47 protein-coding genes and 2 pseudogenes (1 of these 49 cut by a window edge) are annotated in these 57,169 nt (G+C 69.9%); 20 read left to right on the forward strand and 29 right to left on the reverse strand.

What is annotated here, in order from left to right; translation table 11 throughout:
• Positions 1-287 precede the first annotated feature (287 nt).
• The 5 genes from AB0B96_RS36635 to AB0B96_RS36655 all read right to left on the reverse strand — a co-directional run bounded on the left by AB0B96_RS36635 (position 288) and on the right by AB0B96_RS36655 (position 8,097).
• Complete coding sequence (locus AB0B96_RS36635; protein ID WP_362906319.1) at positions 288-902, reverse strand: sarcosine oxidase subunit gamma family protein; 615 nt, start codon at positions 900-902, stop codon at positions 288-290.
• Positions 895-4,014 carry a 2Fe-2S iron-sulfur cluster-binding protein gene (locus AB0B96_RS36640; RefSeq protein WP_362906321.1) on the reverse strand — a complete coding sequence of 1,040 codons (3,120 nt, stop codon included), beginning with the start codon at positions 4,012-4,014 and terminating at the stop codon, positions 895-897. Before AB0B96_RS36640 ends, AB0B96_RS36635 begins: the two co-directional genes overlap by 8 nt.
• Entirely contained in the window at positions 4,011-4,289 is a 279-nt protein-coding gene (locus AB0B96_RS36645) for a sarcosine oxidase subunit delta (protein WP_350946323.1), read from the reverse strand. Before AB0B96_RS36645 ends, AB0B96_RS36640 begins: the two co-directional genes overlap by 4 nt.
• A 13-nt stretch (positions 4,290-4,302) precedes the next feature.
• Positions 4,303-5,523: a sarcosine oxidase subunit beta family protein gene (locus tag AB0B96_RS36650; RefSeq protein ID WP_362906323.1), complete on the reverse strand. Its 1,221-nt coding sequence runs from the start codon at positions 5,521-5,523 to the stop codon at positions 4,303-4,305.
• Between the two features lie 147 nt (positions 5,524-5,670).
• Positions 5,671-8,097: an FAD-dependent oxidoreductase gene (locus tag AB0B96_RS36655; protein ID WP_362906325.1), complete on the reverse strand. Its 2,427-nt coding sequence runs from the start codon at positions 8,095-8,097 to the stop codon at positions 5,671-5,673.
• Between the two features lie 125 nt (positions 8,098-8,222).
• Between AB0B96_RS36655 and AB0B96_RS36660 the strand changes: the two genes are divergently transcribed.
• The 5 genes from AB0B96_RS36660 (at position 8,223) to AB0B96_RS36680 (ending at position 14,246) form a co-directional block, all read left to right on the forward strand.
• A complete protein-coding gene (locus AB0B96_RS36660; RefSeq protein WP_362906327.1) occupies positions 8,223-8,393 on the forward strand; it encodes a hypothetical protein in 171 nt (56 codons plus the stop codon).
• A gap of 108 nt (positions 8,394-8,501) precedes the next feature.
• The gene (locus AB0B96_RS36665) at positions 8,502-11,693 is read left to right on the forward strand and encodes an amidase family protein (RefSeq protein ID WP_362906329.1); all 3,192 of its coding nucleotides are present in this window, start codon (positions 8,502-8,504) and stop codon (positions 11,691-11,693) included.
• Between the two features lie 797 nt (positions 11,694-12,490).
• Complete coding sequence (locus AB0B96_RS36670; protein ID WP_362906331.1) at positions 12,491-12,883, forward strand: hypothetical protein; 393 nt, start codon at positions 12,491-12,493, stop codon at positions 12,881-12,883.
• Positions 12,880-13,407: a DUF6036 family nucleotidyltransferase gene (locus AB0B96_RS36675; protein ID WP_362906333.1), complete on the forward strand. Its 528-nt coding sequence runs from the start codon at positions 12,880-12,882 to the stop codon at positions 13,405-13,407. Before AB0B96_RS36670 ends, AB0B96_RS36675 begins: the two co-directional genes overlap by 4 nt.
• 221 nt (positions 13,408-13,628) lie before the next feature.
• Positions 13,629-14,246, forward strand: a complete 618-nt coding sequence (locus AB0B96_RS36680) for a DUF6461 domain-containing protein (RefSeq protein ID WP_362906335.1) — start codon at positions 13,629-13,631, stop codon at positions 14,244-14,246.
• Between the two features lie 448 nt (positions 14,247-14,694).
• On the opposite strand, the gene AB0B96_RS36685 is transcribed toward AB0B96_RS36680, so the two are convergent.
• The 6 genes and pseudogenes from AB0B96_RS36685 to betA form a co-directional block, all read right to left on the reverse strand.
• On the reverse strand, positions 14,695-15,690 hold the full coding sequence (locus AB0B96_RS36685; RefSeq protein ID WP_362906337.1) for an ABC transporter substrate-binding protein: 996 nt from the start codon (positions 15,688-15,690) through the stop codon (positions 14,695-14,697).
• Between the two features lie 110 nt (positions 15,691-15,800).
• Positions 15,801-17,795 carry an ABC transporter permease subunit gene (locus AB0B96_RS36690; protein WP_362906339.1) on the reverse strand — a complete coding sequence of 665 codons (1,995 nt, stop codon included), beginning with the start codon at positions 17,793-17,795 and terminating at the stop codon, positions 15,801-15,803.
• The gene (locus tag AB0B96_RS36695; protein ID WP_362906341.1) at positions 17,795-19,039 is read right to left on the reverse strand and encodes a glycine betaine/L-proline ABC transporter ATP-binding protein; all 1,245 of its coding nucleotides are present in this window, start codon (positions 19,037-19,039) and stop codon (positions 17,795-17,797) included. The genes AB0B96_RS36690 and AB0B96_RS36695 overlap by 1 nt, the downstream gene beginning before the upstream one ends.
• 45 nt (positions 19,040-19,084) lie before the next feature.
• A pseudogene (locus tag AB0B96_RS36700) lies at positions 19,085-19,294 on the reverse strand (aldehyde dehydrogenase family protein); the annotation flags it as partial.
• A gap of 109 nt (positions 19,295-19,403) precedes the next feature.
• A complete protein-coding gene (locus AB0B96_RS36705) occupies positions 19,404-20,207 on the reverse strand; it encodes an IclR family transcriptional regulator (protein ID WP_362906343.1) in 804 nt (267 codons plus the stop codon).
• A gap of 224 nt (positions 20,208-20,431) precedes the next feature.
• Positions 20,432-22,072 (reverse strand): choline dehydrogenase, encoded by a 1,641-nt coding sequence (gene betA / locus AB0B96_RS36710; protein WP_362906345.1) that lies wholly within the window; start codon positions 22,070-22,072, stop codon positions 20,432-20,434.
• 132 nt (positions 22,073-22,204) lie between these two features.
• Here betA and AB0B96_RS36715 point away from each other — a divergent pair, with 132 nt between their 5' ends.
• From AB0B96_RS36715 to AB0B96_RS36730, 4 genes are all read left to right on the forward strand, one after another.
• Complete coding sequence (locus AB0B96_RS36715; protein WP_362906347.1) at positions 22,205-23,005, forward strand: IclR family transcriptional regulator; 801 nt, start codon at positions 22,205-22,207, stop codon at positions 23,003-23,005.
• Between the two features lie 235 nt (positions 23,006-23,240).
• Positions 23,241-23,969: a VOC family protein gene (locus AB0B96_RS36720; protein WP_362906349.1), complete on the forward strand. Its 729-nt coding sequence runs from the start codon at positions 23,241-23,243 to the stop codon at positions 23,967-23,969.
• A gap of 124 nt (positions 23,970-24,093) precedes the next feature.
• Entirely contained in the window at positions 24,094-24,567 is a 474-nt protein-coding gene (locus AB0B96_RS36725; RefSeq protein WP_362906351.1) for a carboxymuconolactone decarboxylase family protein, read from the forward strand.
• Between the two features lie 17 nt (positions 24,568-24,584).
• Entirely contained in the window at positions 24,585-25,508 is a 924-nt protein-coding gene (locus AB0B96_RS36730) for an RNA polymerase sigma-70 factor (RefSeq protein WP_362906353.1), read from the forward strand.
• A 131-nt stretch (positions 25,509-25,639) separates the two neighbouring features.
• On the opposite strand, the gene AB0B96_RS36735 is transcribed toward AB0B96_RS36730, so the two are convergent.
• Positions 25,640-27,181, reverse strand: coding sequence for a pectate lyase (locus tag AB0B96_RS36735; protein WP_362906355.1), 1,542 nt, complete (start codon positions 27,179-27,181; stop codon positions 25,640-25,642).
• 878 nt (positions 27,182-28,059) lie between these two features.
• Here AB0B96_RS36735 and AB0B96_RS36740 point away from each other — a divergent pair.
• Positions 28,060-28,959: a hypothetical protein gene (locus AB0B96_RS36740; protein WP_362906357.1), complete on the forward strand. Its 900-nt coding sequence runs from the start codon at positions 28,060-28,062 to the stop codon at positions 28,957-28,959.
• A gap of 102 nt (positions 28,960-29,061) precedes the next feature.
• Here the strand turns inward: AB0B96_RS36740 and AB0B96_RS36745 are convergent, their stop codons facing one another.
• The gene (locus AB0B96_RS36745; protein ID WP_362906359.1) at positions 29,062-30,078 is read right to left on the reverse strand and encodes a hypothetical protein; all 1,017 of its coding nucleotides are present in this window, start codon (positions 30,076-30,078) and stop codon (positions 29,062-29,064) included.
• 86 nt (positions 30,079-30,164) lie between these two features.
• Here AB0B96_RS36745 and AB0B96_RS36750 point away from each other — a divergent pair, with 86 nt between their 5' ends.
• Positions 30,165-30,779 carry a TetR/AcrR family transcriptional regulator gene (locus AB0B96_RS36750; protein WP_362906361.1) on the forward strand — a complete coding sequence of 205 codons (615 nt, stop codon included), beginning with the start codon at positions 30,165-30,167 and terminating at the stop codon, positions 30,777-30,779.
• 75 nt (positions 30,780-30,854) lie between these two features.
• Here the strand turns inward: AB0B96_RS36750 and AB0B96_RS36755 are convergent, their stop codons facing one another.
• Entirely contained in the window at positions 30,855-31,316 is a 462-nt protein-coding gene (locus AB0B96_RS36755) for an ATP-binding protein (RefSeq protein WP_362906363.1), read from the reverse strand.
• 109 nt (positions 31,317-31,425) lie between these two features.
• Between AB0B96_RS36755 and AB0B96_RS36760 the strand changes: the two genes are divergently transcribed.
• Together AB0B96_RS36760 and AB0B96_RS36765 are read left to right on the forward strand one after the other, a co-directional pair.
• Entirely contained in the window at positions 31,426-32,229 is an 804-nt protein-coding gene (locus AB0B96_RS36760) for a helix-turn-helix transcriptional regulator (RefSeq protein WP_362906365.1), read from the forward strand.
• On the forward strand, positions 32,220-32,438 hold the full coding sequence (locus AB0B96_RS36765) for a DUF397 domain-containing protein (protein ID WP_362906367.1): 219 nt from the start codon (positions 32,220-32,222) through the stop codon (positions 32,436-32,438). Before AB0B96_RS36760 ends, AB0B96_RS36765 begins: the two co-directional genes overlap by 10 nt.
• A gap of 206 nt (positions 32,439-32,644) precedes the next feature.
• On the opposite strand, the gene AB0B96_RS36770 is transcribed toward AB0B96_RS36765, so the two are convergent.
• Positions 32,645-33,613 (reverse strand): LysR family transcriptional regulator, encoded by a 969-nt coding sequence (locus AB0B96_RS36770; protein ID WP_362906369.1) that lies wholly within the window; start codon positions 33,611-33,613, stop codon positions 32,645-32,647.
• An 86-nt stretch (positions 33,614-33,699) separates the two neighbouring features.
• Here AB0B96_RS36770 and AB0B96_RS36775 point away from each other — a divergent pair, with 86 nt between their 5' ends.
• From AB0B96_RS36775 to AB0B96_RS36785, 3 genes and pseudogenes are all read left to right on the forward strand, one after another.
• Positions 33,700-33,975 carry a hypothetical protein gene (locus AB0B96_RS36775; protein WP_362906371.1) on the forward strand — a complete coding sequence of 92 codons (276 nt, stop codon included), beginning with the start codon at positions 33,700-33,702 and terminating at the stop codon, positions 33,973-33,975.
• A gap of 47 nt (positions 33,976-34,022) precedes the next feature.
• Positions 34,023-34,742 (forward strand): siderophore-interacting protein, encoded by a 720-nt coding sequence (locus tag AB0B96_RS36780; RefSeq protein ID WP_362906373.1) that lies wholly within the window; start codon positions 34,023-34,025, stop codon positions 34,740-34,742.
• Between the two features lie 44 nt (positions 34,743-34,786).
• Positions 34,787-35,660, forward strand: a pseudogene (locus tag AB0B96_RS36785) (IS5 family transposase).
• A gap of 111 nt (positions 35,661-35,771) precedes the next feature.
• On the opposite strand, the gene AB0B96_RS36790 reads toward AB0B96_RS36785, so the two are convergent.
• From AB0B96_RS36790 to AB0B96_RS36845, 12 genes are all read right to left on the reverse strand, one after another.
• Positions 35,772-36,110 carry a VOC family protein gene (locus tag AB0B96_RS36790; RefSeq protein ID WP_362906375.1) on the reverse strand — a complete coding sequence of 113 codons (339 nt, stop codon included), beginning with the start codon at positions 36,108-36,110 and terminating at the stop codon, positions 35,772-35,774.
• Between the two features lie 355 nt (positions 36,111-36,465).
• Positions 36,466-38,772 (reverse strand): FdhF/YdeP family oxidoreductase, encoded by a 2,307-nt coding sequence (locus tag AB0B96_RS36795; RefSeq protein WP_362906377.1) that lies wholly within the window; start codon positions 38,770-38,772, stop codon positions 36,466-36,468.
• Positions 38,773-38,812: 40 nt separating this feature from the next.
• On the reverse strand, positions 38,813-39,964 hold the full coding sequence (locus tag AB0B96_RS36800; protein WP_350946350.1) for an aromatic ring-hydroxylating dioxygenase subunit alpha: 1,152 nt from the start codon (positions 39,962-39,964) through the stop codon (positions 38,813-38,815).
• Positions 39,965-40,100: 136 nt separating this feature from the next.
• Complete coding sequence (locus AB0B96_RS36805; protein WP_362906380.1) at positions 40,101-40,448, reverse strand: bifunctional 3-phenylpropionate/cinnamic acid dioxygenase ferredoxin subunit; 348 nt, start codon at positions 40,446-40,448, stop codon at positions 40,101-40,103.
• Between the two features lie 152 nt (positions 40,449-40,600).
• Positions 40,601-41,338, reverse strand: a complete 738-nt coding sequence (locus AB0B96_RS36810) for a sulfite exporter TauE/SafE family protein (RefSeq protein ID WP_362906382.1) — start codon at positions 41,336-41,338, stop codon at positions 40,601-40,603.
• Positions 41,339-41,358: 20 nt separating this feature from the next.
• The gene (locus AB0B96_RS36815; protein ID WP_362906384.1) at positions 41,359-42,630 is read right to left on the reverse strand and encodes a HAMP domain-containing sensor histidine kinase; all 1,272 of its coding nucleotides are present in this window, start codon (positions 42,628-42,630) and stop codon (positions 41,359-41,361) included.
• Complete coding sequence (locus AB0B96_RS36820; RefSeq protein ID WP_350946354.1) at positions 42,627-43,316, reverse strand: response regulator transcription factor; 690 nt, start codon at positions 43,314-43,316, stop codon at positions 42,627-42,629. Before AB0B96_RS36820 ends, AB0B96_RS36815 begins: the two co-directional genes overlap by 4 nt.
• Positions 43,317-43,467: 151 nt before the next feature.
• Positions 43,468-44,808 carry a cation:proton antiporter gene (locus AB0B96_RS36825; protein WP_362906387.1) on the reverse strand — a complete coding sequence of 447 codons (1,341 nt, stop codon included), beginning with the start codon at positions 44,806-44,808 and terminating at the stop codon, positions 43,468-43,470.
• A 28-nt stretch (positions 44,809-44,836) separates the two neighbouring features.
• Positions 44,837-46,396, reverse strand: a complete 1,560-nt coding sequence (locus AB0B96_RS36830; protein WP_362906389.1) for a cytochrome P450 — start codon at positions 46,394-46,396, stop codon at positions 44,837-44,839.
• The gene (locus AB0B96_RS36835) at positions 46,387-47,655 is read right to left on the reverse strand and encodes an alpha-hydroxy acid oxidase (RefSeq protein ID WP_362906391.1); all 1,269 of its coding nucleotides are present in this window, start codon (positions 47,653-47,655) and stop codon (positions 46,387-46,389) included. Before AB0B96_RS36835 ends, AB0B96_RS36830 begins: the two co-directional genes overlap by 10 nt.
• Positions 47,652-49,220: an NAD(P)-binding domain-containing protein gene (locus AB0B96_RS36840; protein WP_362906394.1), complete on the reverse strand. Its 1,569-nt coding sequence runs from the start codon at positions 49,218-49,220 to the stop codon at positions 47,652-47,654. The genes AB0B96_RS36835 and AB0B96_RS36840 overlap by 4 nt, the downstream gene beginning before the upstream one ends.
• A 71-nt stretch (positions 49,221-49,291) precedes the next feature.
• On the reverse strand, positions 49,292-50,866 hold the full coding sequence (locus tag AB0B96_RS36845) for an AMP-binding protein (protein ID WP_362906396.1): 1,575 nt from the start codon (positions 50,864-50,866) through the stop codon (positions 49,292-49,294).
• A 399-nt stretch (positions 50,867-51,265) separates the two neighbouring features.
• Here AB0B96_RS36845 and AB0B96_RS36850 point away from each other — a divergent pair, with 399 nt between their 5' ends.
• Genes AB0B96_RS36850 through AB0B96_RS36860 form a run of 3 tightly spaced genes read left to right on the forward strand, consistent with a single transcriptional unit; the run spans position 51,266 to position 54,954 of the window.
• Positions 51,266-52,090: a carotenoid biosynthesis protein gene (locus AB0B96_RS36850; RefSeq protein WP_362906398.1), complete on the forward strand. Its 825-nt coding sequence runs from the start codon at positions 51,266-51,268 to the stop codon at positions 52,088-52,090.
• Between the two features lie 54 nt (positions 52,091-52,144).
• On the forward strand, positions 52,145-53,611 hold the full coding sequence (crtI, locus tag AB0B96_RS36855) for a phytoene desaturase family protein (RefSeq protein ID WP_362906400.1): 1,467 nt from the start codon (positions 52,145-52,147) through the stop codon (positions 53,609-53,611).
• The gene (locus tag AB0B96_RS36860; RefSeq protein WP_362906402.1) at positions 53,608-54,954 is read left to right on the forward strand and encodes a glycosyltransferase family 2 protein; all 1,347 of its coding nucleotides are present in this window, start codon (positions 53,608-53,610) and stop codon (positions 54,952-54,954) included. Before crtI ends, AB0B96_RS36860 begins: the two co-directional genes overlap by 4 nt.
• On the opposite strand, the gene AB0B96_RS36865 is transcribed toward AB0B96_RS36860, so the two are convergent.
• Positions 54,905-55,501, reverse strand: a complete 597-nt coding sequence (locus AB0B96_RS36865; protein ID WP_362906404.1) for a glycerol-3-phosphate acyltransferase — start codon at positions 55,499-55,501, stop codon at positions 54,905-54,907. The two genes, AB0B96_RS36860 and AB0B96_RS36865, sit on opposite strands and share 50 nt — an antisense overlap.
• Positions 55,502-55,541: 40 nt before the next feature.
• Between AB0B96_RS36865 and AB0B96_RS36870 the strand changes: the two genes are divergently transcribed.
• Positions 55,542-56,186 carry a spheroidene monooxygenase gene (locus tag AB0B96_RS36870; protein ID WP_362906406.1) on the forward strand — a complete coding sequence of 215 codons (645 nt, stop codon included), beginning with the start codon at positions 55,542-55,544 and terminating at the stop codon, positions 56,184-56,186.
• A gap of 177 nt (positions 56,187-56,363) precedes the next feature.
• Here AB0B96_RS36870 and plsX read toward each other — a convergent pair whose 3' ends face one another.
• Positions 56,364-57,169 carry the 3' portion of a phosphate acyltransferase PlsX gene (gene plsX / locus AB0B96_RS36875; protein WP_350946365.1) on the reverse strand. The gene runs 166 nt beyond the window's last position, so the window shows 806 of its 972 coding nt (coding positions 167-972); the start codon falls outside the window, past its right edge; it ends in the stop codon at positions 56,364-56,366.

Raw genomic sequence — 57,169 nt, forward strand, 5'->3', positions numbered from 1 at the left:
CCGCCGCCTTGTCGTGGGGGGCTGGCCGGCGCTTCTCCCCCGGGCGGGGCCCGCCCCCGGCGCACGCCGGGACCGGCCCTCTCCCCATGTCCGCTCGGGCTCCCCGCGCGCCTCGCTCCTCGCTCCTCGCGTCGGGGCGGAGCACGCTCGGCCCCGGCGGCACTCCCACTCCAGGCCCACTCCAGGCCCACTCCAGGCCCACTCCCCTGGCCGAAGCCGGGACTCCGCGCCCGGCAGCTCCGATCGCGAACGCGCCGGTCGGTCTTTTCCGGTTTCAGACGGCCGCCTCAGCCGCCCAGGTACTCCCCCGCCGCGTCGAGGAGCCAGGCCGCGAGGTAGGCCGCGAAGGACGAGCGTACGAATATGTGGAACTCGTCGTCCCCGCGCGCGGCGAGGACGACCTGGGCTCGGGCGAGCATGGTCTGGGCGCAGCGGCCGGGGCCGAACACGCGAGGGTGCAGGTCGAGGGCGCAGCCGTGGGAGAGCAGGTCACGGGCCCTGGGACCGGCCACGAGCAGTACGGTCCGCTGGGCGGAGACGTCGGTGACGGCGGCGTGACCGGTTCCGGCCGCGGCTCGCAGCCGGGTCTCCAGACCCGTGTCGCCCGCGGGCCCGACGACGAGCCACTCGTCGGGACCGAGCCACAACACCAGGGTGTCGCTCCCGGCCGTACCGGACGGCGGCACATCGTGTCCGACGCTCGCGAAGGTGCCCGGCTCGACGGGGAGCGGGACGCCGAGGGCGGCGAGGGCGCCGGCGACGCCAGTCGCGGTGCCGCTCCCCGGCTCCACCCGCAGGTCGATCTGGGTGAGGAACGGCAGCTCCGCGATGCGGAGGTCCTGGCTCGACACCGGTTCCAGCCGGGCGAGCGGGCTCAACCGCCCGGTCGGTGGCTCAGCCATCGCGGCGCGCTCCCTCGGGGTCGTAGAGGACGTGGTGGGTGACGGTGACGGGCAGCAGCTCCCCTGCGACGGGCACGTACAGCCGCTCGCCGACGCGTTCGCGCCCGCCGCTGACGAGGGCGAGGGCGAAGGTCCTGCCGAGCGCGGCGCTGCGGTAGCTGGAGGTGACGTGGCCGAGCGTGGGGACCGGCGGCTCGGGCAGCCGGTCGAAGGCCACCAGGTGGGAGCCCTCGGGCAGCAGGAGGTCCGGGTCGAGCGGCAGCAGGCCGACCAGGTGCTTGCGGTCGGGCCTGGCGGTGTCGGCGCGGGAGAAGGAACGCTTCCCGAGGAAGTCGGCCTTCTTCTTGGACACCACCCACTCCATGCCGAGGTCGGCGGGGGTGACCGTGCCGTCGGTGTCCTGCCCCACGATGGGGTAGCCCTTCTCGGCCCGCAGCACGTGCATCGTCTCGGTCCCGTACGGGGTGACCGCCCCGGTGGCCTGGAGCGCCTCCCACAGGGCGAGCCCGTCCCAGGCGCTGACGTTGATCTCGTACGCCAGCTCACCGGAGAAGCTGATCCGGCACACCCGCGCGTCCATGCCCGCCACCCGGCCGTCACGCCACGTCATGAACGGGAAGCTCGCGTTGTCCACGGCGAGGTCGGGGGCGAGTGCTGCGAGCACCTCGCGGGAGCGCGGCCCGGCGAGCGCGACCGTCGCCCACTGCTCGGTGACCGAGGTGCAGTAGACCCGCAGCGACGGCCATTCCGTCTGCAGCCACTCCTCCATCCAGTCGAGGACGGCCGCGGCGTTGCCGGTGGTGGTCGTCACCAGGAAACGGTTCTCGGCCAGGCGGATCACCGTACCGTCGTCGAAGACCATCCCGTCGGGGCGGCACATCACGCCGTAGCGGATCGAGCCGACCTTGAGGGTGCTCATCAGGTTGGTGTAGAGCCGGTCGAGCAGCTGCGCGGCGTCCGGCCCCTGAATGTCGATCTTGCCGAGTGTGGAGGCGTCCATCGCTCCGGCCGCCTCCCGCACGGCCCGGCACTCGCGCAGGACGGCGGCCTCCATGTCCTCGCCCTCGCGTGGGTAGTACCAGGGCCGCTTCCACTGGCCGACGTTCTCGAACGGCGCTCCGTGGGCCACGTGCCACTCGTGCAGCGCGGTGACCCGGACGGGATCGTGCAGCGCTCCCCTGTCGCGCCCGGCGAGGGTCGCGAAGGAGACGGGCACGTAGGGCGCGCGGAAGGTGGTGGTGCCCAGCTCCGAGACGTCCACGCCAAGGAGGTGGGCGACGACACCGCTGGTGAGCACCCCTGAGGTCTTTCCCTGGTCGTGCGCGGTTCCCGCGGTGGTGTAACGCTTGACGTGCTCGACCGAACGGAGCCCGGCCCCGGTGGCGCGCATGATGTCGGCGACGGTGACGTCGCGCTGCAGGTCGACGAAGTGGGTCCGGTAGTCGTCGGCGGGGACGAGCCACACGTGCTCGGGAAGGGCTCCGCCCAGTGTCTCGTCGGCTGTCTCGTCGGCTGTCTCCCGGAGGTTCGAGAACGCCTGCGTGTCCCGCGCTCCCCCGGCCCCCGCGGCCTCCGTCGCCTCCCGGGCGGACGCGTGGGGGACGGTCGGGAGGGCACCGAAACCGGCCGCCTCGGCGGCCCGCGCTCCGGCGGCGGCGCCGTCCTCCAGGCAGGAGGCGAGGGTGCGGAGCCCTCGGGCGGCCCCGGCCACCTCGACGGCCTGACGGCAGGTTCCGGGGACGAAGGAGCCGAGCGCCTCGTCGTAGCGAAGTGTCCCCGACGCCTGGCTGAACAGGTGGACGGCGGGGTTCCATCCGCCCGAGACGAGCAACAGGTCGGCTTCGATCTCGCGTCCGCCGGAGGTGTCCGCCTCGGACGCGTTCGTCCCGGAAGCGGACGCCTCTGGGGCGACACCTCCGGGCGCGGCGGACCCGGACGCGGTGATCCCAGAGGTGACGGCCTCTGACGTGTTCGTCCCGGCAGCGGCTCCGGAAGGCGTGCCGGCCTCGGCGGGTCTTTTCGAGACGGTCACGGAGGTGACGCCGTGTTCGCCGTTCACACGGGTGACGACGTGACCGGTGAGCACCTCGGCACCTCCGAGGCCCCCGGCGAGGTCCCCCGCGTCCGTGCCGTCCACGTCGTCCGGACCGCTCAAATCATCCGGGCCGCCCCGCCCCGCCACCCCGCCGGGGCCGTTCCGGCTCGGGTCGGCGGCGGGGCGCGTGTCCACGACGGCGGCGATCTCGACGCCCGCGGCGGCCAGGTCGCGGGCCGCGGCGTAGGCGCTGTCCCCGGTGGTGAAGACCACCGCGCGGCGGCCGGGCAGGACCCCGTACCGGTTGACGTAGGCGCGCGCCGAACCGGCGAGCATCACACCCGGCAGGTCGTTGCCCGCGAAGGCGATCGAACGCTCGTGCGCGCCCGTGGCGAGCACGACGCGGCGGGCCCGGACGCGCCAGACGCGCGTCCGGGAGGAGGCGTTCTCCCCCCTGCGTTCCACGGCGACCAGGTAGTTGTCGTCGTAGTAGCCGAACACGCTGGTACGGGTGAGCACCCGCACCTCGGGACGGGCCTCCAGCTCGGCCAGCGCGGTGGCGGCCCAGGTCGCGCCCGGGAGGCCGTCGACGTTCTCGCCGGTGTCGGGCAGGCTTCCACCCGGCGAGGGACGGTCGTCGGCGAGGATCACCCGGGCGCCCGAGGTGGCCGCCGCGGCCGCCGCCGCGAGGCCCGCCGGCCCCGCGCCGACCACCAGGACGTCGCAGTGCGCGTACACGCCGTCGTGGCGCGCCGGGTCGGGTTCGGCGGCGAGCCTGCCCCTGCCCGGCAGGCCGGTGGCCACCAGTCCCGCGTACAGCTCGACGACGGTGGCCTGGAGCATCGGCTCGGGGAAGGGGTGCTCGATCTGGACGACGGCGTTGGGCTCCTCGGTCCAGGCGGCGAAGATCCCGCGAGGGCGGCCGAGCGCGACGCTCGTCGCGACCGTACGGACGCCGTTGGCGAGCAACGCGGCGGCGAGCGTGTCGCCCCGGTACCCCTCGTAGTCGCGGCCGTCGAACCGGAACGGCAGTGTCCCCCCGCGATAGCCCGCCCGGCGGAACGGCTGCTCGCTCACCGGCTCACCGGCCCCGGCTCGCCCACCCGGTAGACGGCGTGGAACTCGTTGGTGGCGGTGTCGCGGACCGCGTTGAACCAGCGGCGGCATCCGGCCACGTGGTACCAGCGCTCCGCGAAGGGCCCCTTGGGGTTGTCGCGGAAGAACAGGTATCTCGCCCACTCCTCGTCGGAGAGCGCGGCGGGGTCGTCGGGGTAGACGACATGGGCCTGCCCGCCGTAGTGGAACTCGGCCTCGTCCCGTGGCCCGCACCACGGACAGGGGATCAGCAGCATCGGTCGGGCTCCTTCAGTGGGCCACCGCGGCGGCGCCGTGCTCGTCCACGAGCGCGCCGGTGGTGAATCGTTCGAGTGTGAAGGCGGCGTTGAGGGGGTGCGGCTCGTCGTGGGCGATCGTGTGCGCGTAGCACCATCCGACGCCCGGGGTGGCCTTGAAGCCGCCGGTCCCCCATCCGCAGTTGACGTAGAGGCGGTCGACGGGGGTGAGCCCGACGACGGGCGAGGCGTCGGGGGTGACGTCGACGATCCCTCCCCAGGTGCGCAGCACGTGGGCCCGCGCGAAGACGGGGAACAGCTCGAGCGCCGCCGCCATCTGCCGCTCGATGATGTGGAACGCGCCGCGCTGCCGGTAGGAGTTGTAGGCGTCGATGCCCGCCCCCATGACCAGCTCGCCCTTGTGCGCCTGGCTGACGTAGACGTGCACCGCGTTGGACATGACCACCGTGGGGTGTACGGGCTCCAGCAGCTCCGAGACCAGGGCCTGCAGCGGGTGGCTCTGCACCGGCAGCTCCACCCCCGCCATCCGGCCGACGACCGAGGAGTGTCCCGCCGCGCACATCGCGACCCTGCCCGCGGCGATGCGACCCCTGGTGGTGCGTACGGCCTCCGCCCGCCCGTCCACGACGTCGATGCCGGTGACCTCGCAGTGCTCGATCAGGTCGACGCCCATCGCGGCGGCGGCGCGGGCGAACCCCCACGCCACGTAGTCGTGCTTGGCGATTCCCGCGCGCGGCTGGTATGTGGCGCCGAGGACCGGGTAGCGGGTGCCGGGCGAGACGTCGACGATCGGGCAGACCTCCTTCACCTCCTCGGGGCCGAGCCATTCGGCGTCGACGCCGTTGAGGCGGTTGGCGTTGACCCGGCGGACGCCCTCCCTGACGTCCTGCAGGCTGTGCGCGAGATTGAGCACGCCGCGCTGGCTGAACAGGAGGGGATAGCCGAGGTCCTCCTCCAGCCCTTCCCACAGCTTCAGCGAGTGCTCGTAGATGCCCGCGCTCTCGTCCCACAAGTAGTTGGACCGGATGATGGTGGTGTTGCGGGCCATGTTGCCGCCGGCCAGCCAGCCCTTCTCCAGCACGGCCACGTTCGTGATCCCGTGGTTCCTGGCCAGGTAGTAGGCGGTGGCCAGGCCGTGGCCTCCGCCGCCGACGATCACCACGTCGTAGGAGGGCTTCGGCTCGGGAGCACTCCACAGCCGGTCGGGGTGCTCGGGGAGCTCCTCGGTGCTCATCGTTTTCCTTTCGGCGTGGAGTCCTCCGCCTTCATGCACGGCAAGGAAGTCGACGTCGTCCCTTCTCGGTCCCTCGGGCGAGCCCGCACGCGGGCGGGTTCGGGCCTCGCGGAGTTCACGGGCATCCCCTTCGTTCCCGGTGCCCGGTCAGCCACGCAGGCGCTCCATCGCCGGGTCGTAGAGCGGCTCCTCGGCGACGACGGCGGGCACCCGCTTGTCGAAGTAGCCGATGTGCAGCTCTCTCCCAGGCACGGACAGCTCGGCGGGCAGCCAGGCGTAGGCGATGTTCTTGCCGATCGTGTGGCCGTAGGCGGCGCTGGTGACGTATCCGGCGCGGGACGCGCCGTCGTACACCGGCTCCTTGCCCATCACGACGGCGGCGGGGTCGTCGACGGTGAGGCAGGTCAGCCTGCGCCGGGGGGTGGTGCCGCGCTCGGCGAGGGCCGCGCGGCCGATGAAGTCGCCCCGGTCGGCCTTGCGCACGGCGAAGCCGAGGCCCGCCTCGTACGGGTCGTGCTCGTAGGTCATGTCGGTGCCGAAGGAGCGGTAGCCCTTCTCCAGCCGCAGGCTGTTGAAGGCGCCGCGGCCCGCCGCGATGATCCCGTGCTCCTGGCCCGCCTCCCAGAGGGTGTCCCACAGCTTCGCGCCCATGTCGGCCGTCGTGTAGAGCTCCCAGCCCAACTCCCCGATGTAGGAGAGCCGCAGCGCGGTGACGGGCACGGCGCCGACGTACGCCCGCGCGGCACGGAAGTAGCGGAAACCGCCGGGGCCGAAGGCGGGCCCGGCGAGCGGGGCGACGACCTCGCGGGCCAGGGGACCCCAGACGCCGACGCAGCAGGTTCCCGGCGTGATGTCGGTGACGGTGACCGACCCGTCGGCGGGCAGGTGACGGCGCAGCCAGTCGAGGTCGAGGTTGCCGTTGGCGCCGACCTGGAACAGGTCGCGGCCCAGCCGGGCGACGGTGATGTCGCTGCGGATGCCGCCGTCGTGGTCGAGCAGCAGGCAGTACGTGACCGAGCCGACGGACTTGTCGACGTCGCCCGTGGAGATCCGCTGTAGAAAGGCGGCGGCACCGCGGCCCGCGACCTCGATCCGCTTGAGCGCGCTCATGTCGTAGAGGGCGACGGCCTCGCGTGAGACCTGGGCCTCCGCGCCGACGATCGGCGACCAGTGGCGGGCGGCCCACTCGTTGGGGCGGGGGATGTCACGGCCGTCGAGCAGAGGCGCGTTGGCTCCGTACCACTGGGGCCGCTCCCAGCCGGCGGCCTCGAGGAAGTAGGCGTCCAGCTCGCGCTGGCGGGCGTGGAAGGGGCTGGTGCGCAGCGGGCGCAGGTTCTCCGCCGGTTGGAGCGGGTGGATGATGTCGTAGACCTCGACGAAGTTCTGGCAGTCGCGGGTGCGGACGTACTCGGGGGCCAGCTGGTGGGCCTCGAACCGGTTGACGTCGCACTCGTGCAGGTCGAAGGAGGAACAGTGACCGTCGGCCAGCCACTCGGCCATGGCACGGCCCACTCCCGCCGAGTGGGTGACCCACACGGCCTCGGCCACCCAGAAGCCCTCCACCTCGCGTGACCGTCCGAGCAGCGGCATGTTGTCGGTGGTGAAGGAGAACAGGCCGTTGATCCCCGCTTCGAGCTCGGCCTTCCCCGTGGCGGGCAGCAGCGCCTTCGTCTCGGCCCAGGCAGGGGCGAAGTCGTCGCCGGTGAACGCCAGCACCGAGGGCATGACCTCTGCGTCGGCGATCGGGAGGATCTCCTCGGCGGTGATCGGCATCGGGCGGTGGCCGTAGTAGCCGACGCCGAGCCGGTCGAAGCGCTCCCGGTAGTACAGGTCGGCGTCCTGGTGACGCAGGATCGGCCGGACGGCCTCGCCGGCCTGTCCGGCGAGCGCGGGGACGGGACCTGTCCAGGCGAACTGGTGGGCGAGGGGGGTGAGCGGCAGCGTCATGCCGACCATGCCCGCGACCTTGGGCCCCCAGATCCCGGCACAGCAGACCACGAGGTCCGCGGGGATCTCGCCCCGGTCGGTGACGACGGCCGCGACCCGGTCGTCCTCGACGCGGATGTCCAGCACCTCGTGCCGGTCGAGGACGCGAACACCGCGTTCCTGCGCGCGCGCGAGCTGGACCTCGACGGCGCGCACGGCTTTGGCCAGGCCGTCGGTGGGGACGAACAGCCCTCCGAGGATCCTGTCCCGGTCCAGCAGGGAGTGGCGCTCCACGCACTCCTCGGGGGTGAGCACGCTCGCCTCGATCCCCCAGGAGGTCGCCCAGCCGTGGCGCCGGTGCAGCTCGGCGAGCCGCTCTGGCGTGGTGGCCACCTCCAGGCCGCCCACCTGAAGGAAGCAGCCGAGGTCGACGAGCTTCTCGACGGTGTAGCGGGCGAGCTCCGCCATGGTCTTGGAGGGGTTGGTCTGGAAGACCAGGCCCGGCGCGTGGGAGGACGATCCCCCGGTGGCGGGCACGGCGCCCTGGTCGACGACGGTGATGTCGTTCCAGCCCCTGGCCGAGAGCTCGTCGGCGAGGGCCGCCCCGACGACCCCGGCTCCGATGATGACGACGCGTCGGCCCGCCATACCCACCTCCGTCGTTGCGCAGTCCGAAACGAAGTGCGCTTCCCGCAACAGATTGTCCTCCCGTCTCCAACACTGTCAAGAACGGACCGGCGGTCGTCCACGGGAAACGGAAGACGCTCATCGCAATGCGCTCGTCTCCAAAGCGCGCCTCGATGCCGGAGGTGCCGTCGGCGTGGACGATCTCGTCCTCGCCGACGGTCGTCCAGGGGTTGGTGTCGACCACCCGTCTGGAGATCTACTCGGCCACGATCCTCACCGTGGCCGATGGAAGGTTCCGGGTAAGCGGACGACCGTAATAAACCGGTCAGTACGGCACGTTTCCCCCAGGGAACATACGTGACACATCACGGTAATGGCTGATCTATAGCGTCACGCGCAATACCGGGTTCCTCAAGGAGCACGTGGTGCGCAAAGTCCTCATCCCCCTCATCTCCCTCTCCCTCTCCTTCACCCTCGTAGCCGTGCAACCCCAGCAGGCCAACGCCAAGGTCAAACTCGATCTTGAGACGTTGACCGGCGCCGAGGCCGTCTCCCTCATGGCCGCCGGCAAGCTGACCTCGGTCGACCTGACCAAGGCGTACATCGACCGGATCACCGCGCTGAACAAGCGCGGGCCCGGCCTTAACGCCGTCACGGACCTCAACCCCAACGCGTTGAGGGAGGCCGAGGCGTACGACCGCCTGCGTAAGAAGGGCAAGTCGCTCGGCCCCGCCATGGGGCTGCCGATCCTGCTCAAGGATCTGATCGACGTCGAGGGCATGCCCACGACGGCGAACAACTGGTCGCTGCGCCGGTCCTTCCCGGCCTCCGACGCCGGCATCACCAAGAAGCTGAAGGAACGCGGCGTCGTGATCCTCGGCAAGGTGGGGCTGTCGGAGTACGCCAACAGCTTCGGCTCGCAGCCCTCCGGGTTCGGCAACTACGGCGGCCAGGTCATCAACGGCATCGACGCCGACCAGAACCCCTCCGGGTCGTCGTCGGGCACCGGCGCGGCCATGGCCGCGGCGCTGTCGACGCTGGGCATCGGGACCGAGACCTCCGGTTCCATCATCTCGCCGTCGAACGCGCAGTCGCTCGTGGGTCTGCGGCCGACCGTGGGTCTCGTGCCCGGTTACGGCATCGCGCCCATCTCGGCCTCGCAGGACATCGCCGGCCCGATGGTCCGCACGGTCTCCGACGCCGCGCTCACACTGGCCTCGATCGCCGGGCCCGACCCGGTGGCCGACGCCGGGTACAAGGCCATGTTCGGCGACGACTACATCGCCAAGGGCATCATCCCGCCGCTCCCCGCGACGCTGCCCGACTACACCAAGGCCATCGATCCCGACTTCGTGCGCGGCAAGAAGATCGGGTACAACGGCACCCTCACCGAGGGCAGTCCGCTCAAGATCGCATACGACGCCCTGACCGCCGCCGGCGCCATCCTGGTGCCCCGCCCGCAGGCGACGATCCCCGCACTGCCCGCGCTGCCCAGCGGCTATGAGCAGCACAAGAGCATCGACTCCTACTACGAGCGGCTCGGCCCGCAGGCGCCGATCAAATCGCTGGTCGAAGAGGTGCAGGTCAACCAGGCCGAAGCTCACCAGGCGCTCAAGTTCGGCAACGTCAACCACCTGAACTCGTCGCAGGCGGACGTGACCCCGGGTGGGGCCAACGAGCAGGCGTACCGGACGAACCTCGCGATCCGTAAGGCCGCCTGGCACAAGGCCATCGACGACATGGTGACGTACACCAACTCGGACCCGGCGCAACCGGCCGACCCGGTGATCGCCATCCTGGGCGGCGCGCCGAGCGCCCCGCAGGCCGGTTACCCGTCGATCACGATCCCGATGGGCTACACCGCGACCCATCGGCGCGCCCAGAACGTGCTGGTCCACGGCAACGCCTACAGCGAGTTCAACCTGCTCGGCGTCGCCTACGTCATCGAGCAGGCCACCAAGCTGCGCCGGCCGGCCAGCCTCGTGAACCCGAGCATGTACCGCTGCGCGAAGACGACCCCGGCTCCGCCGTTCGCCGAGCGCGGCGCCTGCAACCCCGACTACGACGCCGTCCTCAAGGTGACCCACTACGACTCCCGGCCGCTCGGTTTCTCGCTGGAGACCGAGACGGCGCAGAGCCTGATCCAGAAGCTGAACAAGGACGAGGTCTCGGCCGAGGAGCTCACCCGCGCCTACCTCGACCGCATCGCGCTGACCAACGCCGAGGGCCCGGCCACCCAGGCCGTCCGCGAGATCAACACCGACGCGATCAAGGAGGCCCGCAAGCTCGACCAGGAGCGGGGGAAGCACCGCACCGGCAAGCCCACCGGCCCGAACGACAAGCGCCCGCCGCGTCCGGCCCTCTGGGGCCTGCCGGTGCTGGTCAACGACACCATCGACGCCAAGTCGCTGTCGACCACGGGCGGCTCGATCGCCCTCCAGGGTCTCAAGCCGGCCGACGACTCCGCCCTCGTGGCGAAGCTGAAGGCCGCCGGCGCGATCGTGCTCGGCAAGACCAACGTCACCGAGCTGAACGGCGTCTTCGACGCCAACCTGCCGAAGGGCTACTCCTCGCTCGGCGGCCAGGTCCTGCTCCCGAACGACACCGACAAGACCCCGGCGGGTTCGTCGGCCGGCGCCGCGGCGGCCACCGCCTCGGGTCTGGCCGCGATCACGATCGGCATGGAGACCTCACTCGACTCGGCGCAGCTCCTCGCCCCGGCCGACGCGGCCGGTGTGGTGGGACTCAAGCCGACCGTCGGCCTGGTCAGCACGACCGGGGTGCTCCCTGTGGCCAGGTCGCAGGACGCCCCCGGCCCGATCACCCGCAGCGTCGGCGACGCCGCGACGATCCTCAACGTGATCGCCGACCCGGCGAGCCCGGTCGACTACACGAAGGACCTCAAGGCCGACGCCCTCGCCGGCAAGAAGATCGCCGTGGTGTCCAGCACGAGCGCCCCCTACCAGGAGGCGATCGCCAAGCTCCAGGGCCTCGGCGCGACCGTCACCCAGGTCTCGATCGCCACACCGGCCGCGACCGACAGCGTCGTCGCCACCGAGTTCAAGCGTGACCTGAACGCCTACCTCGGCGCGGCCAAGCCCGGCACGACGCTGCAGAGCATCATCGACTACAACAACGCCAACCCGGTCGAGGGCCTGAAGTACCAGCAGGGTCAACTGCTGGCCGCCCAGGCGATCGACCTGTCCGACCCCGCGACGAACGCCAAGTACACGGCCGACCTGGAGGCCGGCAAGGCCGCCAACAAAGCCGTCCTGGACACCGTCCTGAGCGGGTATGACCTGATCCTGGTCCCGAGCGGCAGCAACGTGATCGGCTACGCCGACCGCGCCGGCTACCCCGCGCTCACCATCCCCGCCGGGTATGGCGCGCAGCAGAGCTCGTCGGGCCGCAACCCCATCGGTGTGACGCTGATCGGCGGCGCCTTCTCGGAGGCGAAGCTGCTGGCCGGCGGCTACGCGCTGGAGCAGGCGATCGACGACCGCCTCGCCCCCAGCTACACCAACCCCAGCATGTGGCGCTGCGTCCCGGAGAGCACCTTCTTCACGGGCGAGTTCTGCCTGCCGGGCGACCGCCTGGCCCCTCGTTACAAGGGCTGACCACCGGTTGAAGAGAAGGGCCCGCGGTCTCCCCCGCGGGCCCTTCTCTCGTTGCTGGGGTACGACCTGAGCTGCCCGTCCACTGCCTGACCTGGGCCGGGGTCGGCCCATCGCGAAGGTCTCCGGGTCATCGGGCGGCACCTGGGCCGGGTCGTCGAGGCCGACCTCCACCCCTTCGGCACGGCTGATCTCGGCCACGCTGTGAGCGAGCGCCGACTGCATCCGCACCCCTGGTCGGCCACCGGAACACGGTGGTCACGGAGACGGTCCATCGGAAGCAGATCCGGCCGGTGCTCATGCAAGGCGCCGAGGCCATGGATGACATCTTTGGGAGTTAGTCACTCACGCCCCGTTCCGAAGGTCAGGAACGGGGCGTTTTGGCTGATGGGCACTACTGGGTTCGAACCAGTGACATCTCGCTTGTAAGGCGATCCCAGCAGGGGTGCGACCAGGGCGGATACCGGCCCTGACCTGGGCGTACGGTCCACAGACGTCCACCGTTGTCCAGCCCTGTCCGTGCTTGTTGTCACCCAGTTGGTCACTCACCCCCGTCGTCTTCCTCGGCAAAGTCATCGTCGATCTCAAAGGAAGCGAAGAATGGAAGTTACCGTTCGGCGGACCTCCTTGGAGGTTCGGTGCCGGAACCGAGCGAGACTCCATCTCCGGCAGCCGATCTGCTGGGGACGCGCTTCCTCATGCCTGGCCCTCACAGCTGCGAGTGTAAGCTGGCACACCTCAACGAGCAGGACTGATCCAACCGATCACCCTGCGTCGGGCATTGGGCTAACGTGATATCCATGAAGCGCGTCCAGCAGTACCAAGCCGCCTCCATCGCGGTTCTCGCAGGCTGGCTGGCCGATCATCCCAACGAGGAGATGCGCTGGCGCTTGGTCGCCGAATTCCTGGAGGAGTACCGGCACGAGCCATCTTTGGTCCGGCTCGACCTGCTGTCCCTGGAGCCCTCCAGCGTGGGAGATGCCCACTGGGACGTCTTCCTTGCCGCACTCGCCGAGCATCTCGCCGCCAAAGAAGGCCACGCCGGCCCCTCCTGGACCGAATCACGGCGACTCCACCAGTTCTGGTTCCCGTTCAACACCCCGGCGGCCCGTGTCGACGCATTCGTCCATGCCCCCGCCTCCTTCCGTCGCCGTGGAGTTTTTATCCACCCCCAGGAACTAGAGGTCGCATGAACGACGCCCCTCTTCTCGATCGGGCTGCGATCGAGGACGCGTTCCGGCGTCTCGGTGATCGCCTTGCCCGCCGCGGAGTCATTGCTGATCTTTATATCTTCGGTGGAGCGGCTATGGCATTGGCCTACGACGCCCGCCGGTCCACCCGTGACATCGACGCCGTCTTCGAACCGCACGGGATCGTCCTTGACGAGGCACGCGCGGTCGCATCAGAGCTCGGTCTGCCGTCATGGTGGCTCAACGAGCAGGCCAGTGCCTACGTTGCTCCGGGTGGAGACAGCTCTGCCCGACGCGTCTTCGATCATCCGGGGCTACGTGTGTCCGCGGCATCACCGGAACATCTACTGGCGATGAAAGTTCTGGCTGCCCGCCGAAGGGATATCGGCGACATCCAGGCTCTTGTAGAACGCCTCGCCCTTGGCTCAGCCAATGAGGTCCTCGCCCTGTGTGCGGAGATCTTCCCCGACGAACCCGTCCCCGATCGGGCTCGCCTCATGCTGGAAGACCTGTTCGATGAAGGCTGAACACGCTGGGCTTGATCCGATTTGACGGACCTCTGAGATCAAAGGCTCGCCCCCGGAAGGACGTCCAGAGACCGTCCACCACAAGCAGATCCGCCCGGCGCTCATGCAGAGCGTGGAGGCCGTGAACGTCATCTTCAGGAGTTAGTCACTCACGCCCATGTCTTCCGGGGCGCTGCGAGCAAAGCTTCCCTGTCGGTGAGGGCTGCCATCATCGCACGTAAGTGATCAAGGGAGATGCGGTGACGGACTCGCACGAAGAATTCGACTGGCTTGCAAAGCACGGCCCGTTCTATGACATCTCCTGTGTCACCTTCGTCCGGTCCCTCAGCCCTCGCGAGGCGTTGATGCGTCTCGGCGCGGACAGCAGTGGGATCGAAGAGGCGACCTTTGAAAAGCACCAGGAACGAACGATGGAGTACATCGATTCGGACAGCATGCGCACCAGCTATGTGGGCGCGCTGGAAGTGAGCGGCTGGTCCGTGCTGATCCAGCTCTGGACTGGATCGATCGGCCTTAATGGGCCCCTACTGCGCAGCCTCTCCCAGTCGACCGAGGTCGTGTCGGTCTATCGCAACATCCATGCCTCGGACTATTTCGTCTACGCGGTCGACGGTGAAGAGGTCACCTGCTTCGATCAGTTGGTTCCTGGTACACGCTGGGGCAGTGATCCAGACCGCTTGGTCGGCAAGATGCACGAAGTTGGCCTGTCCTGGAAGGGGCCCGGCATCGATGCCCCCTTCCCACGATCCTTCGCCCTGGCGAAAAAGATCACCAGCCTGTCCTTCTCCGAGGACATGCTGAACACACGACTCCTCGGTGCCGCGGTTCGTGACCAGTGACTGGTTTCGCGCCCATGCGGTCTGCCGAAGGGACAGGCAGAGAGGTCAGACGCTCATCAGGGAGCAAGTCAGCAGCTCACACACTTGGGGAACATCGGCATAGGACTTGAGTCGGGCCAGGATCAAGCGGGCGCGTTGGGTGGTGCGCGCTTACGAGGTCGGCGGGCATGTCCAACATCCGTGACGCCGCGTTCGCCGCCTTTTCGGGCTCATCAGCGTCTGCGAAGGCGATGGCAAGCCAAAACAGGTGAAGCGCGAGTTCCCAGGTCCGCGTGTCGTCGTAGCGTGTCAGAATCTCGCTGACATGGCGAGCGATCACCAAGGCACCGCAGTCCCGAAACCCATCCAAAACCACGAATGGCTCTGACCTATTAGCGCAAGTCAGAGCCATTTTGGTGGGCACTACTGGGTTCGAACCAGTGACATCTCGCTTGTAAGGCGAGCGCGCTCAGGAGGTGGGGAGCCAGGCCTTCACCTTGTCGGGGTTGTCGCCGACCCACTTCTCCGCGGCCTCCCCGGCCGTCATCTTGTCCTCGGAGATGTACTTGGCCACGAGGTTCTGGTCCTCGTTCGTCCAGGTGAAGTTCTTGATCAGGTCGTACGCCGGGCTGCCGGAGTCGGCGAACTTCTTGCTCACGATCTTGTCGAGGTCGTAGAGCGGGTAGTCGCAGGCCACCTTCTCGGCGTCGGCGTCGCAGCCCTCGGTGTACTCGGGCAGTTTGATCTTGACGAGCTTGACCTCCGACAGGAACCACTGCGGCTCGTAGAAGTAGCCGAGCATCGGGGTCTTCTGCTTCTCCGCCTGCCTGAACCCGGTGATGAGCGCCGCCTCGCTGCCCGCGTAGACGACCTTGTAGTCCAGCTTCAGGTTCTTCACCAGGGCGGCGTCGTTGGTCACGAAGGACGGGTCGCCGTCGAGCAACTGCCCCTTGCCCCCCGACTCGGAGGTCTTGAACAGGTCGGCGTACTTGTTGAGGTTCTTCCAGTCGGTGATGTCGGGGTACTTCTCGGCCATCCACGGCGGCACGTACCAGCCGATCACACCCTTGTTACCCGTCGACCCCGCCGAGACGGCGACCTTCTGGTCGTCGATGTACTTCTTCTTCAGGTCGTCGTGGGCCCAGTTCTCCACGATCGCGTCGACCTGGCCGGTGGCGAAGCCCTGCCAGGCGACCTCCTCCTTGAGGTCCTTCTTCGTGACCGAGCAGCCGAGATCCTTCTCCGCCACGTGGGCGATGACCGCCGCGGTCGCCTCGTATCCGACCCACGGGTTGATCGCGATGTTGACCGCGCCGCACGCCTTCCTGCCGTCCGCGCCCGAGGCGGCCGGAGCGGCTCCCGTGTCGCTCTCGCCGACCTTCGCCCCGCCGCACGCGGAGACGAGGAGGCCGGTCGCGACCAGGAGCGCCATCGCCCGCGGTCGCCCGATCCTCGAAACTGTCACCAGGTCCTCCTGATATTGGGTGTCGTGTGCCGTGTTCGTTCCGCCCGGCGGGTGTCCGGCCGCGCCCTGTCTCTCGGCTGTCTCTCGGCTGTCTCGTCTCTTCCCGCTCCTCACCGGACGCCGTGCGCCTCGGCGTCGGCCCGCCGTGCCGCCGCCCTGGTGATGCGCTCCAGCATGATCCCGAGTACGACGATCGCCACGCCCGCGGCGAGCCCCTTGCCCCGCAGCTGCAGCTGGGAGAAGCCCGCCACCACGTCGTAGCCGAGCGCGCCGGCGCCGACGAGGCCGCCGACGACGACCATGGAGAGCACGTAGATGAGCCCCTGGCCGGCGGCGAGGGTGAGCGCGGCGCGCGCCATCGGCAGCTGCACCTTGGTGATGAGCTGCCAGGTACTGGAACCCGCGGCCGTGGCGGCCTCCACCGCGCTCGGCGCCACGCCGCGGATGCCGTCCGCGGTGAGCTTGACCGCCACCGGCGCCGCGTAGACGACCGCGGCGATGATCGCGGTGATCCGGGTGGCGCCGAACAGGCCGAGGATCGGCACCAGGTAGACGAACGGCGGCATGGTCTGCCCCGCGTCGAGGACGGGCCGCACCAGCTGGTCGACGCGGTCGCTGCGTCCCATCCAGACGCCGAAAACCACCCCCAGGCCCATCACCAGGACGGTGGCCACCAGCGTGGAGGCGAGTGTCACCATGCTGTCCTGCCACAGGCCGAGCACGACGAGCAGGGCGACGCAGACCGCGGTGACGAGCACGACCCTGACATTCGTCAGGATCGCGGCGAACGCGATCAGCACCGCGCCGACCAGCCACCACGGCGAGTCGGTGAGCAGCGCCTCGAACGGGTTGAGCAGGCCGTAGGAGACCGCGTTCCTGAACGCGCCGGTGTAGACGGCGAGGTTGTCCTGCGCCCACAGGGTGGCCGCGTCGACGCCCTGGCGGACGTACCGTCCGACGTTCGCCTCGCTGGGGAACTCCGCGGCCCACACGTAGACATGGGAGAGGTAGACCAGCACACCGGTGACCGCGAGGACCGCGCCGATCTCCGCGCGGCGGCGGCCCGCCCCACGGGAGAGTCCGGCCCGGTTCCTGGCCTCGACGCGGCGTCCCGCGGCGGAGGTGACCCGGTCGAGCACGATGGCCATCACGACGATCGCCAGGCCCGCGTTGAAGGCGCCGCCGACGTCGAGGGTCTCCAGCGCCTTGACGACGGTCTTGCCCAGGCCGGGGGCGTCGATCAGCGCGGCGATTGTGACCATGCACAGCGCGGCCATGATGGTCTGGTTGACGCCGACGACGATGGTCCGCTTGGCCAGCGGGAGCCGTACCTTCCTCAGGGACTGCCAGGCGGTCGCGCCCAGGGAGGTGCTCGCCTCCAGCGTCGCGGGCCGCACCTCGCGGATGCCGTGCGCGGTGATGCGGATCGTGGGCGGGACGGCGTAGATGACGGTCGCCACGGTCGCGCTCGCCGGGCCGATGAGGAAGAACAGGGTGAGCGGCGCGAGGTAGACGAACGTCGGCATCGTCTGCATGAAGTCGAGCAGCGGGGTGACCAGGCGGTTGAACCGGTCGTTCACCCCGGCCCAGACACCGAGCGGGATGCCGATGAGCAGCGAGATCGCGACGGCGGCCAGGGTGAGGGCGAGGGTGTCCATGCTCTCCTCCCACAGCCCCAGCAGGCCGAAGGAGGCGAAGCCGATCGCGGCCAGCAGGGCCACCCGGAGATTGCCCCACAGCAGCGCGACCGCCGTGGCGATCGCGACCACGCCCAGCCAGCCGACGACCGGCAGCGGGCGCCCGAAGGGCGGCTGGCTGATCAGCGCCTGGACGAAGGTGACGAACTCATCGAGGAAGAGCCGGATGTAGTTGATGAAGTACAGGAAGAACGGGTTCTCGTTCCTGCTGTTGTCGATGACCTCGCTCGCCTCGTTGACCCGTACGTGCAGCGGGGTCAACTCCGCGCCGCCGAGCTGGAAGGTGTCGCGGCCCTGGAGGAAGACCCAGAGCAGCACCCAGGCCGCGACGACGGCGGCGATCAGGTAGCGGCGGGGCCAGGCGGGCAGGAGCCGCAGGCCACCGGCCGGGGTGGCCCTGACGGCCATCAACCCTGCTCCCCTGACCTGCCCGGCCCGGCGACGGGCTCCGCGGACTCGGTGGAGGCTCTGTCCGGAGACGGCCCGGCTGCTCCGGCGGGTTCGGCGAAGGCTCTGTCCGGAGACGGCCCAGCGGCTCCGGTGAGTTCTGCGAGTGTGGCCGGTTTGGTGGTGGCCCCCTCGGGAGACGGCTCGGCGAGCACGCCGAGGACCTCCTCGGCGGTGACGACCCCCAGCAGCTCACCGCCTTCGACGACCTTGACCGGGCGCGTCGCGCGCAGGACCGTGTGCACGACGTCGCGTACGACGACGTCAGGGCCGACCTCCGGGCCGTCCAGCGGTTCGTCCGGCCGGGGCGGGCGCATGATCCAGCGGGTGGTGAGCACGTTCGAGCGGGGCACGTCGCTGACGAACTCGCGCACGTAGTCGTCCACCGGCGCCCCGACGACCTCGTCCGGGGTGCCCATCTGGACGAGCTCGCCGTCGCGCATGATGAGGATGCGGTCGCCGAGCTTGAGCGCCTCGCTCAGGTCGTGGGTGATGAAGATCATCGTCTTCCCGACCTCGCGGTGCAGGCGGATGACCTCGTTCTGCATGTCCCGCCTGATCAGCGGGTCGAGCGCGGAGAACGGCTCGTCGAAGAAGAGCACGTCCGGGTCCACCGCGAGGGCCCTGGCCAGCCCGACGCGCTGCTGCATGCCGCCCGACAGCTGGTCGGGGTAGGAGTCCTCCGAACCCGACAGGCCGACGAGCTCGACCATCTCCCTGGCCCGCTCGTAGCGGGCCTCCTTCCTCATGCCGCGGATCTCCAGCCCGTAGGCCACGTTGTCCAGCACCCGCCGGTGCGGCAGCAACCCGAAGTTCTGGAAGACCATCGCGAAGCGGTGGCGGCGCAGCTCGCGCAGCCGCCGGTCGCCCGCCTCGCGGATGTCCTCGCCGTCGAACAGCACCTGTCCCGCCGTCGGCTCGACGAGCCGGGTCAGGCAGCGGACGAGGGTGGACTTGCCGGAGCCGGACAGGCCCATCACGACGAAGACCTCCTGGGACCGCACGGTGAAGGAGACGTCGCGGACGGCGGTCACGCAGCCCGTCCTCGCCCTCAGCTCGCTTCGCGAGAGCTCCGCGAACGGGGTCCCGACGATCCGCTCCGGACGCGGGCCGAAGACCTTCCAGAGACCTCGCACGTCGAGGACGGCCCGGTCCTCGCGTCGCGCGGCGGCCTCCGGCCGCACCTGCTGGGTCGGTGACGTCATGGTCGTGACCACCTCACGGGTCGTCTGGGGACGAGGGTCGGTCCGTCAGCCGCGGAACCACCGCTGCGGGCGGGGGCGGACGTTCCGCCGCACGTGCTTGGTCTCCCGATACTCGGCCGGACCCGCCTGGCCCGGCTCGCGGCCTATCCCCGGCCGCCTGAAACCGCCCCGCTCCGCCTGAGGGGCGTAAGGGCGGTGGTCGTTGATCCGGACGGTCCCGCGCCGGAGCCGCCCGTTCACCTTCCACCAGGCCCGCAGCAGCACGAACGGCCGTCCTTCCGTTACCGCATGATCCGCTGCGCATAACGCAGTTGCGTATGACGCATCGGAATGCTTAACGAGGAACAGAATCGTCCTTTTTTGTTCACGCAGTCAAGGGTTTGCGGTCTTCATTCCCGTGCCAGCCCAATCGTGAGGAGACCTCGGCCGCGGCCGCCATCACCTGCTCGGCCACCTCCGGGAGGCGCTCGGGCGGCAGCCGGAAGGTCGGACCGGACACGCTCATCGAGGCGACGACCGCACCCTCGACGTTGAAGATCGGCGCCGCCACCGCGGTCAGGCCGATCTCCAGCTCGTCGACGGCGGTGGCGTAGCCACGCCTGCGGACGGTGTCGAGTTCCTCGCGCAGCAGCCCGGCGTCGGTGACGGTCAGGTCGGTGAACGGGCGCAGCGGCCCGGCGGCGAGCCGCTCGAACCGCTCTTCAGGGGCGTGGGCGAGCAGCACCTTGCCGTTGGACGTCGCGTGCAGCGCCACCCGCCGCCCCGCCCAGTTGTAGGCCTGCAGGGCCGAGGGCCCCGCCATCTGGTCGACGTACAGGGCCTCGTCCCGATCGAGGATCGCCACGTTGACGGTCTCGCCGACCGCCGCCGCGAGCCGCTCGCCGCTCGCACGGCTCTCCCGCACCACGTCGAGCCGCACGGTCGCGGCGCCCGCGAGCCGGACGATCCCCACCCCCAGCCGGTACTTCCCCCGGTCGGCGGTCTGCTCGACGAGCTCGTGCAGCTCCAGCGTCATGACGAGACGGAACGCCGTGGAACGGTGCACCCCCAGCTCCGCGGCGATATCGCTGACGCCGAGGTCACCGTGGCGGGCGAGCAGCCGCAGGACGGACAGCGCGCGGTCGACGGACTGCACCGCAGCGCCATCTCTCTCCAGCTCGTTGCTCATGACACAACTGTAAGCGGATCGCGCACAAGCACGGCCTACGGAAAGCCCCCCATCACCGTCCCGGGAGAAGGCCCCGACGACGGAGGTGGCCTCCGTCCATGCCGGAGACCGCGCGAGACGCGGCGGACGGACGGGCACGGTCAGCGGACGGGCACGGTCGGCGGGGGCAGCCGGCGCACGGCCGACGGGCGCACGGTCAGCGGGTGAACGACCGGCGGGCGCGGTCAGCGAGGGGAGCCGTCGCGGTGCCGGTAGAAGTCGGCGTGCTCGGCGGCGAGCGGGGTGTTGCCCAGGATCAGGTCGGCCGCCTTCTCCGCCACCATCATGACCGGCGCATAGATGTTGCCGTTGGTCACGTACGGCATCACCGAGGCGTCCACCACGCGCAACCCCTCCAGGCCGTGGACCCGCATCGACAGCGGATCCACCACCGACATGGCGTCGACGCCCATCCTGGCGGTGCAGGAGGGGTGCAGCGCGGTCTCGCCGTCCCTCGCCACCCAGTCGAGGATCTCCTCGTCGGTCTCGACCCCGGGGCCCGGCGACAGCTCACCGGCGTTGAACGCGTCCATCGCGGGCTGGTTCAGGATGTCGCGGGCGACCCTGACGGCCTCCACCCACTCGCGCCGGTCCTGCTCGGTGGACAGGTAGTTGAAGCGCAGCGCCGGGTGAACCCGGGGATCGGTGCTCTTGATCTTCACCGAGCCGCGCGAGTCGGAGTACATCGGCCCGATGTGCACCTGGTAGCCGTGCCCGCCGGCGGGCGCGGAGCCGTCGTAGCGGACCGCGATGGGCAGGAAGTGGAACATCAGGTTGGGGTAGTCGACGTCGTCGTTGCTCCGGGTGAAGCCGCCCGCCTCGAAGTGGTTGGTCGCGCCGGGGCCGCTGCGCAGGAAGAGCCACCGCGCGCCGATGAGCGGCCGGTTGCGCCACTTCATCGCGGGCTGCATCGACACCGGCTGCTTGCAGCCGTACTGAATGTAGACCTCCAGGTGGTCCTGGAGGTTCTCGCCGACGCCCGGCAGGTCGTGCACGACGTCGACGCCGAGGGCGTCCAGCTCGGCGGCGTTGCCCACCCCGGAGAGCTGCAGCAGCTGCGGGGAGTTGATCGCGCCGCCGCACAGGATCACCTCGCCTGCGTGGACCGTCCGGCCGTCGTACTCGACGCCGACCGCGCGCCCGCCCTCGAAGAGGATCCGGGTGACGTGCGCCCGCGTCTTGACCTCCAGGTTGGGGCGGTTCATCACGGGGTGCAGGTAGGCGCGGGCGGCCGACAGGCGGCGCCCCCTGCTGATGTTGCGGTCGAAGCGGGCGAAGCCCTCCTGGCGGTAGCCGTTGACGTCGTCGGTCAGCGGGTATCCGGCCTGCTGCACCGCCTCGAAGAAGGCGCCGAACAGCGGGTTGCGCACCGGCCCGCGCTCCAGCACCAGGGGGCCGCCCCTCCCCCGCCAGGAGTCGGCGGGGTCGGCGGCCAGGCAGTTCTCCATGCGCTTGAAGTAGGGCAGGCAGTGGGCGAAGTCCCAGGTCTTCATGCCCTCGTCGGCGCCCCAGCGCTCGTAGTCCATGGGGTTGCCGCGCTGGAAGATCATCCCGTTGATGCTGCTGGAGCCGCCGAGCACCTTGCCCCTGGCGTGGTAGATCCGGCGGCCGTTCATGTGCGGCTCGGGCTCGGAGGTGTACTTCCAGTCGTAGAAGCGGTTCCCGATGGGGAAGGGCAGCGCGGCGGGCATGTGGATGAAGACGTCCCACGGGTAGTCGGGGCGGCCCGCCTCCAGCACCAGCACCCGGTTGGCGGGGTCGGCCGACAGCCGGTTCGCGAGGGCGCTTCCCGCAGAACCGCCCCCGACGATGACGAAGTCGTACATGTCTGCCTCGCCTCGCTCAAGCTGGAGGTAATGTCCAAAATTGTAGCGAATGGCGCAATGGGCTGCACTATTCGCAACGGCGATTGTTCCCGCGATGGCATTCGTTGTCCCCAGCGCCTACAGTCCCTGGCTATGGGCAACGATCCCCTCGGCGGCCGTACCGCCGACAGCAGTGGCGGAGTCCAGTCCGTCGACCGGGCCATCACCATCCTGGAGATCCTCTCCGAGCGCCGCGAGGCCGGGGTGAGCGAGATAGCCCAGGAGATATCGGTCCACAAGTCGACGGCGTTCCGGCTGCTGGGGGCACTGGAGTCGCGCGGCCTGGTCGAGCAGGCCGAGGAGCGGGGAAAGTACCGCCTCAGTTTCGGGATCATCCGCCTCGCGGGCGGGGTCGCCTCCCGGCTCGACCTCACCCAGCAGAGCCGCCCCGTCTGCCGCCGCCTCGCCGAGGAGATCGGCGAGACGGTCAACATCGCCGTCCTGCGCTCCCACTACGCGATCAACCTCGACCAGGTACGCGGCCCGGCGGCGGTCACCACCCACAACTGGGTCGGCGAGCTCACCCCGCTGCACGCCACCTCCAGCGGCAAGATCCTGCTCGCCCACCTCGACGACCTGCACCGGGTCCAGCTGATCACCGCGGGCGGGCTGAAGACGTACACCCCGAACACGATCACCTCGGCCGACGCGCTGGAGAAACAGCTTCTCCAGGCCCGCGAGCGGGGTTACGCCGTCACCGTCGAGGAGTACGAGATCGGCCTGAACGCCGTCGCCGCGCCCATCCGCTCCCACGACGGCGAGATCGTCGCAGCCGTCAGCGCGTCCGGCCCGGCCTACCGCTTCGGTGAGGAGCGGCTGCACGAGCTGGCGCCGGTCGTGATCGCCGGAGCCCTGGACATCAGCCACCGCCTCGGCCACACCGACCGAACCTGAGCGCCACGGTCCTCGCCGCACCGACCCCGGCCTGGTGCGCGGCGACCGGCAGCCCCGCGCCGATCGCGAATCGTGCGCCGTAAGCGCCGCCCTGTGGATCGTGCGCCGTAAACGCCGTCCTCCGGCCCAAAAGCGTTCGCCTCGCGTTCCTTGGGCGGACTAGCGTTGTCCTCCATCACGCGCGGGAGGACGCGCCCTGCCCCGCGCCCACGAGCCGGCGAATCGGAGAAGCCACATGACCGCTCAGCTCGTAGCACTCTGCTTCGACGCGAACGACCCGCTCCGTCTCGCGCGCTTCTGGGCCGGAGTCCTGGGCTGGGAGATGGCCGACGACGCCCGCGACGACATCACCCTCCTGCCGAGCGATGACACCGGATTCCTGATCCGATGTCTGCCGACCCCGGAGAAGAAGACTCGCGAGAATCAGATGCACTTCGATCTGACGAGCACCTCCCTTGAGGACCAGCGGCGCACGGTGGCCAGATCGCTCGAACTCGGCGCGCGGCACATCGACATCGGGCAACGCCCCGAGGAGGGGCATGTGGTGCTCGCCGACCCCGAGGGCAACGAGTTCTGCGTCATCGGGCCGGGCAACAACTTTCTCGCCGACTGCGGATTCGTCGGAGCGCTCGCGTGCGACGGTTCGCAGGAGGTCGGATACTTCTGGAGCGAGGCGCTGGGCTGGCCGCTGGTCTGGGACCAGGACCAGGAGACCGCGATCCGCTCGCCACACGGCGGCCCGAAGATCACGTGGGGCGGCCCCCCGGTGGCGCCGAAGACCGGGAAGAACAGGCTGCACTTCGACCTCGCCCCACCCGCGCACGGTGATCATCAGGCGGAGGTCGAGCGTCTCGTCTCCCTTGGCGCGACCCTGATCGAGAGCGGTCCGCGCGGGACCGGCCGGGTGCTGATGGCCGACCCCGACGGCAACGAGTTCAGCGTGTCGCCCCCGCCGATCACGTGACCGGCCCCGGCGGATCGGCGCCGAGCCGGCCGGGAGACCCAGGTCACGTTCGTCCGATGTCACAGGGAGTCGGGCTGCCTCGTCTCAGGAGGTGTAGCCATCGACGACCACGAAAGGGCACACCATGGACGCGCGACTGAACTATTTCGCCGACCCGACCGCCGGCAAGATCCTCAAGCATTTCATGGCGGCGGGCAAGGCGCTCAAGGATTCACCGCTGCCGGCCGCCACACAGGAGCTGGTGGCGCTTCGCGTGAGCCAGATCAACGGCTGCGCCGTCTGCGTCGACATGCACACCAAGGACGCCGTCGCCGCCGGCGAGAGCTCGGTCCGGCTGAACCTGGTCGCCGCGTGGCGGGAGGCCACGGTCTTCACCGAGGCCGAACGTGCCGCGCTGGAGCTGGCGGAGGAGGGGACCCGGATCGCGGACGCGGCCGGCGGGGTCGGCGACGAGGTGTGGGCGTACGCCGCCAAGCACCACGACAGTGAGCAGCTCACCGCCCTGGTGCTCCTGATCTCCTTCATGAACACGGCGAACCGGCTGAACGTCATCAGCCGGCAGCCGGCCGGCGACTACGAGCCCGGCCGGTTCCACTGAGAGGGCGGGGATCAGGTGTGAGCGAGGTCGAGGAGTTCGAGGAGCTGCGGCCGCTGCTGTTCTCGATCGCCTACCGGATCCTGGGCAGTGTCGGCGAAGCCGAGGACGCGGTGCAGGAGACGTGGCTGCGCTTCGACGGCTCGGCGACCCGGCCAACGTCGGTCAAGGCCTTTCTGTCGGCCACGGTCACCCGGATCTCCATCGACGTACTGCGCTCGGCGCGGGTGCGGCGGGAGGAGTACGTCGGCCCGTGGTTCCCCGAGCCGCTGCTGAGCGATCCGTATCAGGATCCGGCGCGGGCGGCGGAGCTGGCCGACTCGGTGTCGATGGCGGCGTTGCTGCTGCTGGAGCGGCTCAGCCCGCTGGAGCGGGCGGTCTTCGTGCTGCGACAGGTGTTCGGCTTCGGGTTCGACGAGGTCGCCACGGCGGTCGGCCGCTCGGAGGCGGCGTGTCGGCAGTTGCTGGTGCGGGCACGACGCCACATGGAGGCCGGGCGTCCACGTTTCGAGACGGTCCGCGCGGAGCGGGAGGAGCTGGCGTCACGGTTCTTCGACGCCTTCCGCGAAGGTGACGTCGCCGGTCTGCGAGAGCTGCTCGCCGCCGACGTGTCGATGGTCGGCGACGGCGGCGGCAAGGCCCCTCAGCTGGCCAGGGCGGTCATCGGCGCCGAGTCCGTGGCCCGGCTGCTCGCCTCCCTCTCCCTCAAGCTGGTCCGCATCGACGTGACGTTCGAGCCGCACGAGGTCAACGGCGGGCCTGGCGCGATCTTCCACGACCGGGACGGCAAGGTGCTCTACGCCCTGGTGCTCGACGTGCTCGACGGGCGGATCCAGACGATCCGCACGGTGATAAACCCCGACAAACTCGGGCACGTGGGCCCGGTAGCGGATGCCTGGGCGATCACCCGCGAGATAAAACAGGCACGCCGCCCCGAGGAATGATCGCGCCGGGGGCGGGGTCCTTCGGTCTGAAGGCCCCCGCCCCTCGGTTTGGGTGATCGGTGGCGGGCGGTGCGAACCATCCGCTACCAGCGATGCGGGCCGGCGCTCCGGCCTTCAGGCCGGGGAGCGCGTCAAGAGGCGTAGGTCTCGAACTCCGCGACCTGTGGCGTGGCGGTCGCCCCGGTGATCCTGAAGGTGATCTTGCTCAGCGAGGTGGCGGCGAAGGTGATGGTGCCCGCCCCGCTGCCGGACTTCAGGACGGCGCCGTTGGCGGCGTTGAGTACCTGCCAGGACCCGATGGCGCCCGTGGCGCCCGACGCCTCACGGATGACGATTCTGGAGACCGTCTTGGCGGAACTCCACTTGATCGAGATGTCACCGGTCGACCCGGACGGCGACCAGTAGGTGCTCAGATTGCCGTCGCGCACGTTGCCGTAGCTGGTCCCACCGCCCTTGCTGGAGCCATCGGAATCGGCCCCGATGCTGAGGTTGGTCCCGCCGGACGGAGGGGTCGACGGCGTGACGGTGGGGGTGGGAGTGGGGTTGTTGGTCGGCGGCGGCGTCTGTGGTGAGCAACTGCCGTTCGACACCTTGATTCCCTTGTTGGCGCCGGCCGTCTGACTGACGATGCTCGGCACGCAGCTCGCCCCGTCGAGGGTGTAGGAGTACGGGACGCTGACGGTGGTGTTGGACTGCGGGTTGGGACCCGCGGGGTTGTTGTCGCCGCTGCGGCTGGACCAGGTCACGTTGTCGAAGATGTTGCCCGCGACCTGCCAGTAGCCGGCCTCGCTGGTGTAGAAGGTGCCCAGGACGTCCTTGGAGTTCCTGAAGTAGTTGTTCTCCACCTTCGCGCGGGCCCCGGCCCGGGAGTTGATGCCGGACTCACGGAGGTTCACGTAGGAGTTGTTGTAGATGTGCGCCACGCCGCCACGCAGCAGAGGGGTGCGGGAGTCGATGTTCTCGTACAGGTTGTGGTGGAAGGTGATGAAGCCGTTTGAACGGTCGCTCTCACTGGAGCCGATGAGCCCGCCGCGGCCGGAGTTGCGCAGGGTGCTGTAGGACAGGGTGACGTACTGGGTGTCGTCCTTCATGTCGAAGAGGCCGTCGAAGCCCTCCGACTCCCCGCCTGAGGCCTCCAGGGTGACGTGATCGACCCAGACGTTGCGGACACCGCTCTCCATGCCGATGGCGTCACCGCCGTTGGACGTGGGCGAGCCCGACTTCTTCACGTTCCGGATGGTGACGTTCTGGATGATGATGTTGCGGGCCTCGCGGATGTGGATGCCCAGCTGGTCGAAGACGGCGCCGTTGCCGACCCCGATGATCGTGACGTTGCTGATCTGCTTGAGCTCGATCACACCGGCGGCGGTGTTGCAGCTCCCGCCCGACACCTTGGTGGTGTTGCCGTGGTTGATGGTCCCCTCGACCTGGATGGTGATCGGGGTGCTGCTGCTGGCCCGGCCGCACAGGGCCGCGTGGATCGCGGTCCCCGTGGTGGCCCGCACCGTCTGCCCGCCCGCGCCGCCGGTGGTCCCGCCGTTGGCGGTCGCGTAACCGGTGGCGCTGCCGACCGCCGCCGACGCCTGGAACGTCGGCAGAACCACACCGACCGCGGCCACAGTGGCCGCCGCGGCCAGCGCCGCCTGGAGTCGCAACGCGACTGCTCGTCTCATCTTCGTCTCACTTTCGTCGCTGGGGAGGGGGCCCGCGAATCCATGCAGGTCGAATCCGTGCAGGTCGATACGGAAAGCGCTTTCCCATCGCTTGCACGATAACGTCGGCCGTCAAAAGGCGTCAATGGCGACGGTGAAAGCTGCAACAAAGCTGCACACGCACCTGTGAGCTCCGCGTAACGCGCCACCTCCACCCACCGGCCGAGGACGACCATGAGCTTCCGGGGTCCGACCGGGGATCGCGGCCCCATCCCTCGAACGCCGAAGACCTCTGTCTTTCCGAGGTCGAATGATCCGCACTCCCCGACCGGTCGGGCGCGGTGGTTATGCGACCGGCATCGAGACGCGAATCCCCTGCCACATCCGGCCGCGCAGCGGGAAAGGCCCCGACGCGCACTCCAGAAGTTCGAACCTGACGCAAATCCCGGTTTCGTTCAAGAAAGAAACGGCGATGTTGGGATTGTTCGGGCAGGCATCGGCCCGGACGTCTCCACCAGGAAGGATTTCATCCCGGAAAGGGCCGCCCCTCTCCCTTTCGACTTCTGCGATTCGATGGCGGGATCACGACGAGAGACGGGACTTCCCGACGAGGCGTCGGCTCTTGGCAGGGGTGCCGCTATACCGCGATACCACCCCCAGGTCAACCCACCTCATGCGCGTTCCTCGCGAACCACGGCCATTGGATTGACAGAGATTCGAAAAAGCCGCCGCGTCTCGATTATCGGCGAGCTCACAACGCTTTTATGGTCGATGACAAACCCCTGGCCCGTCGGCCCGAATTTTACGTGCAATAAAAAGTGTCATTAATATTGAAAGTCCGGTCACGGCGGCACACACTCGGCGTTGAGAAGGCCCACCCCCCAGCTTTTGGAGCCTCAATGGACCGAGCCGTAACCGGAATGCACGGGCGCAGAAAAACGACGCTCCGGCGCCTCGTATCCGCCGTCGTCGCGACCCTCGCCGTGGCATTCCTCTGTGTGCCGTCCGCCAGCGCCGTCGCGCTGCCGACACCGAAGGATCTGACCGCCTTCCTCGACCTCGAATGCTTCAAGACCGACCCGTACCAGCCGCCCACCACCACGCTCACGCTGCGGCACCTCAACCCGGTGCTCGGCAACCTGCCCATCGAGACCGTCACCCTCGGCCAGCGTGAGCAGTTGTGCGTCCCGGTCGCCAAGAACAACCAGGCGCCGCCGTCGCCCGCGCTCGACTTCATCAGGTTCATCGACCTGGCCTGCTACAAGATCTCCGGCGTCACCGTGAACACGGGTCTCGTGCTCAGCCACCTCAACCCGCTGTTCCAGGGCCTGCCGCGCACGCAGATCTCCATGACCACCCCGCAGCAGCTGTGCGTGCCGGTCATCAAGAACAACGCGGTCCCACCCGCGGAGATCCTGGCGTTCGTCCGCCACATCGACCTCAAGTGCTACGCCATCACCCCCAACGTCTCGCTGAACCAGCAGCTGTCCCTGCGCCAGCTCAACCCCGTGCTGACGCCGATCATCCCCACACACGGCGCTCAGATCCTCAACGCCCGCCAGCTGTGCGTCCCGGTGCAGAAGGCCGGCGACAACATCCCGGGCGAAGTGCTCAACATCGTCCGGTGGATCGACCTGGAGAAGTTCGACCTCGCCACCCCCGCCCTGCCCACGGTCTCGCTGACCCTGCGGCACATCAACCCCGTCCTCGCCGGCCTCCCCGCCGAGAAGGCCGTGCTCAGCGGCGCCAGCCAGATCGCCCTGCCCGTCGCCAAGAACGGCAACCTCCCACCGGGCTGACCCCCTGACCCGCAATCCCTGACACGGAGCCCTTCCGCCTGCACCGGTGGAAGGGCTCCCCCGTTACCCGGCCCCCGATAAGGCGGGGCGCGCCGAAGCCGTTCATCGATCCCCCGGGGCGTCGGCGAACGTGGCGCCGATCTCTATCATCCGCTCGACCGCGTAGCCGGGATCGATCAACGCCTCGGGGGTGTACAGGCCCGGCGCCACGGCTTCGCCGCGCAGGCCGAGCAGTCGTTCGACGCCAAGGGCGACGGCGAGCGCGGTCAGGTCGCGCTGTCCTTCCGGGTGGCGGAGGTGGCGTCTCCTCCTGAGCGGTGCACCCCGGTGATCCTCTCCTTCGAGATCGATCCCGACCACGCTGGAGGCGGGCTCACCTCGGCGCCTGTCCTCGGCGGACACGCCGGCCGCGAACGCGAAGCGGACGTTCGGCGCTCCCGTCGCGAGGGCGAGGCTCGGAACATCGAGGGTGGCCGTGATCTGGCCGGGCAGGACGGCGCCGTCGGCGCCGGAGACCTCCACCCGCGCGTCGGAGCCGTCGACCCAGCTGAAGACGCCGTCGCGGCGGACGAGACCCGCCGAGGTGGCGGCCGTCAGGCGTTCCATGTCCGCCGCCGCCGCGGGCCCGCCGATGTCCGGTTCGTCCAGTACGGCGCCGACCCGGATGGTGTCGATCCGGCCGAACTCCCCGGCGAGGTCCAGCGTCGCGAGGACGACGAGACCGGCGTACCAGTGGCTGGCCAGCAGGACCGGCGCTGCGCCGGCCCGCTGCCCGCCCGCGACGACCTCGGGGGCGATGTCCGTCAGGCCGCTGGAGAGGCTGACGTACGGCAGCCCTCGGTCCTGGGCGTAGCGCAGTCCGTTCAGGTGGCTGTCCCACAGTGCCGCGACGACCGCCGAGTGCTCATGGCCTGCGGGGAGGCCGAGGTCGTCGCGGCGCAGATCGACGGTCACCGCCGTCGCGTCGCCGAGGTCGTCGGCGACACGCCGCGCACGCTCCAGGTCGCGGCCCGCGATCGTGAGCGGCAGCGTCGGGTACCACCGGCGCAGGATGGCCGCGATCCCCGCGCCCGTCTGGCCGGACCCTCCCATGATCAGTATTGATTTCGCGTGCTCCATCGCGTTCTCCTCTCACGTCCTCACTAACCTACATTTTGTAACCTACACTTTGTAGCCTAGGCTGGGCGGCAACGCAAGGGAGGACGATGGCCCCGGTATCGACCCGCCTGTCCAAGCAGGCCAGGCGGGAGCAGCTGCTCGACACCGCCCTGACGATCGTGCGCGACCAGGGCGCCGACGGCCTCACCCTGCTCACCCTCGCCGAAGCCGCCGGAGTGAGCAGGCCGATCGTCTACGACCACTTCGGCACCCGCCCCGGCCTGCTGCTCGCGCTCTACCAGCGGCTCGACGAACGCCACAGGACCGCGTCGGAACAGGCGTTGCGGGAGGCCGAGCCCACCCTTCGCGAGACGGCGCGCGTCCTGAGCGTCGCCTACTTCATGTGCTCCACCGACATGCCGGAGTGGAACGCCGTCTCCGCCGCACTGAGGGGAAACCCGCGGATGGAGGCGATCGAGCGCGAGATGTTCGACAGCTTCACCGACCTGATGGCCTCGGCGTTGCTGCCGTACTCCGGCCTCACACCGGAGGCCCTTCGGCTGCGCTGCGTCGGCGCGCTGGGCGCGGCCGAGGCGATCGCCGCGGAGCTGAACCGAGGGCGGACCACCGTCTCCGACGCGGTCGCCGCGCTCACCGACCTGATCGTCGGCGGCATCGACACTGGGACCGGCCGATCGGCGACCGACGGTTCATCGCGGTAGCCCACGGCGCGGACAGGCTGGAATTCCGTCCGCCCGTTGAACGGCGCGTACGAAACCGGCCGATTCGCTTCCGCCCTACGGCCAGGCGGCCAACTGAAACCAGACCGACTTGCCGTACGGGTTGAGGGTCCAGCCCCAGTTGTGGGAGAGGTCCTGGACAATGGCGAGACCACGACCCGAGACCTCCAGGTCGTCGGCCCGCCTCAGGCGCGGGATCGCGATGCACGCGTCGTAGACGTCCACGGTCAGCAACTCCTTCTCCTTACCGACCGTGACACGGACAGGACTCATGGGAGAAACGTCCGACGAGCCGTAGGCCAGCGCGTTGGTGACGAGTTCCGAGGCGAGGAGTTCGGCGATTTCCGGAATTTCTCCGGTCGCCTTCCAGTCGGTCGCGACATCGCGCACGAACCGGCGGGCGGACGCGACACTCGCCGGTTCGCGTGGTATCCACTTCTCCCCCAGCGGAGAAAGTCCGGGATTCATCGCGTAGCGATATTCGGTCAGCGCCGCACTCGCCTTGAGGGCCTCTTCCATGATTTTCTCTCTCCGTCTCGGATTTCGTATGTTCAGCCTGCCGAGACGTGGCTACTCTTGGTAGTCGAACGGTTACCAAGGCGGCGAGCTGGAGTTCGTCGGCCTTTTGTTGAACTCCGACAAGGAGGGCATCATCTCCAATCTCTATACGCCTCAGGCGATCTGGGGCAGAGAGCTGCGCCACCACCGCAAGGCCGCGGGCCTCACCCAGAGCCAGCTCGCCGAACGGATCCACTACAGCGAGTCCCTGATCAGCGGGATCGAGACGGGCCAGATCCCGTCCTGCCCGGATTTCGCCGAACGCTGCGACGAACTCCTCGAAACAGGCGGCCTCCTGTCCCGCCTCCTCGACTGGCGCAAAGGACAGATCTTCCCCTCCTGGTTTGGGGAGTGGAGAGACAAAGAGCAGGAGGCGACCGCGCTACGCGCCTATGAACCGCTCGTCTTTCCCGGCCTACTCCAGACCGAGGCGTACGCTCGGGTCCTGTTGCGCGGAGACGAGACGGCTGTGGAAGCTCGCCTGGGTCGTCAAAGCGTCCTCACCCGGGAGGACCCCCAGCCTCCAACACTCCGCTGCGTGGTGGACGAAGCAGTTCTCCACTGCCCGATCGGCGACCTCAAAGTGATGAAAGAGCAACTGGAGCACCTCATCTCGGCGGTCAGTCCACGACTGAGTGTTCAGGTGATTCCTCAGGGGATGCACTCGGGTTTGATGGGTGGGTTCGCAATTGCCACACTGAAAGGAGGGGACAACGTACTGTATGCGGAGACGGCAGTTCGCGGCATCACGACGAGCGACCCGGAAGACGTCACCATTGCCGTGGAGCGTTTCGAGGCTATCCGGAGCGAAGCGCTACCGATAAGCATGTCTATCGATCTCATCCAGAAAGCGGTGTCGGAAAAATGGACCTGAGCAACGCCACGTGGGTCAAATCAAGCCTCTCAGGAGACAACGGCGGAAACTGCGTCGAGGTCGCGAGGCTCGAAGACACCACCAACCAGCCCCACCTGATCGCCGTACGCGACTCCAAAAACCCAGACGGCCCCAAACTCCTCCTCACCCCCACCACATGGACCACCTTCCTCAACCACCTAAAAACCGACAAGCTCACCGTCGGCTGAGGGCCTCTCTCCGAACGTGCTTCCCGGCCAGAAGCCTTTTGCCCCCTCCCTTCCCTGAAGGGAGGGGATTCCCCACGGTTACCCGTGAGAGTTCCTGCTTCACCGCCAGTCGCTCGCCAGGAGGACTCCCCTTTGAGGTCCTACACCGGCGCCACAGGCGTTTTACCTCTCCGCCAGCCCGACGGCGAGGATGTTGTTCGCGGCGTTCACGTCCCAGTCATGGGTTGCGCCTCAAGCGCACACCCAATCGCGGACGCCCCGTGGTCGGCATCGTGTCGCAGGTGCGGCCGGACCTCTTGAGCGCTCTCGATGAGCGCCCGAACCACGGGCATGTCCGTGTCCTTCGTCCGCCAGGTGACGACATCGGACAGCTTGATGTCGAGGTCGGCGACCGGACGCCACACCACCGAGCTCATCGGAGCAACCAGTTCTGCTGTCTTCCTCGCGAGAAACGTCACCGCGTCACCGATCGCCACCAGCGCCAAGAGCGCCTCCAGATCGGGAACCTCCGACATCACGCCGAATGCGATGTCTTGCGCACGGGCCGCGGAAACGATGTCCGCATGAAGGCTGGGGTGGGACTCACGCGGTTCGAGAATCACGCGCTCTCCCATGAGATCCTGCAGCCGGATCTTCGTGCGAGATGCAAGCCGATGGTCGAGCGCGAGCACCGTCCCAAGCCGGTCACTGGTCATCTCCATGCACGTCAAGGCGTTGTCGACGGGATGGTGCGCCCCGTATGCGAAGGCGATCACCCCGTCGTGCAACGCAGCCCGCTGCTCGGCGCTGTTCATCGCGATGAGCTGTAGACCAACGCGCGGGGCACGTCTTCGAAACGCCGCCACAAGCGAGGCCAACGCGCCGGTGAACGTGGCCCCGGTCTCGAAACCGATGGCCACGGTGCCAAGCCTGCCTTCGGCGACGCCTTTGGCTTCTTCGACGGCGGTATCGACGCTCGCGAGGATGCCTCGGGCTCTCTCCGCGAAGACCTTTCCAGCGGCGGTGAGCTTGATCCCGCGACCGTCGGGCTCGAAGAGTTCGACGGTCATCTCCTCCTCGAGGTCCTTCATCTGCCGGCTCAATGGGGATTGGGAGACGTGGAGCCTGTCGGCGGCCCGCCGGAAACTCTGTTCCTCGGCGATCGTCACGAAGTAGCGAAGGTGTCGGAGTTCCATCGGCTCAGGATCGTTGCCCTGGAGGCATCATAGGACGATATTCTATGTCTTGGACAGCTCACTCCGGGGGACATACCGTGAATTTCATGAACTCCACGAGTCAGAATCGCCCGCGCCGCTCCACCCGTCACCAAAAAGATGATCTGCCTGGAGGAGCGGCCGCGTACGAAGACGGACTGCGCGCCCATGTGATTCGCAACCAGGACATCGCGCCGGAGCAGAACGCGGGGCAGCGAACAACGATAGATGGCGAACCGACGGACGCGGGAGAGGCCGCCCCCACAGGCGGCGTTCCGGACTTCGCAAGACCGACGGTGCCGTTCGCCCCCAGGACCTACCAGGATCTGGTTCGGCTTCCGTGAGCTCGGCGACTCCAAAACCACCGAGCTCGCAGCGGCCTGGTCGTCTGGTGTCGCTGCTCTTGGATCTCTCCACTCGTGAGGCCGAGGTCCGGCACGTCGAGGAGGTTGGCGCTCACTTCCGCTTGATCTCCCTCGCGGCAGAGGGGTTCCGCGGGGCGTCGTGGACGCCGGGCGACATGGTGCAGGTCATCATCTCGGGAGCAGCATTGCTCGGCCCCTGGGAGCTTCGCTCGTACACGCCGCTCGCGTTCGAACCCGACACGGGAACGGCCAGGATCCTCTGGTACGTCCACGGTAACGGTCCCGGCTCCCACTGGGCCACCTCGGCAGGCGTGGGCACCCCCTGTCGCCTTGTAGGCCCTCGCCACGCGCTCTCACCGCCGAAGCCGGAACGGCCCTTTGTCTTCTTCGGCGACGAGACGTCGTTCAGTACCGCGATCGCGATTCGCGCGACGCCGTCAAGCCGTCGCGACGTACGCTTCGTCTTCGAGGTGAATTCCGTCGAGGAGTCTCGCACTGTCGTCGAGCGATTCGGTATCGGAGACGCCGTCAAGCTCATCTCCCGAGAAGAGGACGACCGTCACTTCGGGGAGGTCGAGCGCGAAGTGCTGGAGGCATACCGCTCTGTCGCGGCACACAGCGTGCTGACGGGCAAAGCATCGTCGATTCAGCGCCTCTACAAGGCGCTGCGTGCAGCCGGAGCATCAGGACGGCAGGTGAACGTCCCATACTGGGCTCCGGGGAAGAAGGGACTCAAGGGACACTAGGGCGTGTATCGGAAGTAGATCTTGAGGTGGGATGATCTTGTCCCGTGGCACGTGGAGATCTGACGGATACGCAGTGGGCCCGGCTGGAACCGTTGTTGCCGATGGGCGCGAAGCCGGGCCGGCCGCCGATCTGGGCCAGGCGGAGGCTGCTCGACGGCATACGGTGGCGGACGCGGACCGGGACACCGTGGCGGGATGTGCCGAGCGGTACGGGCCCTGGGGTCGGGTGTACGACCTGTTCCGACGCTGGCAGCGGGACGGCACCTGGCAGCGGATCTTCGCCGAGTTGCAGGCCCAGGCAGACGCGAAGCAGCTGATCACCTGGGACATCAACGTCGACTCCACCGTCTGCCGGGCCCACCAGCACGCCGCCGGGGCACGGAAAAGGGGGACCTGCAGGTCGAACCGCCCGGTGGCGTCGCCACCGAGCCGGACGACCACGGGCCCGGACGCTCGCGTGGCAGCCTGACCACCAAGCTGCACCTGGCCGTCGAGCAGGGCCGGAAACCCATGTCGATCGTGATCACGGCCGGGCAGCGTGGCGATTCCCCGCAGTTTGAACCCTTACTGAGGAAGATCCGCGTGCGTCGCCTGGGGCTGGGCAGAACGCGCACCACGCCGAACCGAGTACGCGCCGACAAGGCGTACGCCTCCCGCAAGAACCGCTCCTACCTGCGCAGACGCGGCATCCAGTGCACCATCCCGGACAAGGCCGACCAGGCCCGCACCCGAAGGAAACTTGGCTCCCGCGGCGGCCGTCCACCGAAGTTCGACCCGGAGGACTACAAGGCTCGAAACGCAGTCGAGTGCGGCATCAATCGCCTCAAGAGACACCGCGCCGTGGCCACGAGGTACGACAAACTCGCGGTCAGATACGAGGCAACCGTCCTGGTAGCGGCCATCAACGAGTGGCTGTGACCAGTACATTCGACGCCATGCCCTCTCCGAGGCGGCGAGCAGCTGATAAACAGCTCGCCCAAGCCTGAGCGCTACGGCATCTGACGGGGGATACCTGTCACGCCGACGATGTCAGGAAGACGTCAGGCAGAAGGGGTGGCCAGCCGGATCCAGCAATACCCGCCAGCGTCCGTCGCCGGGCTGATGGTCCGGTTTGGCCGCGCCGAGTTTCAGCGCCAGCTCTTCCATCGCATCGAGGTCGTCAGCGCGGAAATCCAGGTGGAACTGTTGTGGCACGTCCTGACCCGGCCACTGCGGAGCCCGGTATCCGTCAACCCGCTGGAATCCCAGATCACAGCCGGAGCCGTTCGTCAGAGCGACGAACTCGCTCGTACTGAAGAGCTCGCGCATCCCGGTCAGCGCACCGTAGAAGCCCGCCAGCGTCTGCGGGTCGGCACAGTCCAGAGTCACCCCTCGCAGTACAGCGCCTGGCACCATTCGCTCCTTCGTGTCCGCGCGTCTGTCTCCGTGAGCCGCCGCTGCACACGATCACCGGCCTACAGCCACACCGTACTCGCCACATCCACCGCTGAGGTAGCGGTTTATCCCTGCCTCAGAGCAACGGGCGGCTGTGACCTGCGCTTTCGATACACGCCCTAGTACCAACGCCGTTCAGTTGTCAGGACGCGGTCGGCGCGCATCGGCACGAGCCCGCACCGCATGCGGCCGATACCGGCCGTGTGGTGGGATGCCGGTCGCGGCCGATCTTTTCGGCTGATGGTCGAGGGCGAACCCCCCGGTTCGCGGGCGATCCCCCGGTCGCTCATCAGACACCGTCCGCCTCTCGGCGGAGGAGTCTGATGACGACGCTCTTGGAGGTGGGGGTGTTGGAGGTCTCCGCGACCGAGTCCAGGGGCACCAGGACGTTGGTCTCGGGGAAGTAGGCGGCGCAGCAGCCTCGGGCGGTGGGGTAGGCGACGGCGCGGAAGGCCTCGGCCCTGCGTTCGCCGTCGGGCCACTCGCTGACCAGGTCAACCATGTCGCCGTCGGCCAGGCCCCGCTCGGCGAGGTCGTCGGCGTGCACGAAGACGACCCGGCGGCCGTTGCGGATGCCTCGGTAGCGGTCGTCCATGCCGTAGATCGTGGTGTTGTACTGGTCGTGGCTGCGGACCGTCTGCAGCAGCAGCCGCCCCGGCGGGACCCGCAGCACCTCCAGGGGGTTGACGGTGAAGTTCGCCTTCCCCGTCGCGGTCGGGAAGCGGCGCTCGTCGCGGGGCGCGTTGGGCAGGACGAAGCCGTCCGGGAGGCGGGCGCGGGCGTTGAAGTCCTCGAACCCGGGGATCACCCGGGAGATGTGGTCGCGGATCACGTCGTAGTCGGCCGCGAACCGGTCCCAGGGCACCTGCGGGTCGGCGCCGAACAGTTCCTTCGCCAGGCGGCAGACGATGTCGACCTCGGAGATCAGGTCGCCGGAGGCGGGCGGCAGGTTGCCCCGCGAGGCGTGGACGAGGCCCATGGAGTCCTCGACCGTGACGAAGCGGCCCGCGCCGCCGTCGGGCGCGGCGTCGCGTTCGGTGCGTCCCAGGGTGGGCAGGATGAGCGCCTCCCGCCCGCACACCGCGTGGGAGCGGTTGAGCTTGGTCGACACCTGCACGGTGAGCCGGGCCCGGCGCATCGCCTCCTCGGTCACCGCCGTGTCGGGGGTCGCGGCCACGAAGTTGCCGCCCATCGCGACGAAGACCTTCGCCTGTTCGGAGCGCAGGGCTCGGATCGCCTCCACGGTGTCGAAGCCGTGCTCTCGGGGCGGCTCGAAGCCGAACTCGTCGCGCAGGGCGTCGAGGAACCACGCCGGGGGTTTCTCGTTGATACCCATGGTGCGGTCGCCCTGGACGTTGGAGTGGCCCCGGACCGGGCACACGCCGGCCCCCGGGCGGCCCACGTTGCCGCGCAGCAGCAGGAAGTTGACGACCTCCCTGATGGTGGCGACGGAGTTCTTGTGCTGGGTGAGCCCCATCGCCCAGCAGACGATGACCGACTTCGCGCCGAGCACCTCCCGTACGGCGTCCTCGACGGCCGGGCGGTCCAGCCCGGTCGCCTCCTCGACCTCGGCCCAGTCCAGGGAGCGCAGGTCCTCGGCCCACTTGTCGAAGCCGTGGGTGTGGGTGTCGACGAAGTCGCGGTCGACCACGGTGCCGGGGGCGGCGTCCTCGGCTTCGAGCAGGAGCAGCGACATCGCCTGGAAGAGCGCGAGGTCGCCGTTGAGGCGGATCTGCAGGAACCGGTCGGCCAGCGTGGTGCCCTTGCCCACCAGCCCGGAGGCCCGCTGCGGGTTCTTGAAGCGGAGCAGCCCGGCCTCGGGCAGCGGGTTGACCGCGATGATCCTGGCGCCGCCGCGCTTGGCCCGCTCCAGCGCCGACAGCATGCGCGGGTGGTTGGTGCCGGGGTTCTGGCCGACCACGAAGACGAGGTCGGCCCGGTGCAGGTCCTCCAGCGAGACCGTGCCCTTGCCGATGCCGAGGGTCTCGTTGAGCGCCGAGCCGCTGGACTCGTGGCACATGTTGGAGCAGTCGGGCAGGTTGTTGGTGCCGAACCTGCGCACCAGGAGCTGGTAGGCGAACGCGGCCTCGTTGGAGGTGCGGCCCGAGGTGTAGAAGAGCGCCTCGTCGGGGTTGTCGAGGGCACGCAGCTCGCGGGCGATGATGGCGAACGCGTCGTCCCAGGTCACCGGCACGTAGTGGTCGGAGCCCTCGGGGCGGTGCATCGGCTCGGTGAGCCGTCCCTGCTGGCCGAGCCAGTAGTCGGTGTGCCTGGCCAGGTCGTCCACGGTGTGCCTGGCGAAGAAGTCGCGGGTGACCCTGCGGACGGTGGCCTCCTCGGCCACCGCCTTGGCGCCGTTCTCGCAGAACTCGGCGGGGCTGCGGTGCCCGCCCTCGGGCCAGGCGCAGCCGGGACAGTCGAAGCCGTCCTTCTGATTGATCACGGCGAGGGTGCGCAGGGTGCGGCCGACGCCCATCTGGGCGTTCGCGGCCCGCAGTGACCGGGTCACCCCGGGGATGCCGGCGGCCCACTCCTTGGGCGGGCCGACCTCGATGGCGTCCTCGTTGACGTCGTCGCGCGGAGCCTTTTTGGCCATCCTCGCGCCTCCTTCCGGCCGGTCATCCCGTCAAAGCGCACTATAGGCGCTCGCCCGGCCCTTGGCCGGGCCGGGTCCCCAGCCTGTCGAGCACCCAGTCGTGGAAGGCCCCGATGTGGTGCTCGCTGGGCACCAGGACCCCGCCTTGAGCGTACGCCCGGGAGTTCATCGCGGGCTGGCACCTCTCGCAGGCCTCGAAGTCCTGCACGTTGACGCGGTGGAAGAGCTCGACGGACGGGCCCAGGTCCCTGCCCGAGTCCACGACGTCGCCCACGAAGAGCCAGTCGCACTCCACGATCGTCCGGTCGGCCGCCAGCGGGAACATCCGGTGCAGGATCACGTGGTCGGGCACGAGGTTGACGAAGACCTGCGGTTTGATGGTGATCGCGTAGTAGCGGCGGTCCTGGTCCTCGCCGATCCCCGGGATGCGGTCGACGCCCTCGGAGCCGTCGACGGTGAACCCCCGGATCTCCTCGCCGAACTCGGCGCCGTGCCCGACGAAGGACTGCGCCGCGTATCCGTCGGCGAACTCCGGCAGCACCTCGGTGAGCTCGGGGTGGATGGTGGCGCAGTGGTAGCACTCCATGAAGTTCTCGACGATGAGCTTCCAGTTCGCCTTCACGTCGTAGACGATCCTGCGGCCCACCCGGAGGTTGGCGATGTCGTAGTTCTCGATGGATCTCTCGTCGCCCAGCCGGTGCGTCGCCTCGGCGATCACGTCCGCCTCGAACGACGGCGGCTCGTCGGCCAGGCACACCCACACGTACCCGATCCACTCGCGCACGTGCACGTTGATCAGTCCGTACTCCACCCGGTCGATGTCGGGCATCCTGGTGAGGTTCGGCGCGGCGATCAGCTTGCCGTCGAGGTCGTAGGTCCACGCGTGGTACGGGCACTGGAAGGACCGTTTGACCTCGCCGGACTCCTCGGTGCGTATCCGGGCGCCCCGGTGGCGGCACACGTTGAGGAAGGCCCGGATCGAGCCGTCTCTGGCCCGGGTGACGAGGACGCTCTCGCGGCCCACCTGGACGGTCCTGAAGGCTCCGGGTTTGCCGAGGTCGGACGCGCGGGCGACGCAGAACCACATCGTCTCGAAGACGCGGGCCTGCTCTGCGGCGAAGATGTTCTCGTCGGTGTAGTAGCCGCCCGGCAGGGTGGCGATCACGCTGGGGGGCAGGCTTCTCGCGGTCACGATCGCTCCTCTTCACGCGGTGCTCGCGTCTTCACGGTGCTCGCTTTTTCTGCGTGGCCCTCGGGGCGGCACCCTCGCCTACGCGGTGCTCGCGTTCTCACGCGGCGCCCCGGCCTACGCGTTCTCGCGCGATCTTTTACGCGGTGCTCGTGCGGACGCCGGGCGGCAGGTTCGGCGGCTCGGAGGAGGGGATGACGTAGACGGTGTCGTCCTCGACCACCACCCGGTGGGTGCGCAGGGGCAGCTTGGCGGGAGGAGAGTTCGGCCGTCCCGTCCGCAGGTCGAAACTCGACGAGTGCAGGGGGCACTCGATCTCGCAGCCCTCCAGCCACCCGTCGGACAGGGAGGCGTCCTGGTGGGTGCAGGTGTCGTCCACGGCGTAGATCTCGCCGTCCTCGGTGTGGAAGACGGCGATCGGCGGGTCGACGTCGAGCCGGCGGGCCTCACCCGGTGGAAGAGCCGCGAGGGGACAGGCAGGGATCATCGCAACAAACCCCGGTTTCGTAAGGCGGAACAGGCAGCGCTATACGCAACAGCGTGACCTCAGGGAATCCCGATGTCAAGGGTCGTCCCAGGGCTTCGGCGGCCGGGTTCACCCTGGTGACCGGCACGTCACGTCACCGTCACACGAAGGGCTCACGCGTAGGCGTCGAGGCCGAGTTTGATCGCGACGATCAGGCCGCAGGTGGCGGTGCCGAGCCGGAGCGCGCGGCCGGGCAGGCGGCGGGCGAGCGGCGGCCCGAGCAGGCCGCCCAGGAAGAATCCCAGCGCGAGCGGCGCCACCGCCGACCACTGCACCGGGCCGAAGAGGGCGAAGCCGATCGTGGCCACCGCGTTCGCCAGCGAGGACACGACGGACTTGATCGCGTTGACCCTGACCGGCGCCTGGTCGAGCACGGCCGAGAGCACCGCGAACATGAGGATCCCGCCCGCGGCACCGAAGTAGCCGATGTAGACCGCGACGGCGAAGAGCGCGGCGCGCGCCGTCCATCCGTTCTCGTCCCCGAAGCCTCCCTCCGCTCTGGGCGGGCGGACCAGCAGCAGCGAGGCGACCGCGATCAGCCACGGTGCGATCGCCTCGAACGTGTCGGAAGGGGTCATCAGCAGCAGCGCCGACCCCACCGCCCCGCCGATCAGGGTCATCACGCCGAGCCGCAGGACCCTGCCGCCCTGCCCGGCGAGCTCGGGTCTCGAACCGAGCGCCGCACCCACGCCGTGGAAGGTGAGCGCCACCGTGTTCGTGACGTTCGCGGCCAGCGGCGGCAGGCCGAACGCGAGCAGCGCCGGGTAGGAGACGATCGACGCCAGGCTCACCACCGTGCCGACCACCCCGGCCAGCGTCCCGGCGCCCAACAGTCCCAGCATCTCGGCCATGTCCACGGGGTCACAGCCAATCACACGCCCACGCGCGACGTTCCCGGGCCCCCCAGCCCCACCTCCTTGTCGGTCGGTACGGGGTCCGCGGGGAGCAGGACGGTGAACACCGCCCCGGCTCCCGGGTGCCCGTCCGCGGTGACGGTCCCGCCGTGGCCGTCCACCACCTCGCGGACGAGGGCGAGGCCGAGACCCAGGCCCCCGCTGCGGGACCCGCCGACGAACCGGGTGAAGAGACGTTCGGCGTCGCGGGGGTCGAGGCCCGCGCCGTCGTCGCGGACGTCGAGCCGGACCGTCTCCGGGTCGCCGGAGAGGACCACCCAGATGTGGCCGCCCGCCCGGGTGTGGGTGAGCGCGTTGTCCAGGAGCGCGGAGATCACCCTGCGCAGTGCGGACTGCGCCCCGCGCACGACGTGGCCGCCCGGCCCCTGGCACCGTACCTCGATCGTCACGCCGCGCGCCTGGGCACGGGCCGTCTCGGCCAGGACGAGCTCCTCGGCCAGCGCGGCGAGGTCGACCGGACCGAAAGGCTTGCGCAGCTGCCCGAACTGGGCCGTCAGCAGCAGGTCCTCGACCACGTCGCCCAGCTGCCGGGTGCCGTTCACCAGCTGGTCGACCTCGGCCGCGGCGAGGAGCGGGTCGGTCTCCCGCCGCAACCCGCGGGCGACGATCTGAGCGCGGATGTGCAGGCGGGTGAGCGGGGTACGCAGCTCGTGGCTGACGTCCGCGGCAAATTGGCGCTGGCGGGCCAGGGCCTCGCCCAGCGGCGCGATAGCCCTTCGGGCGACGACCTGACCGATCATCAACGCGGCCAGCAGGCCGGTGAGCTCGGCGACGGCGAGTGTGCGCAGCAACCGGCGCCGCTCGGCGGCCTGGTAGCGAAGGTCCATCGCCGCCTGGACCGTCACGTCACCACGCCGCTGGGTGCGGATGAGATAGGACTGCCCGGCGAGCTCGACCTGGGCGACCTGGGGCTCGCCTCCGGCCGCGACCCGGTGCAGCGCGGTGCGCACCGGCAGCACCGTCGGTGCGCCGGGAGAGCTCAGCACGGCGCCGTCCCGCAGTTCGAACAGCCAGACGCAGGGCGGGGGCTGCGACAGGGGGGCGCGCTGGGCCGCGACGGTGAGGTCACGCCGCGCGGAGTCCTCCTGGTCGCTCACGATGACGCAGTACGCCAGCCATCCGACGAGCACCAGCATCACGGAGATCGCGCCCGCCACCTGCGCGGTGATCCGGCGGCGGGCCCGGGCCAGCAGGTGGCGCTCCGGCTCGTGGGGCGGACGCCTTCTCACAGCCCGCCCAGGCGGTATCCCACACCTCGCACGGTGCGTACGACGTCCGCCCCCAGCTTGGCGCGCAGATAGTAGACGTAAGTGTCCACGATCGACTCCGTCCGGGCGCCGTCGAAGACGCGATGGCGCAGCGAGGCGCGCGTGTGCACCTGCCGCGGCCGGGTCGCCAGCGCGCACAGCAGCCGGCACTCCTGCCCCGACAGCGTCACCTGCCCACCGGTCGGCAGCTCCACGACGTGGGACTCGGGGTCCAGCCAGCCCGCGCCGAGCGGCAGCAGCCTGGCGTGGTCGAGGTTCCTGCGATGCAGCGCCCGCACCCTCGCCAGCAGCTCCTCGATCTCGAACGGTTTGACCAGGTAGTCCTCGGCGCCCGCGTCGAGCCCGGTGACCCGGTCGGCGACCGTGCCGAAGGCGCTCAGCACGAGCACCGGCACGGTGACGGCCCGCCGTCGCAGCCGGGTCAGCAACTCGATGCCGTCGACCGCCGGCAGGCCCCGGTCGACGACCATCACGTCGTAGGGGCGGCTCAGGCCCAGGTGCAGGCCACGCTGTCCCTCCAAGGCCAGGTCGACCCTGTATCCCTGCTCGGTGAACAATCCGAACAGCATGGACCCGAGCTCGCGGTCGTCCTCGACGAGGAGCAACCGGCCAGCGGACGGGCTGGATATCGCCGATGTCGCAGCCACGAAGCAACCGTAGACATTCCTCCCGCTGAATTACCAGTTTTCCCGAAATTGTTGAAACTTACATGACAATGTCCGCAGCGTGTTCAGATGATCACAAAGCGATATTTATCATGCATTTGGGGCATTCAACGCATCTGAGCTATTCGGACGGTCACGAGGAAAGAGATTTCTCGACCTGTTCCTCCGAGGAGCGCGGATCCCGGTCGGCGGGCACGGATCCGTGGGCGCGTTCGTGGCGCTCCGGCAGTGCCAGTTTGTACAGCGGCATGGCTCCCGCGGTGGTGACGATGGCCACCAGCACGAGAATGGCGAAGAGCTCCTCGGTGATCATGCCCTGTGCCAGGCCGATGTTGATGAAAATGAGGATCATCAGCCCTCGCGCGTTCATGAGCGCCCCCACCGCGTAGGACTCGCGCCAACCGAATCCCAGTGCCCTCATCGACAATGAGCAGCCGAAGTACTTCCCGCAGAAACCCGCGGCGAGGATCGCGGCGAACGCCAGGAGCATGGGACCGCCGGCGATGCCGTCGAGATGGGTGTTCAGCCCGGAGAAGGCGAAGAAGACCGGCAGCAGCAGCGTCGAGACGACGTCCATCATGCGGCCGTGCAGCGCCTGGCGGAACGCCGGGTCGCGGGGCATCGCCAGCCCGGCGATGAAACCGCCGAAGACCGCGTAGACCCCGATCCAGTCGGTGAGCCAGCCCGCGGTGAGAGGGACGATGACGACGACGTACATCGCGCCGGGGCCGATCCTTCCGGTCCGCGCGACGCCCTCGCCCAGGGGCCGCAGCAGCGGCGCGACCACCTTCAGCATCACCACCGCGAACAGCGCCGCCAGGGCGATGGTGCGCACCGCGTCGCCGGTCCCCGCGTTGAGGTGCATCGCCGACAGCACGGCGAGGATGCACCAGGCGAGGGCGTCGTCGATGGAGGCCGCCACCAGGGTGAGCCTTCCGAGGGGGGAGTTCTCCAGCCCTCGCTCGTACAGGATCCTGGCCAGCATGGGGAACGCGGTCAGCGAGAGCGCTCCCCCGACGAACAGGGCGAACTCCCACCGGCTGACGTCGGGGCGCGAGAGCATCTCCCACAGGAGCAGGCCGACGCAGGAGCCGAGAATCAGGGCGGGGACGATGCCGGCGAGCGCCAGCGTCGCCGCCCGGCGGCCCTGACCGGGCTCCTCCGCGCCGTGCCCGAGCCCGGCCCCCACCAGGAACATGTACAGCGTCAGCCCGATGGTGCTCAACACGTACAGGACCGGCCTGACCTCGGCGGGGAACACGGCCGCCTGCGCCTCGGGAAACAGCTGGCCGAACAGCGTCGGGCCGAGGAGGACACCGGCGACCATCTCGCCGAGGACGCGCGGCTGCATCATCATGAGCGCCAGCCGGCCGCATATCGCCGCGGCCAGCAGGATGACGACCAGCGCGGGCAGGACCTTGAGGATCAGTTCGAGGTTCGGGTCACCGGCGGCGACCTGTGCCAGGGTGGGCATACCGTTTCTCCGCTCGTGGTCCGGGTGATCATCTGCTCTCTGCGGCGGCCAGGCGGTCGGCCTCCGCGAAGTGGCGCTCACACAGCCGTTGCTCGCGCGCGTCCCAGACCATGTAGGTGCCGAGGACGAGTTGCACCAGGCTGCGCCAGACGTCCTCCCAGCGGTCGCGGAACCGCACGAACACCAGCGTCGCCCGATGGGCCGCCCCCCTTCGGGCGCCCCTCGGAACGAGCAGGCACGGTCCCCGGTTGGGCATCGAGCGGGTGTGGGAGGCGGAGGTGTCGAGGGCGTACGCGCGCAGGACCTCCCGCACCGCGACCCGCATGGTGATCGGCGCCAGCCGCCAGGCGGGGCAGGGACGGTTCGCGGCGATGCCGAACGGGATGTGGTTGAGCTCCCGGACCGCGGGCCGGTCCGGGCGAGCACGGCCCGAGACGGGACAGCCGGGGGCCGGGCGGTCCGGGGCGGGGCCGCTCCCGTCCGAGTGGCCCGGCCGGTCGCCCCGCCCCGAGCGGTCCGGCTGAACGCCTCGGCTCGGGCGGTCCGGTTCCGGAGGGGCCTGGCCTGAGCGGTCCAGGTGCGAGTAGTTCGCGTGCGAGCGGTCCGTGGCGAAACGGCCGGGGTCGAAACGATCGGGATCGGAGAAGCCCTCGCGGTGGAAGGCGGGATAGTCGAAGCACAGTACCGAGCCGGTCGGGATCGTCGTGCGCTCGTCGAGGGAGATGTCGCCGGTGGTGACACGGTGGGCGACGCCGAAGAGCGGGTAGCGCCGCAGCGTCTCGGAGATGACGCGGTCGAGGTGGCGATCGTCGCCCGCGAGCACCTCGGCCTGAATCTCCGGGTGCTGGGCGAGGACCATCAGCAGGTGGGCCGTCGCCTCCGACATCTGGACGACCGCGGTGTTGAAGAAGGTCCCCTGCAGATAGAGGGCCTGCTCCCTGGCCGACAGCCCCGCGGGGAGCCGGTCTCGCACCCGGGGCAGCAGGCCGGTGAGATACCGGGTCAGCCGGTCGCGCCGGTCCATGTGCCGCAGCCCGCAGCACTTGAGCGCGGTGACGACGTCGTCCGCGTTGGCCACGATCAGGTCGCGCGCCGTCGGCGGGCACGGCTCACCGAAGACGAGTTCGTAGTAGAACTCCGCCCAGACCGGCATCATCAGGTCGCGCAGCCGGACCAGTCCACCCGCGTCCCGCAGCGTCCGGGCGACGCAGCGTCGGGTGAGCTCCTCGGCCGCCACGCGCGGCACGGAGAGGAAGCCGCGCGTGGCACGGGCGACCGCGTCGTAGCGCTCTCCCTCCTCGAGGTGTTCCTGGTGCAGCTCGGCGCCGGGCGAGAGCCAGTACCAGAACAGGTCCGACAGCGCGGCTCCCCTGCTGCGGCCGTTCGCGGCCGGGTGGGAGTAGATCTCCCTGAACCTCTCGACGCCGACCAGGTCTCCGGGGACGGTGATCCCCTCCTCCCCGTTGATCCGGGCGAAGACCCGCGTCCGCAACGCCACCACCTTGGCCGGGAGCCATCGGGGCAGGCTCAGCACGGCGACGGCACCGGCCGCGATCACCGCCGCCCTGACCGGCGCGGTCACCGGCATGACCGTCGCACCATGCCCGGATCGAGGTCGTGGACCGACGCACAGCCGCACAGGGTGAGCGCGTGCTCGACCTCCGAGCGGAGCAGGTCGAGCACGCGGGTCACGCCGCGCTCGCCGTCCGCGGCCAGACCCCAGATCACCGGACGGCCGACCGCGACCGCGCCGGCGCCCAGCGCCATCGCCTTCAGCACGTCGGTGCCGCGCCGTACGCCTCCGTCCATCAGCACCGGGACGGCCCCGCCGACGGCGGCCACGATCTCGGGCAGCAGGTCGACGGCGGCCGGGACCGTGTCGAGCTGGCGGCCGCCGTGGTTGGACACCATCAGCCCCGAGACCCCGTGGTCGAGCGCGAGGCGCGCGTCGGCGGGGTGCGCGACCCCTTTGAGGACGATCGGGAGCGCCGTCATCTGCCTGAGCCGGTCGATGTGCTCCCAGGAGATCTCCGGCGACATGACGATCGGCCGTACCCGCCCGCCGTCGCGCAGGTTCTCGCAGGCCATCCCCTCCGGCAGGTCGTGGAAGCCGTGCTGCCGCTCCCGGTCCCGCAGGCCACGGGCCGGTGAGTCCACCGTGACGACCAGCGCCCGGCACCCGGCCGCCTCGGCGCGCCGCACGAGCGTCTCGGTGAAGGCCATGTCCGGCTGGACGTAGAGCTGGAACCACAGGGTGGCCTCAGGCGCCGCCGCGGCCACCTCTCCGACGGCGACGGTGGAGGCCATGCTCACGATCATGATCGTCCCGGCGCGGGCCGCCGCCCGCGCGGTGGCCCGCTCACCCTCGGGGTCGGCGAGCCGGTGGAACGCGGTCGGCGCCACCAGCACGGGCATCGCCGCCCGGCCGCCGGGCAGGGTGACGTCGGTCCCGGGCCTCCCCGCGCCGCGCAGCACCCGAGGCACCAGGGAGAGCCTGTCGAACGCGGCCTCGTTCGCCCGTACGGTGACCTCGTCCCCCGCGCCGCCCGCGAAGTAGTCGTAGTGCTCGGGGGCGAGGCGCGCACGGGCCGCGGCCTCGAACTCGCGCGGGGTCCACAGGTCCGCCGAGGCCAGCCGAGTTGTCGGGGGCGTCGGGGTCACAGTGGCCGGTGTGCTCGTGTCCGCCAGGTGCGGGAGGCGCTCATCCGCCGCGTCCGGCGTCCTCGCGTCCGCCGCGGGGACCACGTCCGGCACGTGCGGGAAGGGATCACCCGCCACGTCCGTCCTCCCCACGCCCATCAGGTGCATCAGGTGCGGGACCACGTCCGGCGTCCTCACGTTCGTCACGCCGGTACCGAGGCGGTCTGGCGGGCGAAGAACGCGCGGAGCGGTTCGACATGGACCTCCCGGGAGGTCCACTCGTTCTCCAGGTTCTCGGTGACGTGGTGGACGGCGGGCGGCGCGCCGGCCCTGTGGTGGCGCACGACCGGGTGCAGATAGTGGCCCTCGGCGGCGCGTTCGGCGTCGTTCTGCCGGATCCGGCCCACCGCGATGTCGAAAGGGTCGACCTTGTCGTGCTCGGGCCCGTACTCCAAGGTGATCGTGAAGTGGCCGCCGTCGCCGATCGGCGGACCCTCCAGGTCGACCGGCAACTCCTCCAGATAACGCGCCCCGCCCTGGCCGTCGAGGACGATGACGTCGCCCAGCAGCCCGAACTGCTGCCACAGCGCCGAACTGCGGTTGACCCGTTCGAGCACGGCCTCCGCGAGCGCCTCCGGCTCGGCCGGGAGCTCACGGCCGGGCCACGGGGCATCGTGGTACCTGTTCTCCAGGACGCGGTGCAGCGCCCGGGTACCGTACCGGAAGCCGTGGATGAACCCGCTGGTGCCGCGCTTGAAGTCGCGGGACTGCGTCAGGGTCCCCGCGAAGTAGAGGTCGGGCACGTTGACCGACTCGTAGGCGGGGGTGAGCGCGGGAAACCTGTCGTTGATCATCAGGTCCGGGCGGCACTCGTCGGAGAAGATCGAGGCGTCGATCCGGAAGCCGGTGCAGACGATGACCCTGTCGTACGGGATGTCCTTGGTGACCTCGTCGGCGCGGACGAAACTCACCGTCACCAGGTACGAGCCGTCGGCCTGGCGCTCGATCCGCTTGACGTCACCGTCCAGCAGCGCGTTCTGGGACTTGAGCTGGTAGGTGTCGAGGAAGTTGTTGTTGACCGCGCGCAGGTTCCCGACGAAATGGGTGCGCCACGCCATCCGGACGGAGTTCGGCCCGGAGACGTGGATCACCGCGGCCGTCTCGACCAGGCTGTCGGCCGTCTCGAACGCCGAGTTGCCCTTGCCGATGACGAGCACCCGCTGGTTTATGTATTCGGACGGGTCGGTGGAGACGGTGCCGTAGGGTTCGGCCGTCTCGATGCCCGGTATCGGCGGGATGTTGGACCGGCTGACCCCGGTCGCGACGACCAGCCGTCTGGCCTCGTAGGTCCGGCCGCGCTCGTCGGTCACCAGGAAGTGGCCGTTGCCGGAGGCGCGGGTGACCTGGGTGACGCGGGCGTCGTAGGTGACGCGCAGGTCGCAGGCGGCGGCGAAGTCGGCGAGATAGCGGACCATGTCGTCGGCGTGCGGGAAGTAGCGGTCGCTGTAGCGGGTGAACAGCAGGCCGGGGTCGTCCGACAGCAGCGAGTTCCAGTCCATCCGGAGGTTGAGCTCTGGATCGTCGGAACCGGTGTACTTCTTGTTGATCGAGATGAGCTGGCGGTGGCGCGGGAAGGTCTGGAAGAACGTGCCCGGCGTGGGGCCCGCCTCCAGGATCAGATAGTTCCGTCCCGCCTTGGCGAGAAGGTATCCCAGCTGCAGCCCCGCGGGTCCTGCACCGATCACCACGTAGTCCAGGGCATTGTCCGGCACGTACAACCTCCGTCACAGCGATCTGGTCGAACGGACGCACTCAGTGTTGGCGGGCAATTCTCAGAGAAGGATCAGAGAGCCCGCCGGTCGAGCAGGTCCAGCAGCGCGCGCTTGTCGGGCTTGCCGCTCGCGGCGACCGGGACGGAGGACAGCGTCGTGATCGTCCAGGGGACGCTGTTCTCGCCGAGTTCGTCGCCCACCAGCGCGGCCAGCGCGTCGCAGTCGGGGACCCGGCCCTCGGCAGGCACGATGAACGCGTGGACCGCCTCTCCCGTCACCTCGTCCGGGGCCCCGGCCACGTACGCCTCGGCGACGTCGGGGTGGCCGGCCAGCACCCGCTCGATGGGCCCCGCGTACACCACCATCGCGTTGACCAGGATCACGTCGCGGGTACGACCGACGAGGTGCAGGAAACCTCTCTCGTCCAGGTTGCCGAGGTCCCGGGTGCGCACCCAGCCGTCCCGCAGGGTGTCTTCGGTCTCCTTCGGATCCTCCCAGTAACCCGACATCAGGTACGGGGTGCGCACGTAGATCTCACCGGTGCGCCCTGCGGCCACCTCGCGGTCTTCCTCGTCGCGCACGCTGATCTCGACACCCGAGTACGGCCGGCCGACCGAGGGCAGGGCGTGGGCAGGGAACGCGGCGACGTCAGCGGGAGTGAGCACCGAGATCAGGCCCACCTCGGTCTGCCCGTACCCCTGGTAGACCACGGGCCCGAGCCGGTCCAGCGCCTCCGCCAGCCGCCCGGGGCCGATCGGTGATCCGGCCACCATCAGCGCGCTCAGGGAGCCGACGTCGACCGGCTCGTCCCTGAGCAGGTCGAGCATCTGGTACAGCCGGGGCACGGTGATGATGGAGCCGGTGATCCGGTGGCGTTCGATCGCGTACGGGAACAGGGGCTTGCCGTCGTCCTCGGGGATCACCGCGGTGCCCCCGCCCAGCAGGCACAGCCCCAGGAAGTCCAGGACCACCATGCTGGAAATGGTGCCGAACAGCAGGTAGCGCTCGAAGGCTCCCGCGAGCTCGTTCGTGAGCGGGGACCACACGCGGGGCTGCCACGACCAGTGCTCGCCGAGCGCACGGTAGGTGATCGCGCAGCCTTTGGGGCGGCCGGTGCTGCCGCTGGTGAAGCTCAGGGCGGCCACGTCGTCCGGACGCGCCGCGGCGACGAGGGGCCGCTTCTCGTCGGCGCCGGTGTCGGCGAGCAGGTCGATCGCCGCAAGGGGAGAGCGCCCGCCCGGCGCGGGGCACGGCCCGAGCGAGAGCAACGTGATGGAGCCCGCGGCCCCGGGCAGATCCGGCGTCACGGTGGACCGGTCGACGAGGAGGGCGTCGACTCCCATCCCGAGCACATGGGCGAGCTGGGCCGCCGGGTAACCGGGCCGGACTCCCACCACCCGGCAGCCCAGGGTGTAGGCGGCGATGTGGGCGGCGAACGCCTCGGGGGTGACGCCCGTGCTGACGGCGACGGCCTTGCCTGGCCCCAGCCCGGCATCGAGCATCGCCCCCGCCAGCCGCCGGATGATCTCCAGTAGCTCACCTCGCGAGACGATCCTGTCCCCCTGCTCGAAGGCCGGGGCGCCGGGCGAGTTCCGCAGCGCTTCGAGAAGGGGGTACGGGAACGGCGGCTCGGCGGGAACACTCATGCTCGGCTCCTCTGGTCTCACGCGGGTCACCGCGGCGTCTTCGCGATTCCGGATCTCTCCGGGATCTTCGCCGGGGTTCTTCCGGGGGCGTTTCCCGGACCCTCGCGGGTCCCTGCGGTGGCTTTCCGCCCCCTGAGGCGGCATGCCGTCGTACGGTCGGCATGCCGCCCATCACGAAGCTAGACAGCGCAGATCAGAGAATCATCAGAGCCTTCGCCCGCCGGTCTCCGGTCTCCGGTCTCCGGTCTCCGGTCTCCGGCGAGGGTGCCCCGGGCGGGCCCCGGAAATCCGGCGTCACGGAAACCCGGCGTCACGGAAACCCGGTAGGAATCGTGACCTCAAAGTGAATCTGACCGCGCCCGACCGATCGAATGACCGTCCATGGGGCACAGCCATCAGATGAGCAGCGGACGATCCGGGCACGACGCGGTGCGGGAGCGGCCTTCGCCGGTGAGAGCGCGGGCAGGCGCGGCGAGCGCGATCGGCACGGCGCTGCTGAGCGCGATGGTCGTCGCGCAGGTCGCCACGGGACTGCAGACCCGGCCGATCCTGCTGACCAGCGTCGTCGTCCTGCTGCTCGCGGCGAGCGCGCTCGCCTTCGCCTGCGCGACCCACTCCCCCGTCAGGGTCTTCGCGGCGTTCGCGGCCGTGGTCGCGACCGGGTACGCCGCCGAGTGGATCGGGATCAGGACGGGCGTGCCGTTCGGCGCCTACCACTACACCGACGTTCTCCAGCCCGCGCTCGGCGGGGTGCCGGTGATCGTGGCGGTGGCGTGGGGTGGCATGGGGCTCGCGGCCCACGCCGTGGCCGCCGCCATCGCGCCGGGGAGCAGGGCCGCGCGGATCGTCACGGGGGCGCTCGCCCTCACCGCCTGGGACCTGTTCCTGGACCCGCAGATGATGCGGCTGGACCTGTGGGTCTGGCACGACCCCGGTCCCTACCGGGACGTCCCCATCAGCAACTTCGTGGGCTGGTTCGTCGTCTCCCTGCTGGTCATGGCCCTGCTGGAGGGCGTACTCACCGAACCGGCGACGTGGAACGCCGGGCTGGTGTCGGTCTACACGGTGATGGCGGTCATGGAGACCATCGGCTTCGCGTTCGTCTTCGACCCGACGGACCCGCTGGTGGCCACGGCCGGTGGCCTCTCGATGGGCCTGTTCACCCTGCTCGCCTGGAGGCGCGGACGCCGCGGACGGCCTGATTCCGAGGCGGGCCGGGCATGACACCGCCCCCATCGAACCCATCGGATTCATCGGACTCGCCGGAAGGGGGCACGAATGCCTGAGACAACGGTGATAGGCGGCGGCGTCGGCGGCATGGTCTCCGCGCTGCTACTGGCCGAACAGGGGCATCGGGTGCGCCTGTACGAGCGGCTCCCCCGGCTGGGCGGCAAGCTCGCCGAGCACACCAGGGACGGCTTCACCTTCTCCATCGGCCCCTCCCTGCTCACCCTGCCCGGCGTCTTCACCGACCTCGGACTGGAGCTCGACCTGGTGGAGCTCGACGAGCTGTGCCGCTACCGCTTCGCCGACGGCTCGACGCTGGCGGCGTACCGCGACCCGGCGCGGATGGCCGCCGAGGTCGACCGGCTCGCGCCCGGCGAGGGCCGCGCCTGGCTCGCCTTCCACGACTGGGCGCGAGGCTGCTTCGACGCCTCGCGTCGCACCTTCTTCACCGGACCGCTCACCCAACCGCCTACCGAGGCCCGCCTGTCCGACCTGCTCGCGGTGGCACCCGGCCGGACCCTCGACGGCCTGGCCCGTCGTTTCTTCACCGACCCGCGCCTGCGCCAGTACGTCGGCCGTTACGCGACCTACGCGGGCTCCGACCCGTACCGTGCCCCGGCCGCACTCGGGTGCGTCCCGGCGATCGAGCACGGCGAGGGCGGCTGGTACGTCCCCGGAGGGCTGCCCCGCATCGCCGACGCCCTGGTCCCGCTGCTGGAGAAGGCCGGGGTGGAGGTCGTCCTGGGCGCGGAGGTGACCCGGGTGCTCACCGACGGCGAACGGGTCACGGGGGTGCGGCTCGCCTCGGGTGAGCGTGAGCGCGCCGACATCGTGGTCGCCAACACCGACGCCGCCGCGCTGTACGGACAACTGCTGCCCGACCGGCGGCGGCTGCGGCGCATCGCCGCGCTCGGCACCTCCTCCTCGGCGTTCCTGTTGCTGGCCGGGGTGGAGGGCAGGACAGAAGGGCTCGGCCACCACTCGATCGTCTTCTCCGGCGACTACGAGCGGGAGTTCGGTGACATCTTCCGGCGGCGCAGGCCACCGGAGGACCCGACCGTCTACATCGGCTGCTCGGTCGTGGACGACCCCTCGCAGGCCCCGCCGGGCACGGAGAACTGGGTCATGCTGGTCAACGTCCCCGCCCGCGACCCCGGCCGGTGGCCGATGTCCCCCGAGGCGTACCGGGACCTGGTGCTCGAACGCCTGGCGAGCAGGGGCCACGACCTGTCGGGACGGCTGCGTTTCGTGGACCTGTTCACCCCCGCCGACCTGCGCGACCGGTACGGCTCGTGGGGCGGCTCGATCTACGGCGGCGCCTACTCGGGCAGGCTCGCGCCCTTCCGCCGCCCGGGCAACCGAGGTCCCCGGCGCGGCCTGTACCTGGTGGGCGGCTCGGCGCATCCCGGCGGCGGGCTGCCGCTGGTCGCGATGGGCGCCCGCATCGTCGCCTCGCTCGTACGGGAGGACTTCCCCTCCGCCTCTCCCGGACATCCCGGCGTGGAGGCCCGACGATGAGAGTCCTCACCGCTCTGCAGGCCGCCGCCGCGCTCGTCGTGGCGGTACGGCTGGCCAGGGGGCGAAACCGCCTGCCCCCGCTCACCGTCACGCGAGATCGCCTGCCCGCGCCGACTCCCACTCAGGCGGCACGAGACCGTCTGCCCGCGCAGGCTCCCGCCCGGACGGCGCCGCCGCGCGTCTCGGTGGTGATCCCCGCCCGCGACGAGGAGGCCCGCATCGGCCCGTGCCTGTCGGCGCTGCTCGCCGATCCGGACGTCGCGGAGATCGTCGTCGTCGACGACGAGTCACGCGACGGCACCGCGTGCCTCGCGGCCGAACTCGGCGCGAAGGTCATCGCGGGAGCGCCGCTGCCCGAGGGCTGGGTGGGCAAGCAGTGGGCGCTGAAGCAGGGGGTCGAGGCCGCCGGAGGCGACGTCGTGGTGACCCTGGACGCCGACGCCAGACCCGCGCCGGGGCTCGTCGGCGCGCTCACCGCGGCCCTGGGAGAGTACGACCTGGTGAGCGCGGGACCCAGGTTCGTGTGCGAGGGAGTGGCCGAGCAGGCGCTGCACGCGTCGTTCCTCGCGACGCTCGTCTACCGCTTCGGCCCGATCGGTCCTTCGGCTCCCCCTGCCCCGCACCGCACGGTGGCCAACGGCCAGTGCACGGCCTTCCGCCGCACGGCGATGCTGGACGCCAGGGGATTCGCGCGGGTACGCGGGCACATGGCCGACGACGTGGCACTGGCCAGGACCCTCGCGGCGGACGGATGGTCCGTGGGATTCCTGGACGCCGGAGGGCTGCTGGAGGTCGACATGCACGATTCGGCCGGCGAGGTGTGGCGGGAGTGGGGGCGGTCGCTGTCGCTGCGCGACGTCACCGCGCCCGGCTGGCAGGCCGCCGACCTGGCCGTGGTCTGGCTCACCACTGCGCTGCCCGTGCTTCGGCTGGTGACCGGCCGTCCCACCCGGCTCGACCTGGCCCTGCTGACCGTACGGTCGCTGCTCGCCGGTGCGCTGCGCGGCAGCTACACGCGGCCGGGTCCGGGCGTGCTGATCTCCCCGCTGCTCGACCCGCTGGCGGCCCTGCGGCTGACGCAGGCCACGCTGCGCCCGGTGCGCAGCTGGCGGGGCCGTACCTACCCGGCGACCACGACGGTCTCCCGCCTCGGCCAGGTCACGACGGGTACGCCGCCGGAGCGGGCCACGACGGGCGAACGTCCCGGACCTGACGTGACGACCATGCCGCCCGAGCGGGTCACGACGGACACGCGTTCCCGGCCAGGGCCGACGGCCACGTGGCCGGGCCGGGTCACGAAGGGCGGGAGCTCCGCGCCGCCTGACCGAAGCGCAGCCCGATGAGGCACATGAGCAGTCCCGTCCCGGCCACGTACCCGACCGGCGCGAAGAGCAGTTGCAGCAGCGGGAGGCCGAAGACACCGACGCGCGCCCCGATCGCGAACGACCGCGTCACCAGGGCGACCACGATCAGGGCGGCCACGCCGAGCAGGAAACCCGGCGGGCAGATGACCGCGAAGCCGCCCGCGAAGGTGAGGATCGAGCGGCCGCCCCTGAACCCGGCGAAGACCGGCCAGGCGTGCCCGGCCATGGCCGCGGCCACCGCGAGATACACCGGCACCGTGCTGTCGCCGTTCACCCCGCCGGGCCAGGCGATATGCGTGCCACTGACCAACAGGGCGAGCAGGCCCGCGAGCGTGCCCTTGAGCATGTCGCCCGCGAAGACCGGTACGGCGGCCCGCCAGCCGAGCCGCTCCCTGACGTTCCAGAAGCCGGGGTTGCGGTCGCCGACCTCCCGGGGGTCGAACCCGTACGCGCGGGCGACCAGCACGGCGACCGGTACGGACCCGAGAAGGTAGCCGCCGATGACCGAGACGAGCAGAGGAACCATCGCTTCCTTCCATCTCACGAAATATGCGGATCTTAGGGCTATGCGCTACATGGCGTTCGACCGCCCGGTGCTGAGAAGAACGCCGGGGCTGGTGTTCTGGCGGCTGCTCGGCTCGGGGCGCGGAGCGTCGACAGGCATCGGGGCGGACCTGCGCCGCTGGGCCCTGCTCGCGGTGTGGCGCGACGAGCGGGCCCTGGACCGCTTCCTGGACGAGTCTCCGGTGGTGACGCGCTGGCGGCGCGAGGCGCGGGAGTCCTGGCAGGTGCGGCTCGCTCCCGTCGCCTCACGTGGCAGCTGGAACGGGGTGGAGCCGTTCGGCCCGCTTCCCCCGAGCACGCCAGGGATCGACCCCGGCGGTCCCCTCGCCGTGCTGACCCGCGCGTCGATCCGGCCCTCCCGGCTGACGGCGTTCTACCGCTCGGTTCCCGAGGTGGACCGCCTGCTGGCGGAGCAGGACGGCTGCCTCGCCTCGGTCGGCGTCGGCGAGTGGCCGCTGGCCAGGCAGGGCACGTTCTCGCTGTGGCGCGACGCCGCGGCGGTGCGGGACTTCGCCCACAAGGGGGCCGCGCACCGACGTGTGATCGGCAGGACACGTGAGGAGAACTGGTACTCCGAGGAGCTGTTCGCCCGGTTCTCCCCCTACGCCAGCGAAGGCACCTGGGACGGCGCCGACCCCCTGGCCTGACCCACCCCGCTCCCTCCTGCCCCGGGGCCGGGGTCCCGCCCCCGCCCGACACGCGGACATCACCGTGAGACGCGCGCACCGCGAGCACGGGAGCACCCTCGCTCAACAGGTGGACACCATGGTGAGACGCCCGCACCGCGTCCGGGAACTCGGGAGCACCCGGCCGCCCGCCCCTGTTCACCGAGCGGGGCCCGCGGTGAGATGGTCGCCGAAGCGGGTGACGACCCCGCCCTCGGCGAGGTCGTGGGCCACCGCGCAGGCACGCGCGATCGTCGCCGCCCGCGAGGAGCCGTGCGCGACGACGACGGTGCCGCTCAGCCCGAGCAGCGCCGCCCCGCCGTGGGTCTCGGGGTCGTAGCGGTCGGCCACCGTCTTCAGTTCCTCGGCCCCGGCGATCCCCGAGCGCGCCACCAGCGTCAGCGCGGCCCGTACCGAACCCTCGACGTTCTTGAGCACCACATTGCCGGTGAAGCCGTCGGTGGCGATCACGTCGACGGTGCCCGCGAGCACGTCGTGGCCCTCCACGTTGCCGTGGAAGCGGAACGGCAGTGCGGGAAGCAGCTCACCGGCCCTGCGGGTCAGCCGGTTGCCCTTGCCGGGCTCCGAGCCGATCGACAGCAGTCCCACCGACGGGTCGGCGACGCCGAGCACGAGTTGCGCGTAGGAGACCCCGAGCAGCGCGAACTGGGCGATCATCTCCGGGGTGGGGTCGGAGGTGGCTCCCGCGTCGATCAGCACGGTGGCGCCGCCGGTGACCGAGGGCAGCGCGATCGCCAGGGCCGGCCGCAGGACGCCCGGGGCACGGCCGATGCCACGGATGGCACATGAGACGACCGCGCCCGTGGACCCTGCCGACACGAAGGCCGATGCCGCTCCTCGCCGTACGAGATCGCAGCCGACCGTGAGGCTCGTCGTGGTGGAGGAGACCGCTCCCGCGCCCCGTTCGGTCATCGGGACGACGTCCTCTGCGTGCACCACGCCGA

It is taken from the genome of Streptosporangium sp. NPDC049046 (genome assembly GCF_040649155.1).
GTDB lineage: Bacteria > Actinomycetota > Actinomycetes > Streptosporangiales > Streptosporangiaceae > Streptosporangium.

Excerpts from the sequence above, each read along its gene's own strand:
- AB0B96_RS36755 (WP_362906363.1), bottom strand. The coding sequence starts at position 31,316 with ATGGAAGAGGCCCTCAAGGCGAGTGCGGCGCTGACCGAATATCGCTAC.
- AB0B96_RS36720 (WP_362906349.1), top strand. The coding sequence starts at position 23,241 with ATGACCGCTCAGCTCGTAGCACTCTGCTTCGACGCGAACGACCCGCTC.
- AB0B96_RS36660 (WP_362906327.1), top strand. The coding sequence starts at position 8,223 with ATGCGCTCGTCTCCAAAGCGCGCCTCGATGCCGGAGGTGCCGTCGGCG.
- AB0B96_RS36715 (WP_362906347.1), top strand. The coding sequence starts at position 22,205 with ATGGGCAACGATCCCCTCGGCGGCCGTACCGCCGACAGCAGTGGCGGA.
- AB0B96_RS36690 (WP_362906339.1), bottom strand. The coding sequence starts at position 17,795 with ATGGCCGTCAGGGCCACCCCGGCCGGTGGCCTGCGGCTCCTGCCCGCC.
- AB0B96_RS36870 (WP_362906406.1), top strand. The coding sequence starts at position 55,542 with ATGCGCTACATGGCGTTCGACCGCCCGGTGCTGAGAAGAACGCCGGGG.
- AB0B96_RS36645 (WP_350946323.1), bottom strand. The coding sequence starts at position 4,289 with ATGCTGCTGATCCCCTGTCCGTGGTGCGGGCCACGGGACGAGGCCGAG.
- AB0B96_RS36795 (WP_362906377.1), bottom strand. The coding sequence starts at position 38,772 with ATGGCCAAAAAGGCTCCGCGCGACGACGTCAACGAGGACGCCATCGAG.
- AB0B96_RS36850 (WP_362906398.1), top strand. The coding sequence starts at position 51,266 with ATGAGCAGCGGACGATCCGGGCACGACGCGGTGCGGGAGCGGCCTTCG.
- AB0B96_RS36735 (WP_362906355.1), bottom strand. The coding sequence starts at position 27,181 with ATGAGACGAGCAGTCGCGTTGCGACTCCAGGCGGCGCTGGCCGCGGCG.
- AB0B96_RS36805 (WP_362906380.1), bottom strand. The coding sequence starts at position 40,448 with ATGATCCCTGCCTGTCCCCTCGCGGCTCTTCCACCGGGTGAGGCCCGC.
- AB0B96_RS36750 (WP_362906361.1), top strand. The coding sequence starts at position 30,165 with ATGGCCCCGGTATCGACCCGCCTGTCCAAGCAGGCCAGGCGGGAGCAG.
- AB0B96_RS36695 (WP_362906341.1), bottom strand. The coding sequence starts at position 19,039 with ATGACGTCACCGACCCAGCAGGTGCGGCCGGAGGCCGCCGCGCGACGC.
- AB0B96_RS36650 (WP_362906323.1), bottom strand. The coding sequence starts at position 5,523 with ATGAGCACCGAGGAGCTCCCCGAGCACCCCGACCGGCTGTGGAGTGCT.
- AB0B96_RS36655 (WP_362906325.1), bottom strand. The coding sequence starts at position 8,097 with ATGGCGGGCCGACGCGTCGTCATCATCGGAGCCGGGGTCGTCGGGGCG.
- AB0B96_RS36775 (WP_362906371.1), top strand. The coding sequence starts at position 33,700 with ATGAACTCCACGAGTCAGAATCGCCCGCGCCGCTCCACCCGTCACCAA.
- betA (WP_362906345.1), bottom strand. The coding sequence starts at position 22,072 with ATGTACGACTTCGTCATCGTCGGGGGCGGTTCTGCGGGAAGCGCCCTC.
- AB0B96_RS36725 (WP_362906351.1), top strand. The coding sequence starts at position 24,094 with ATGGACGCGCGACTGAACTATTTCGCCGACCCGACCGCCGGCAAGATC.
- AB0B96_RS36845 (WP_362906396.1), bottom strand. The coding sequence starts at position 50,866 with ATGAGTGTTCCCGCCGAGCCGCCGTTCCCGTACCCCCTTCTCGAAGCG.
- AB0B96_RS36740 (WP_362906357.1), top strand. The coding sequence starts at position 28,060 with ATGGACCGAGCCGTAACCGGAATGCACGGGCGCAGAAAAACGACGCTC.
- crtI (WP_362906400.1), top strand. The coding sequence starts at position 52,145 with ATGCCTGAGACAACGGTGATAGGCGGCGGCGTCGGCGGCATGGTCTCC.
- AB0B96_RS36635 (WP_362906319.1), bottom strand. The coding sequence starts at position 902 with ATGGCTGAGCCACCGACCGGGCGGTTGAGCCCGCTCGCCCGGCTGGAA.
- AB0B96_RS36810 (WP_362906382.1), bottom strand. The coding sequence starts at position 41,338 with ATGGCCGAGATGCTGGGACTGTTGGGCGCCGGGACGCTGGCCGGGGTG.
- AB0B96_RS36745 (WP_362906359.1), bottom strand. The coding sequence starts at position 30,078 with ATGGAGCACGCGAAATCAATACTGATCATGGGAGGGTCCGGCCAGACG.
- AB0B96_RS36825 (WP_362906387.1), bottom strand. The coding sequence starts at position 44,808 with ATGCCCACCCTGGCACAGGTCGCCGCCGGTGACCCGAACCTCGAACTG.
- AB0B96_RS36670 (WP_362906331.1), top strand. The coding sequence starts at position 12,491 with ATGAAGCGCGTCCAGCAGTACCAAGCCGCCTCCATCGCGGTTCTCGCA.
- AB0B96_RS36770 (WP_362906369.1), bottom strand. The coding sequence starts at position 33,613 with ATGGAACTCCGACACCTTCGCTACTTCGTGACGATCGCCGAGGAACAG.
- AB0B96_RS36830 (WP_362906389.1), bottom strand. The coding sequence starts at position 46,396 with ATGCCGGTGACCGCGCCGGTCAGGGCGGCGGTGATCGCGGCCGGTGCC.
- AB0B96_RS36865 (WP_362906404.1), bottom strand. The coding sequence starts at position 55,501 with ATGGTTCCTCTGCTCGTCTCGGTCATCGGCGGCTACCTTCTCGGGTCC.
- AB0B96_RS36765 (WP_362906367.1), top strand. The coding sequence starts at position 32,220 with ATGGACCTGAGCAACGCCACGTGGGTCAAATCAAGCCTCTCAGGAGAC.
- AB0B96_RS36675 (WP_362906333.1), top strand. The coding sequence starts at position 12,880 with ATGAACGACGCCCCTCTTCTCGATCGGGCTGCGATCGAGGACGCGTTC.
- AB0B96_RS36860 (WP_362906402.1), top strand. The coding sequence starts at position 53,608 with ATGAGAGTCCTCACCGCTCTGCAGGCCGCCGCCGCGCTCGTCGTGGCG.
- AB0B96_RS36705 (WP_362906343.1), bottom strand. The coding sequence starts at position 20,207 with ATGAGCAACGAGCTGGAGAGAGATGGCGCTGCGGTGCAGTCCGTCGAC.